This window comes from Faecalibacterium sp. DFI.5.82 (genome assembly GCF_029076575.1).
Lineage (GTDB): Bacteria > Bacillota > Clostridia > Oscillospirales > Ruminococcaceae > Faecalibacterium > Faecalibacterium duncaniae.
The window spans coordinates 620028-676931 of record NZ_JARFIS010000001.1 but is presented as its reverse complement, the minus strand read 5'-3'; the positions used below and the strand labels follow the sequence as shown (position 1 = coordinate 676931).

General features: G+C 56.7%; 56 protein-coding genes (2 of these 56 running past the window's edge). 40 read left to right on the top strand and 16 right to left on the bottom strand.

What is annotated here, in order from left to right:
• The 18 genes from ppk1 to nrdR form a co-directional block, all read left to right on the top strand.
• Positions 1–160, top strand: the 3' portion of a protein-coding gene (ppk1, locus tag P0G09_RS03455; RefSeq protein ID WP_275251932.1) for a polyphosphate kinase 1. The gene continues 2162 nt to the left of window position 1, outside the view; only the last 160 of its 2322 coding nucleotides appear in the window; its start codon lies off the left edge, out of view; its stop codon occupies positions 158–160.
• 97 nt (positions 161–257) lie between these two features.
• A complete protein-coding gene (locus P0G09_RS03450) occupies positions 258–821 on the top strand; it encodes a M23 family metallopeptidase (protein ID WP_275251931.1) in 564 nt (187 codons plus the stop codon).
• Complete coding sequence (locus P0G09_RS03445) at positions 818–1303, top strand: peptidase (protein WP_275251930.1); 486 nt, start codon at positions 818–820, stop codon at positions 1301–1303. The genes P0G09_RS03450 and P0G09_RS03445 overlap by 4 nt, the downstream gene beginning before the upstream one ends.
• A 40-nt stretch (positions 1304–1343) precedes the next feature.
• Positions 1344–3206 (top strand): TIGR03960 family B12-binding radical SAM protein, encoded by a 1863-nt coding sequence (locus tag P0G09_RS03440; protein ID WP_097771167.1) that lies wholly within the window; start codon positions 1344–1346, stop codon positions 3204–3206.
• On the top strand, positions 3181–3825 hold the full coding sequence (locus tag P0G09_RS03435) for a TIGR03936 family radical SAM-associated protein (RefSeq protein WP_275251929.1): 645 nt from the start codon (positions 3181–3183) through the stop codon (positions 3823–3825). Before P0G09_RS03440 ends, P0G09_RS03435 begins: the two co-directional genes overlap by 26 nt.
• Positions 3826–4040: 215 nt before the next feature.
• Positions 4041–4382: a 50S ribosomal protein L19 gene (gene rplS, locus P0G09_RS03430; protein ID WP_035394456.1), complete on the top strand. Its 342-nt coding sequence runs from the start codon at positions 4041–4043 to the stop codon at positions 4380–4382.
• Between the two features lie 92 nt (positions 4383–4474).
• The gene (lepB, locus tag P0G09_RS03425) at positions 4475–5026 is read left to right on the top strand and encodes a signal peptidase I (protein ID WP_097771940.1); all 552 of its coding nucleotides are present in this window, start codon (positions 4475–4477) and stop codon (positions 5024–5026) included.
• Complete coding sequence (gene ylqF, locus P0G09_RS03420) at positions 5023–5943, top strand: ribosome biogenesis GTPase YlqF (RefSeq protein ID WP_275251928.1); 921 nt, start codon at positions 5023–5025, stop codon at positions 5941–5943. Before lepB ends, ylqF begins: the two co-directional genes overlap by 4 nt.
• Positions 5940–6584: a ribonuclease HII gene (gene rnhB / locus P0G09_RS03415; protein WP_156061097.1), complete on the top strand. Its 645-nt coding sequence runs from the start codon at positions 5940–5942 to the stop codon at positions 6582–6584. The genes ylqF and rnhB overlap by 4 nt, the downstream gene beginning before the upstream one ends.
• Positions 6584–6946 carry a YraN family protein gene (locus tag P0G09_RS03410; protein WP_275251927.1) on the top strand — a complete coding sequence of 121 codons (363 nt, stop codon included), beginning with the start codon at positions 6584–6586 and terminating at the stop codon, positions 6944–6946. The genes rnhB and P0G09_RS03410 overlap by 1 nt, the downstream gene beginning before the upstream one ends.
• A 98-nt stretch (positions 6947–7044) precedes the next feature.
• Complete coding sequence (gene thrC / locus P0G09_RS03405; protein WP_275251926.1) at positions 7045–8505, top strand: threonine synthase; 1461 nt, start codon at positions 7045–7047, stop codon at positions 8503–8505.
• 37 nt (positions 8506–8542) lie between these two features.
• Complete coding sequence (locus tag P0G09_RS03400) at positions 8543–9226, top strand: metallophosphoesterase (protein ID WP_097771161.1); 684 nt, start codon at positions 8543–8545, stop codon at positions 9224–9226.
• A 223-nt stretch (positions 9227–9449) separates the two neighbouring features.
• Positions 9450–10766 (top strand): trigger factor, encoded by a 1317-nt coding sequence (gene tig, locus P0G09_RS03395; RefSeq protein ID WP_005934342.1) that lies wholly within the window; start codon positions 9450–9452, stop codon positions 10764–10766.
• A gap of 153 nt (positions 10767–10919) precedes the next feature.
• Complete coding sequence (clpP, locus tag P0G09_RS03390) at positions 10920–11516, top strand: ATP-dependent Clp endopeptidase proteolytic subunit ClpP (protein WP_098922298.1); 597 nt, start codon at positions 10920–10922, stop codon at positions 11514–11516.
• A 59-nt stretch (positions 11517–11575) separates the two neighbouring features.
• A complete protein-coding gene (clpX, locus tag P0G09_RS03385) occupies positions 11576–12895 on the top strand; it encodes an ATP-dependent Clp protease ATP-binding subunit ClpX (RefSeq protein ID WP_097771158.1) in 1320 nt (439 codons plus the stop codon).
• 219 nt (positions 12896–13114) lie between these two features.
• Complete coding sequence (locus P0G09_RS03380; protein ID WP_275251925.1) at positions 13115–14398, top strand: aminotransferase class I/II-fold pyridoxal phosphate-dependent enzyme; 1284 nt, start codon at positions 13115–13117, stop codon at positions 14396–14398.
• A gap of 87 nt (positions 14399–14485) precedes the next feature.
• Positions 14486–16831, top strand: a complete 2346-nt coding sequence (gene secF / locus P0G09_RS03375) for a protein translocase subunit SecF (protein ID WP_275251924.1) — start codon at positions 14486–14488, stop codon at positions 16829–16831.
• A gap of 48 nt (positions 16832–16879) precedes the next feature.
• Positions 16880–17347 carry a transcriptional regulator NrdR gene (nrdR, locus tag P0G09_RS03370; RefSeq protein ID WP_005934334.1) on the top strand — a complete coding sequence of 156 codons (468 nt, stop codon included), beginning with the start codon at positions 16880–16882 and terminating at the stop codon, positions 17345–17347.
• A gap of 98 nt (positions 17348–17445) precedes the next feature.
• Here nrdR and P0G09_RS03365 read toward each other — a convergent pair whose 3' ends face one another.
• Both P0G09_RS03365 and P0G09_RS03360 read right to left on the bottom strand, forming a co-directional pair.
• Complete coding sequence (locus tag P0G09_RS03365; RefSeq protein ID WP_005934332.1) at positions 17446–17814, bottom strand: DUF4363 family protein; 369 nt, start codon at positions 17812–17814, stop codon at positions 17446–17448.
• The gene (locus P0G09_RS03360) at positions 17811–18518 is read right to left on the bottom strand and encodes a DUF421 domain-containing protein (protein ID WP_097771948.1); all 708 of its coding nucleotides are present in this window, start codon (positions 18516–18518) and stop codon (positions 17811–17813) included. The genes P0G09_RS03365 and P0G09_RS03360 overlap by 4 nt, the downstream gene beginning before the upstream one ends.
• A gap of 66 nt (positions 18519–18584) precedes the next feature.
• Here P0G09_RS03360 and P0G09_RS03355 point away from each other — a divergent pair, with 66 nt between their 5' ends.
• From P0G09_RS03355 to P0G09_RS03345, 3 genes are read left to right on the top strand one after another with little or no spacing between them, the layout of a single operon-like run.
• A complete protein-coding gene (locus tag P0G09_RS03355) occupies positions 18585–20039 on the top strand; it encodes a spore germination protein (RefSeq protein WP_275251923.1) in 1455 nt (484 codons plus the stop codon).
• Positions 20040–20041: 2 nt separating this feature from the next.
• Positions 20042–20866, top strand: coding sequence for a hypothetical protein (locus P0G09_RS03350; RefSeq protein ID WP_275251922.1), 825 nt, complete (start codon positions 20042–20044; stop codon positions 20864–20866).
• Complete coding sequence (locus P0G09_RS03345) at positions 20863–21849, top strand: hypothetical protein (protein WP_275251921.1); 987 nt, start codon at positions 20863–20865, stop codon at positions 21847–21849. The genes P0G09_RS03350 and P0G09_RS03345 overlap by 4 nt, the downstream gene beginning before the upstream one ends.
• Here the strand turns inward: P0G09_RS03345 and P0G09_RS03340 are convergent.
• From P0G09_RS03340 to P0G09_RS03330, 3 genes are read right to left on the bottom strand one after another with little or no spacing between them, the layout of a single operon-like run.
• Positions 21846–23195 carry an ATP-binding protein gene (locus P0G09_RS03340; protein ID WP_275251920.1) on the bottom strand — a complete coding sequence of 450 codons (1350 nt, stop codon included), beginning with the start codon at positions 23193–23195 and terminating at the stop codon, positions 21846–21848. The two genes, P0G09_RS03345 and P0G09_RS03340, sit on opposite strands and share 4 nt — an antisense overlap.
• Positions 23192–23881: a response regulator transcription factor gene (locus P0G09_RS03335; RefSeq protein WP_275251919.1), complete on the bottom strand. Its 690-nt coding sequence runs from the start codon at positions 23879–23881 to the stop codon at positions 23192–23194. The genes P0G09_RS03340 and P0G09_RS03335 overlap by 4 nt, the downstream gene beginning before the upstream one ends.
• Positions 23878–25680, bottom strand: coding sequence for a Na/Pi cotransporter family protein (locus tag P0G09_RS03330; protein WP_275251918.1), 1803 nt, complete (start codon positions 25678–25680; stop codon positions 23878–23880). The genes P0G09_RS03335 and P0G09_RS03330 overlap by 4 nt, the downstream gene beginning before the upstream one ends.
• Before the next feature lie 328 nt (positions 25681–26008).
• On the opposite strand from P0G09_RS03330, the gene hprK reads away from it, so the two are divergent.
• The 6 genes from hprK to pfkA all read left to right on the top strand — a co-directional run bounded on the left by hprK (position 26009) and on the right by pfkA (position 34493).
• Positions 26009–26944 (top strand): HPr(Ser) kinase/phosphatase, encoded by a 936-nt coding sequence (hprK, locus tag P0G09_RS03325; RefSeq protein WP_097771149.1) that lies wholly within the window; start codon positions 26009–26011, stop codon positions 26942–26944.
• A 27-nt stretch (positions 26945–26971) separates the two neighbouring features.
• On the top strand, positions 26972–27910 hold the full coding sequence (gene murB / locus P0G09_RS03320) for a UDP-N-acetylmuramate dehydrogenase (protein WP_275251917.1): 939 nt from the start codon (positions 26972–26974) through the stop codon (positions 27908–27910).
• A 13-nt stretch (positions 27911–27923) separates the two neighbouring features.
• Positions 27924–28787: an RNase adapter RapZ gene (gene rapZ / locus P0G09_RS03315; protein ID WP_097771147.1), complete on the top strand. Its 864-nt coding sequence runs from the start codon at positions 27924–27926 to the stop codon at positions 28785–28787.
• A 36-nt stretch (positions 28788–28823) separates the two neighbouring features.
• Positions 28824–29768, top strand: a complete 945-nt coding sequence (gene whiA / locus P0G09_RS03310) for a DNA-binding protein WhiA (RefSeq protein WP_275251916.1) — start codon at positions 28824–28826, stop codon at positions 29766–29768.
• On the top strand, positions 29765–33280 hold the full coding sequence (locus tag P0G09_RS03305; protein ID WP_275251915.1) for a DNA polymerase III subunit alpha: 3516 nt from the start codon (positions 29765–29767) through the stop codon (positions 33278–33280). The genes whiA and P0G09_RS03305 overlap by 4 nt, the downstream gene beginning before the upstream one ends.
• Positions 33281–33518: 238 nt before the next feature.
• Positions 33519–34493, top strand: a complete 975-nt coding sequence (pfkA, locus tag P0G09_RS03300; protein ID WP_097771144.1) for a 6-phosphofructokinase — start codon at positions 33519–33521, stop codon at positions 34491–34493.
• An 87-nt stretch (positions 34494–34580) separates the two neighbouring features.
• Here the strand turns inward: pfkA and P0G09_RS03295 are convergent, their stop codons facing one another.
• Positions 34581–35237 carry an HD domain-containing protein gene (locus tag P0G09_RS03295; protein WP_275251914.1) on the bottom strand — a complete coding sequence of 219 codons (657 nt, stop codon included), beginning with the start codon at positions 35235–35237 and terminating at the stop codon, positions 34581–34583.
• Positions 35238–35418: 181 nt separating this feature from the next.
• On the opposite strand from P0G09_RS03295, the gene P0G09_RS03290 reads away from it, so the two are divergent.
• From P0G09_RS03290 to P0G09_RS03230, 13 genes are all read left to right on the top strand, one after another.
• The gene (locus tag P0G09_RS03290) at positions 35419–36375 is read left to right on the top strand and encodes a 2-dehydropantoate 2-reductase (protein ID WP_275251913.1); all 957 of its coding nucleotides are present in this window, start codon (positions 35419–35421) and stop codon (positions 36373–36375) included.
• A 126-nt stretch (positions 36376–36501) separates the two neighbouring features.
• Positions 36502–38499 carry an NAD-dependent DNA ligase LigA gene (gene ligA, locus P0G09_RS03285; RefSeq protein WP_275251912.1) on the top strand — a complete coding sequence of 666 codons (1998 nt, stop codon included), beginning with the start codon at positions 36502–36504 and terminating at the stop codon, positions 38497–38499.
• A gap of 96 nt (positions 38500–38595) precedes the next feature.
• A complete protein-coding gene (locus P0G09_RS03280; RefSeq protein WP_275251911.1) occupies positions 38596–39516 on the top strand; it encodes an ATPase, T2SS/T4P/T4SS family in 921 nt (306 codons plus the stop codon).
• Positions 39513–39971 carry a hypothetical protein gene (locus tag P0G09_RS03275; RefSeq protein ID WP_275251910.1) on the top strand — a complete coding sequence of 153 codons (459 nt, stop codon included), beginning with the start codon at positions 39513–39515 and terminating at the stop codon, positions 39969–39971. Before P0G09_RS03280 ends, P0G09_RS03275 begins: the two co-directional genes overlap by 4 nt.
• 25 nt (positions 39972–39996) lie before the next feature.
• Positions 39997–40191, top strand: a complete 195-nt coding sequence (gene spoIIIAC, locus P0G09_RS03270; RefSeq protein ID WP_005934292.1) for a stage III sporulation protein AC — start codon at positions 39997–39999, stop codon at positions 40189–40191.
• A complete protein-coding gene (locus P0G09_RS03265; RefSeq protein ID WP_005934290.1) occupies positions 40188–40571 on the top strand; it encodes a SpoIIIAC/SpoIIIAD family protein in 384 nt (127 codons plus the stop codon). Before spoIIIAC ends, P0G09_RS03265 begins: the two co-directional genes overlap by 4 nt.
• Entirely contained in the window at positions 40568–41653 is a 1086-nt protein-coding gene (locus tag P0G09_RS03260; RefSeq protein ID WP_275251909.1) for a stage III sporulation protein AE, read from the top strand. The genes P0G09_RS03265 and P0G09_RS03260 overlap by 4 nt, the downstream gene beginning before the upstream one ends.
• Positions 41653–41946: a hypothetical protein gene (locus P0G09_RS03255; RefSeq protein ID WP_156068239.1), complete on the top strand. Its 294-nt coding sequence runs from the start codon at positions 41653–41655 to the stop codon at positions 41944–41946. Before P0G09_RS03260 ends, P0G09_RS03255 begins: the two co-directional genes overlap by 1 nt.
• A complete protein-coding gene (locus P0G09_RS03250; RefSeq protein ID WP_275251908.1) occupies positions 41943–42452 on the top strand; it encodes a stage III sporulation protein AG in 510 nt (169 codons plus the stop codon). Before P0G09_RS03255 ends, P0G09_RS03250 begins: the two co-directional genes overlap by 4 nt.
• Before the next feature lie 30 nt (positions 42453–42482).
• Positions 42483–43091 carry a SpoIIIAH-like family protein gene (locus P0G09_RS03245; RefSeq protein WP_005934277.1) on the top strand — a complete coding sequence of 203 codons (609 nt, stop codon included), beginning with the start codon at positions 42483–42485 and terminating at the stop codon, positions 43089–43091.
• Positions 43092–43188: 97 nt separating this feature from the next.
• The gene (gene radA / locus P0G09_RS03240) at positions 43189–44601 is read left to right on the top strand and encodes a DNA repair protein RadA (RefSeq protein ID WP_275251907.1); all 1413 of its coding nucleotides are present in this window, start codon (positions 43189–43191) and stop codon (positions 44599–44601) included.
• 18 nt (positions 44602–44619) lie between these two features.
• A complete protein-coding gene (locus P0G09_RS03235) occupies positions 44620–45807 on the top strand; it encodes a tyrosine-type recombinase/integrase (RefSeq protein WP_275251906.1) in 1188 nt (395 codons plus the stop codon).
• Positions 45804–46313: a GNAT family N-acetyltransferase gene (locus P0G09_RS03230; protein WP_275251905.1), complete on the top strand. Its 510-nt coding sequence runs from the start codon at positions 45804–45806 to the stop codon at positions 46311–46313. Before P0G09_RS03235 ends, P0G09_RS03230 begins: the two co-directional genes overlap by 4 nt.
• Before the next feature lie 270 nt (positions 46314–46583).
• On the opposite strand, the gene P0G09_RS03225 is transcribed toward P0G09_RS03230, so the two are convergent.
• From P0G09_RS03225 to P0G09_RS03180, 10 genes are all read right to left on the bottom strand, one after another.
• Positions 46584–47414, bottom strand: coding sequence for an N-acetylmuramoyl-L-alanine amidase (locus P0G09_RS03225; protein WP_275251904.1), 831 nt, complete (start codon positions 47412–47414; stop codon positions 46584–46586).
• An 86-nt stretch (positions 47415–47500) separates the two neighbouring features.
• A complete protein-coding gene (locus tag P0G09_RS03220; RefSeq protein WP_275251903.1) occupies positions 47501–49897 on the bottom strand; it encodes an endonuclease MutS2 in 2397 nt (798 codons plus the stop codon).
• 48 nt (positions 49898–49945) lie between these two features.
• Positions 49946–50692, bottom strand: coding sequence for a DNA repair protein RecO (gene recO, locus P0G09_RS03215; RefSeq protein WP_275251902.1), 747 nt, complete (start codon positions 50690–50692; stop codon positions 49946–49948).
• A gap of 51 nt (positions 50693–50743) precedes the next feature.
• Complete coding sequence (era, locus tag P0G09_RS03210) at positions 50744–51664, bottom strand: GTPase Era (RefSeq protein WP_005934257.1); 921 nt, start codon at positions 51662–51664, stop codon at positions 50744–50746.
• Between the two features lie 51 nt (positions 51665–51715).
• On the bottom strand, positions 51716–52207 hold the full coding sequence (gene ybeY, locus P0G09_RS03205; RefSeq protein ID WP_227622038.1) for an rRNA maturation RNase YbeY: 492 nt from the start codon (positions 52205–52207) through the stop codon (positions 51716–51718).
• A gap of 52 nt (positions 52208–52259) precedes the next feature.
• Positions 52260–53222, bottom strand: coding sequence for a PhoH family protein (locus P0G09_RS03200; RefSeq protein WP_275251901.1), 963 nt, complete (start codon positions 53220–53222; stop codon positions 52260–52262).
• Between the two features lie 219 nt (positions 53223–53441).
• Positions 53442–54329: a sugar phosphate isomerase/epimerase gene (locus P0G09_RS03195; protein ID WP_154276130.1), complete on the bottom strand. Its 888-nt coding sequence runs from the start codon at positions 54327–54329 to the stop codon at positions 53442–53444.
• Between the two features lie 32 nt (positions 54330–54361).
• The gene (locus tag P0G09_RS03190) at positions 54362–55372 is read right to left on the bottom strand and encodes a Gfo/Idh/MocA family oxidoreductase (protein WP_005934245.1); all 1011 of its coding nucleotides are present in this window, start codon (positions 55370–55372) and stop codon (positions 54362–54364) included.
• 56 nt (positions 55373–55428) lie between these two features.
• Positions 55429–56655, bottom strand: a complete 1227-nt coding sequence (locus P0G09_RS03185; protein ID WP_275251900.1) for a Gfo/Idh/MocA family oxidoreductase — start codon at positions 56653–56655, stop codon at positions 55429–55431.
• Between the two features lie 27 nt (positions 56656–56682).
• Positions 56683–56904: the end of a sugar phosphate isomerase/epimerase family protein gene (locus P0G09_RS03180; protein ID WP_005934239.1), read on the bottom strand. 651 nt of this gene lie beyond the right edge of the window; only the last 222 of its 873 coding nucleotides appear in the window; the start codon falls outside the window, past its right edge — the gene reads right to left on this strand; its stop codon occupies positions 56683–56685.

The following is a 56904-nucleotide window of genomic DNA, read 5'->3' as shown; positions in this document are numbered from 1 at the left end:
GGCGGAGCAGCCCGCAGAACCAGCAAAACAGCCTGCCACGGTGAAAGCAGCACCTGCTCCGGCTGTGCAGAGCGCACCCGCTCCGCATGCTGTTGATCGCGCGGAACGGCACGGCCACCCCAGCCTCTTCCAGCGGCTCCATGACTGGCTCCGCCGGTAAATACGGAATGAGCACCCTCTGGGAAATCTCCCAGGGGGTGTTTTGGTTCTCAGTGATCTTCCTCCTGCATACACTTTCCAGAACGGAGGACGAAAAGATGCAGGCAAAACATGGACGAGCAGGGAAACACAATCGATATCAATGGGCGGCGGTGCTGACTCTGACGGTGCTGCTGATCATTCTGCTGGCGGGCAGGGTGCTCCCGGTCTGTGCGGGCAAAAATATCCCGGCGGGAGCCAGCCTGAAACAGGCAAAGCCGGGGCAAATTTTCTGCTTCCCGCTGGAAACGGCGGCGTGGCGTGTCTCTGACCCTTATGGCTGGCGGAAGGATCCCTTTACCGGGGAAAAAGCCTTCCACCGGGGCGTGGACCTTGCCTGCGAGGAGGGCACACCGGTCCTTGCGGCACTGGACGGCGTGGTGACTGCCGCCCGGCGTGGAACCGCTTACGGCAACTATGTCCGGCTGGCCCATGGGGACGGGCAGGAAACGCTCTATGCCCACATGCAGTATCTCTATGTCCGGGCCGGGGAGGTGGTTGCAGCGGGCCAGCGGCTGGGCACTGCCGGACAGACGGGCCGTGCCACCGGGGCACACCTGCACTTTGAATTTCTGACAGGCGGCATCCGGTATGATCCTTCTGCCGCACTGAGCCTGCCATGATGCGGCATCGATTCCGGTATGGGCCGCTTGTGTTCCGGGACCCACTGCTGCTCTGCGGGACGCTGTACGTTCTGCTCTATTTCGATGCAAGCGGGTTTCTGCGGCTGGGGCTGCTGGCAGCATTCCTGCATGAGTGGGGGCACATCGGGGTGTATCTTGCCCTGTTTGGGCAGTTTCCGGTCATTGAAGTCACCTTTACCGGCTTTTGTATGCGCACCCGGGGCAGGGAAATGACCCTGTGGCAGACCGCTCTCCTTGCCGCGGCAGGCCCTGCGGTGAATTTGGTGCTGGCCGGGCTCTGGATGCTTCGGCTGGAACAGCGGGCCACCATCCGGGCCGGTGCCTTTCTGGCGGCCAACCTCCTGACCGGGGCCTTCAACCTCCTGCCCATCCCGCCGCTGGATGGGGCACAGCTGGCGGCGTGCGGATGGTGGTGCCTCCAAAACAATGATTGCATTTCCCGGCAGAATCGGGTACAATAAAATGAATGAAGTAAAACTGTTCTGTCAATGGAGGAACTTGATGTTTGATCCCAAGCTGAAAGAAGCGCTGGGCCGGGTGCAGAAGCCGGGCCGTTACACCGGCGGCGAACCGGGCAGCGTGTATAAAGACAAAGAAAAGGTGGATGTCCGGTTTGCATTCTGCTTCCCGGATACCTACGAGGTGGGAATGTCCTTCCTCGGTGAGAAGATCCTGTACGAGCTGCTCAACAGCCACGAGAACTGGTGGTGTGAGCGGGCCTTTATGCCCTGGCTGGATATGAAGGCTGAGATGGAGCGGCTGGACCTGCCCCTGTACACCATGGAAAGCAAGGACCCCCTGACCGATTTTGACGCGGTGGGCTTTACCCTGCAGTACGAGCTTTCCTACACCAACATTCTGGCCATGCTCGATCTGGCTCACATTCCGTTCTACGCAAAGGACCGCGACGAGCACTGGCCCCTGATCGTGGCGGGCGGCCCCTGCGCCTGCAACTCGGAGCCCATTGCGGATTTCTTTGATGTCATCCAGCTGGGTGAGGGTGAGAACCAGCTGCCTTCCATCTGCGCCGAGATCGAGCGCGCCAAGAAAGAGGGCAGCGTCTCCAAAAAGGAGCTGCTGCGCCGCATTGCAAAGATCCCCGGGGTCTATATCCCTGCCTTCTACGATGTGACCTACTTTGAGGACGGCCGGGTCAAAGCCATTACCCCCAACGAGCCGGGCATCCCGGCGGTCATCACCAAGGCCATCATCAAGGATCTGAACGAGTTTGCCCCGCCAACGAACTTTGTTGTGCCCATGGTGGGAGCTATCCAGGATCGTGCCAGCATTGAGGTGCTGCGCGGCTGTGTGCGCGGCTGCCGGTTTTGCCAGGCGGGCTTCCTGTACCGCCCCATGCGCCAGCGGGATGCCAGCCTGCTGAATAAGGCGGCACAGGATCTGTGTGCCAACACCGGCTATGAGGAGCTGAGCCTGTCCAGCCTGTCCACCTCCGACCACGGCCAGCTGGAAGAACTGCTGGATGATCTGAATGAGTGGGCCCCCAAGGAGCACGTCAGCCTCTCGCTGCCCTCCCTGCGGATGGACAACTTCTCCCAGAGTCTGATCGAAAAGACTACAAAGGTGCGTAAGAGCGGCCTGACCTTTGCGGCCGAGGCCGGTACCCAGCGCCTGCGGGACGTCATCAACAAGAATGTTACCTGGGACGAGATCGAAAAGACCTGCTCACTGGCCTTTGCCAACGGCTATTCCTCGGTCAAACTCTACTTTATGATGGGTCTGCCTACCGAGACGATGGAGGACATCGAGGGCATTGCCGAGACCGCCCAGAAGGTGGTAGATCTCTATTACTCCAACCCCAGGCACGCCAAGGGCAGGGGTGTGCAGGTGACCATCAGCTGTGCCTGCTTTGTGCCCAAGCCCCATACGCCTTTCCAGTTCGTGCCCATGGACACGGAGGAAAGCCTGCAGGCCAAGCAGAAGCACCTGCTGGAGAGCGTCCACAGCCGCAAGATCAAGGTGAACTACCACGACAGCACCACCAGTTTTCTGGAGGGCGTGTTCGCCAAGGGCGACCGCCGTCTGGCTCCTGTTATTCTGGAAGCCTACAAGCGGGGCTGTTACTTTGACGGCTGGGAAGAGTGCTTCAAGTATGATACCTGGATGCAGGTGTTTGAGGATCTGGGCATTGATCCCAAGTTCTACTGCCAGCGTCCCATTGGGCTGGACGAGGTGACCCCGTGGAGCCATATGGACTACGGTGTGACCCACGAATATCTGGTGCGGGAGTACAACAAGGCCCTTGCCGCCCAGACCACCCAGCCCTGCAACCGCGCCTGCCATGGCTGCGGTGCCAATCATCTGTTAGGAGGTCCCTGCTTTGATTACAGTCAGAATCTCGTTTGAGAAAAAGAATGAGGCCTCCTATATCTCCCTGCTGGATCTGCAGCGGGTGATGCAGCGGGTGCTCAAGCGCAGCGGCCTGCCTGTGTGGCATACGCTGGGCTTCAACCCCCACATCTACATGACCTTTGCCTGCCCGCTTTCGCTGGGGCAGGAGAGCGAGTGTGAGTGCGTGGATGTCAAGACCGAGGCTGAGAACCCGGATTTTGCCCAGTGGCAGACCGAACTGAACGCCATCATGCCCACCGGCATCCGCATCACCCATGTGGGCCCGGTGCAGATGAAGGCTGACCTCATCGCCTTTGCCTGCTACCAGATCATCTACCCGGCGGCGGCAGCGGCTGTGCTGGAACAGTATAACGCGCTGGAAAGCGCCCCGGTGGAAAAGCACAGCAAAAAGGGCAAAAAGATCGTGGAGCTCAAGGATCACATCCCGCAGGTGGAATATACCACCGCAGGGGATCGTGTCTGCATGGAGCTCTGCCTGCCTGCCGCACAGGAGCTGAACCTGAATCCCTCGCTGCTCACCGGCTTTCTGGAAGAAAAGTTCGGTCTGCCTGCCGCCAGCGCAGGCATCCTGCGCAAGCGCTTCCTGACGGCGGATCGGCAGCTCTTTGCCTGATTTCCCGGGCAAAGAATGCCTTTTGGGCAGAACAGAAAATTTTTGGGATTATTTTGGGCAAATCGCTTGATTTTACGGGCGTTTTGTGCTATCCTATTAGGGCGTTAGTGTCCGCTGATACCACAGCGGGGTTAATGACAATATCATTAAACGGGCGGTCCTCTGACGGCAAAGTGCCGTGCATGAACGTCTAAAAACAAATGGAGGATTCAAAAATGGACGCACTGAAGATTATTTCTGAAGGCAGCATCAAGGCTGAGAAGCCCCAGTTCAACGTTGGCGATACCGTTCGCGTTGATGTTCGCATCAAGGAAGGCGAGCGTGAGCGTATCCAGGCTTTCGAGGGCACCGTTATTGCTAAGAAGCACGGCGGCGTTGCAGAGACCTTTACCGTTCGCCGCGTTTCCTACGGTGTCGGCGTTGAGCGTGTCTTCCCCATCAACAGCCCCTTCGTTGAGAAGGTCACCGTTGTCCGCAAGGGCAAGGTCCGCCGCGCCAAGCTGTTCTATCTGCGTGGTCGTACCGGCAAGGCTGCTAAGGTCAAGAGCGATATTTGATGATCCCCGCGTAAAACCGGGAGAAAAGGGACAACTTGTTGTCCCTTTTTTCTTTATTCCGGGCCAGACAAGATTGTGAGGTGCATCGGGAAATGGAAAAGCATGCTTCAACACAGGAAACTGTGCGCGGACAGAATGTGTTTGAGTGGTACGAGGCGCTGATCTCCGCCGCACTGGTGCTGGTGCTGGTATTCTCGCTGTTCTTCCGCATCATTCAGGTGGACGGCGAATCCATGGTGCCCACCTTGCAGAACGGCGATAAGCTGATCGTCTGGGGCGCAGGCTACGAGCCCCAGCGGGGCGATGTGGTCATCGTGGACAGCTACACGGCCTACGGTAAGCCGCTGGTCAAGCGTGTCATTGCCAAAGGCGGCGATGTGGTGAACATTGATTATCAGGCGGGCACGGTCTCGGTGAACGGGGAAGTGCTGCAGGAAGCATATATCGCTGAACCGACCTATCTTGGCTATGACGTAACATTCCCGTACACGGTGCCGGAGGGCACGGTGTTTGTGATGGGCGATAACCGCAATGCCTCGCTGGACAGCCGCTCGTCCTATGTGGGCTGCATCGATGAACGCGATATTCTGGGCAAAGTGCTGCTCTGCTTTTTGCCCTTTTCGGATTTTGGGGTGGTAAAATGAACAACGATACCCGCTTTGCAAATCAATATAACATCCAATGGTTCCCAGGCCACATGACCAAGACCCTGCGGATGATGGAGACGGAGATCCAGCATGTGGATGCCAGTCTGGTGCTGCTGGATGCCCGCATCCCGCTTTCCAGCCTGAACCCCGAGGTGGAGCGCATTACGGCCCGCAAGCCCAAGCTCTATGTGCTGAACAAGGCAGATCTGGCCGATCCTGCTGTGACAGAGGAGTGGATCAGATACTTCCACGCCGCCGATGCAGGCTGTGTGGCCATCAGCGCCAAGCAGAAGGGCGGTGCCAAGGCGGTGCAGACCGCCATTGAAAAGGAGCTGGCCTCGCTGCTGGAGCGCCGCCAGAACCGTGGTATGGGTGGTGCCAAAACTCAGGTGATGCTCTGCGGCATCCCCAACGTGGGCAAATCCACCTTCATCAACACCTTTGCAGGTTCTGCCCGTGCCAAGGCGGCCGACCGCCCCGGCGTGACCAAGGGCAAGCAGTGGGTCAGCACCGAAAAGTTTGACCTGCTGGATATGCCCGGCGTGCTCTGGAAAAAGTTTGATTCCAAGACCATTGCTTCTAATCTGGCCTTCATCGGCTCCATCAAGGATGATATCCTGGATGTGGAAGAACTGGCCATGAATCTGCTGGATGAGGTGCGCCGCAATTACCCCGATCTCGTGGCCCAGCGCTACAAACTGGATGCAGAGACGCTGGCTCTGCCGCCCTACGAACTGCTGGAGGCCATCGGCCGCAAGCGCGGTCTGCTGGTGCGCGGCGGCGAGGTGAACACCGAACGCTGTGCCATCATGCTGGTGGACGAGTTCCGCGCCTGCAAGTGGGGCCGCATCTCTCTGGAGCGCCCGCCCCAGCGGGATGATCTGGCAGACTTTACCAAGGAGGACGACGAATGAAACGGCGTTCTGACGAGGAGATCTCTGCCCCTCTGTACGAGTATGATGCCGCCATCCGTGCGCAGTACGGTTTTTTTGCCGGTGTGGATGAAGCGGGCCGCGGCCCGTTGTGCGGCCCGGTCGTTGTGGCGGCCTGTATCCTTGACCCGGAGAAGCCAGTGTACGGCATCAACGACTCCAAGAAGCTGACCGAGAAAAAACGGGAAGCCCTCTTTGATGAGATCCTTGACAAGGCGCTGGCCTATAAGATCGTCTTTGTAGGCCCGGAGATCATCGACCGGGATAATATCCTGAACGCCACCATGAGCGGCATGAAGCAGGCTGCGGAAGGGCTGGACATTGTGCCGAATCTTGTGCTGGTGGACGGCAACCGTGTCCCGGCTGCGCTGGAAATCCCCGCCCAGCCGGTGGTCAAGGGCGATGCCACCAGCGCCAGCATCGGCGCGGCATCGATCCTGGCAAAGGTCAGCCGTGACCGCTATATGATGGAGCTGGACAAGCAGTACCCGCAGTATCAGCTGGCAAAACACAAAGGTTACCCGACCAAGCTCCATTATGAACTGATCGAGCAGTACGGGATCCAGCCCTTCTACCGCCGCAGTTTCCTGAAAAAGCAGGGCTATTGGCCGGAGGGCAAGTGATGGATCGGGCCGAGACCGGCCGCACCGGCGAGGCTGTGGCCGCGCGGTATTACCAGAAGCAGGGATGTGAGCTGGTGGCCCACAACTACCACACCCAGATGGGGGAAATCGACCTCATCCTGCGGGAGCCGGACGGCACACTGGTGCTCTGTGAGGTCAAGACCCGCAGCCCCGACCCGCTGGCCGCGCCTGCTGCAGCCGTGACCCCTGCCAAGCAGCGCAGGCTCATCCGCACCGCGGAATATTATCTCCAGCACACCGGACAGAGTGATGAACCGGTTCGTTTTGACGTTGCCGAAGTGACCCCTCTTGACAGCGGGCGCTGGATGGTACATATTATAAAGGGTGCATTTACCGCGTAATGCGGGGTGCATTGGTGGGAAAAGGCAGAAAACGGCTTTTGCCGCTGCCGCAAACATGGGGCCAATGCGGGCCCCGCTGGCAAAAAGGAGCGACGACAATGCAGTTTTTCAGCACGAGAGATCATAACCGCGTGGTAAGTGCCTCTCGGGCCATTGCACAGGGCCTGTCGGATGAGGGCGGTCTGTTTGTTCCGCAGAGCTTCCCGCAGGTGGATGTCAAGGCAATCTGTGCGCTGGATTACCCCGAGATGGCTGCTGCCATCGTGGGGCAGTATCTGACCGATTATTCGCAGGAGTTCCTGCAGGAGGCCGCCAAGGCCACCTATGGTGCGGCCTTTGGCGGAAAGGCGGGCTATCTGGCCCCTGTTTCGGATGAGGTGTACTCTCTGGAACTGTGGCACGGCCCGACCTGCGCCTTCAAGGATTACGCCCTGCAGTTGATGCCGAAGCTGCTGGTGGAGGCAAAGAAAAATCTTGACCGCACCGAGAAAACATTGATCCTGGTGGCGACCAGCGGCGATACCGGCAAGGCCGCGCTGGATGGCTACCACGATATCCCGGGTGTGGAGATCGCGGTGTTCTTCCCCACGGGCGGCACCAGTGAGATCCAGCGCCTGCAGATGGTGACCCAGGAAGGCGAAAATGTGGCGGTCTACGCTGTGCGCGGCAACTTCGATGATGCCCAGACCGGCGTGAAGAAGGTCTTTGGCGACCCGGCCATTGCTGCCGAGCTGGCAAAGCGGAACATCCGCCTGTCCAGTGCAAACTCCATCAACTGGGGCCGTCTGGTGCCGCAGATCGTTTACTACTTTGCCGCCTACGCCCAGCTGCTCAAGGCAGGGAAGGTGCGCTTTGGTGACAAGGTGGACTTTTGTGTGCCTACAGGCAATTTTGGCGATATTCTGGCGGGCTACTATGCAAAGCAGATGGGCCTGCCGGTGGGCCGACTGATCTGCGCTTCCAATGAGAACAACGTCCTGACCGATTTCCTGACCACCGGTACTTATACTGCCAAGCGGGAATTCTTCAAGACCACTTCTCCCAGCATGGATATTCTGGTGTCCTCTAACCTGGAGCGCCTGCTCTATCACGTCACCGGCAGCGATGCCGAGGTGGCGAGCCTGATGAAGAGCCTGTCCGAAACCGGCAGCTATACCGTCCGGCCCGAGACGCTGGCCGCCATTCAGGAAAGCTTTGGCTGCGGCTGGAGCAGCGAGGAAGAGGTGGCAGGGGAGATCCGTGCCCGCTATGAGCAGGATGGCTATCTCTGCGATACCCACACCGCTGTGGCCTTCCATGTGGCGGGCTGTCACAAGCGCGAGGGTGTGCCCATGGTGGTGCTGTCCACTGCCTCCCCCTACAAGTTCCCCCGCAGCGTGCTGGAGGCTCTGGGTCACACTGCCCCGCAGAACGACTTTGAGGCCATGCAGGAGCTGGAAGCAGCCACCGGCCGCACTGCACCCGCAAGCCTTGCTGCCCTGCGGCAGAAGGCCGAGCGGTTCAATACCGTCATCGACCCGGAGCAGATCGCGCAGGTGGCGCTGAGCTATCAGGAATAAACCTTGTCCTGCCGGACTTAGAACAGGAGAAAAATGAATGGCACTTTATGTGCTTGGCGATACCCATCTTTCACTGGGCGCTTCCAAACCCATGGATGTTTTTCCGGGGTGGAACGGCTATGTGGAGCGGTTGGAGCGCAACTGGCGCAAACTGATCAAACCCGAGGACACCATCGTGCTGGCGGGGGATATCAGCTGGGCCATGCGCCTGAACGATACGCGCAGGGATTTTGCGTTTTTACAGGAGCTTCCCGGCCAGAAGCTGATCATGAAGGGAAACCACGATTACTGGTGGACCACGGCCAACAAGATGAACGCCTACCTCAAGGCTGAGGGCTTTGACACCCTGCACATCCTGCACAACAACTCCTACTCTGTGGAGGGGTATGCGCTGTGCGGCACCCGGGGCTGGCTGTTCGATGTGGGAGAACCCCACGATGAAAAAGTGATGAACCGCGAGATCGGGCGCTTAAAAATGAGCCTGGATGCTGCGGAACCGGGGTTGGAGAAGCTGGTGTTCCTGCATTACCCGCCGGTCTACACCGGCACCAGTGCCCCTGAGATCGTGGCCACCCTGAAGGCCTACGGCATCACCCGCTGTTACTACGGCCACCTGCACGGAAACGCCATCCGGTACGCGGTGCAGGGCGATGTGGACGGCATCCGGTATAAGCTTGTCAGTGCCGATGGCCTGCGTTTCTGCCCCTACCGCATCAATTAAAGGCGGGAAGTGTGGGCAAAAAGAACAAAAAGTCAAAATTTGGTCTGGCAATTGTGTCTGGAACGTGCTATAATAAGTTTTGACGCGATTGTTGCACCCAATTGAGCGCGCGCGTCCCCGCATTTCGCAAACAGAAGATACAGGACGCGGTGCGCGGTTGCAGGAGACAGGGAAGAAAACCTGTCCCCAACGCAATAGAATTTTTGAGTGGAGGATACACAAAATGAATTTCATCAAGTGCGAAAAGCTCGAGAAGAGCATGGCAGAGCTGCAGTTCTCCATCGACGCTGAGGCCTTTAAGGGCGCAGTGGCCGATGTCTTCAAGAAGGAGGGCAAGAAGTACTCCGTGCCCGGCTTCCGCAAGGGCAAGGCTCCCCGTTCTCTGATCGAGAAGATGTACGGCGCTGATGTCTTTACCTATGATGCCATCAATGAGCTGTTCCCCGCTGCTTACGAGGCAGCTGTGAAGGAAGCCGGCATCGAGCCTGTTGGCCGTCCCGAGGTTTCTGTGGATGCTGCCAGCGAGACCGAGGGCGTGACCCTGACCGTCAAGGTCGCTGTGATGCCCGAAGTCAAGGTCGGCAACTACAACGGTCTGACCGTTGAGAAGACTGTCCATACTGTTACCGACGAGGCCGTCGATGCAGAGCTGAAGCGCGTGCAGGAGCGCAACGCCCGTGAGCTGACCCGCGAGGGTGCTGCTGAGAATGGCGATATCGCTGATATCGACTTCGAGGGCTTTGTGGACGGTGTCGCTTTTGAGGGCGGCAAGGCTGAGCACTACAACCTGACCCTGGGCAGCGGCTCCTTCATCCCTGGCTTCGAGGATCAGATTGTTGGCCACTCCGCCGGTGAGGAGTTCGACGTGAACGTCACCTTCCCCGAGGAGTATCAGGCTGCTGAGTTGGCTGGCAAGGCTGCTGTCTTTAAGATCAAGCTGCACGAGGTCAAGTACAAGGAGTTGCCCGCTCTGGATGACGAGCTGGCTAAGGACTGCTCCGAGTACGACACTCTGGAAGAGTTCAAGGAGTCCATCCGCAAGAACAACCAGGAGCAGCTGGACAAGCAGGATGACCTGGCTGTTGAGAACGCTCTGGTCGATCAGGTCATCGAGAGCATGGAGGCTGAGATCCCCCAGGCTATGTACGATACCCGTATGGACGAGATGGTCAATGACTTCGCCTTCCGTGTGGAGCAGCAGGGTCTGCGCCTGGAAGACTACCTGAAGTATATGGGCCAGACCATGGATCAGTTCCGTGCTTCCTTCATGCCTCAGGCTGAGAAGCAGGTCAAGATCCGCCTGGCTCTGGAGGCTGTTGCCGCTGCTGAGAACATCGAGGCTTCCGAGGAGGATGTCTCCGCTGAGATCAAGCGCATCGCTGACCAGTACAAGATGGAAGAGGACAAGGTCCGTGAGCTGGTCAACGTTGACGACCTGAAGAAGGATCTGGCAATCAACAAGGCCATCGACTTCATCAAGAGCCACGCCAACATCGTAGAGAAGGCCGCTGAGGCTGAAAAGACCGAGGACGCTGAATAATCCAGCTGCCAAGGCCGCAATTTGCAGGAAACGCTGTTTGAAGCGTACCCTGTAAATAAAGGTTGTTAAAATTGACCGATACGGCCCTGTTTCTTTTGCCGTATCGGTCAATTTTGCAAATAGAATCATTTTTCGTATCAGGAGGCGAACTTTATGAGTTTTGTTCCTTACGTTGTCGAACAGTCGGCACATGGTGAGCGTTCCTATGATATCTTCTCCCGTCTGCTGAATGACCGTATCATCGTTCTGAGCGAGGATGTCAACGACACCTCCGCAAGCCTTGTGGTGGCGCAGCTGCTGTACCTGGAAGGGCAGGACCCGGACAAGGATATCAGCCTGTATATCAACAGCCCCGGCGGCTCCATCAGCGCGGGCATGGCTATTCACGATACCATGCAGTATATCAAGTGTGATGTCTCCACCATCTGCATGGGCATGGCCGCTTCCATGGGTGCCTTCCTGCTGGCAAGCGGCACCAAGGGCAAGCGCTTTGCCCTGCCTAACTCCGAGATCCTGATCCATCAGCCGCTGATCGGCGGTCAGGGTGGCGGCCTTTCCGGCCAGACCACCGATATCAAGATCCACGCCGAGCATATGGTGTATATCCGCGATAAGATGAACCACATGCTCAGCGAATACACCGGCCAGCCGCTGGAGAAGATCCAGCTGGACACCGAGCGCGACAACTATATGACCGCGCTGGAAGCCAAGGAATACGGCCTGATCGATGAGGTCATCGCCCACCGCTGAAACTGAAAGGCGCGGGGGAGAGCCCCGCGCGCAAAGACCCAGAATAAGGAATAACAGTTATGGCAAACAACAATTCCGGCAAAAATGAAAAAGACCTGGTGTGCAGCTTCTGCGGCAAGCATCAGGACGAAGTGGAACGGATGATCATCGGCCCCGGTGTCAACATCTGCAGTGAGTGCATCGGCCTGTGCCATGATCTGCTCTCGGATCAGCCGGAGCACCCGGAAGCAAACGGCCGCCCGGGCCGCGGCGCAAGCCGTACCCGGATGCAGGCTGTGGATGGTCTGGATATCAATATCCTGACCCCGGCTGAGATCAAGAACGGGCTGGACCAGTATGTCATTGGTCAGGACGAGGCCAAGCGTGTGCTGGCGGTCTCCGTTTACAACCATTATAAGCGCATCCTGAGCGGCAAAGGTGCGGATGTGGAACTGCAGAAGTCCAACGTTCTGCTGCTGGGCCCTTCCGGTGTCGGCAAGACTCTGCTGGCTCAGACCCTGGCCAAGATGCTGGGGGTGCCCTTCGCCATTGCGGATGCCACTACCCTGACCGAGGCCGGCTATGTGGGTGAGGATGTGGAGAACATCCTGCTCAAGCTGCTTCAGGCGGCGGATTTTGATGTGCAGAAGGCACAGGTGGGTATCATCTACATTGATGAGATCGACAAGATCACCCGCAAGAGCGAGAATCCCTCCATCACCCGTGATGTGGGCGGCGAGGGTGTGCAGCAGGCGCTGCTGAAGATCCTGGAGGGCACCGTGAGCAACGTGCCGCCCAACGGCGGCCGTAAGCACCCCCAGCAGGAGTTCATCCAGATCGATACCACCAACATCCTGTTCATCTGCGGCGGTGCCTTTGATGGCCTGGATAAATACATCCTGCGCCGCACTGATCGCTCTGCACTGGGCTTCGGCAGCAGCCTGAAGGACAACTCCGAGGATGCCCAGCGTGCCCTGCTGCGCAAGGTGGAGCCTCACGATCTGGTCAAGTTTGGCCTGATCCCCGAGTTGATCGGCCGTCTGCCGGTCATCACTGTGCTGGACGATCTGGACGAGGACGCACTGGTGCGCGTGCTCAAGGAGCCCCGCAACAGCCTGGTCAAGCAGTACAAGGAACTGCTGAGCATGGACAGTGTAGAGCTGGAGTTCACCGACGAGGCCCTCCACGCGATCGCCCGCAAGACCATTGAGCGCAAGACCGGTGCCCGCGGTCTGCGCAGCGTCATGGAAGGCATCCTGCTGCCTGTCATGTATGATGTGCCCAATGACCCCACCATCATCCGTGTCACCATCGACAAGGACACCGTGGAGGGCGGCGAGGCCCATCTGGAATACGGCGCTGTGCGCAAACGGTATAAGAACCAGACCGCCCTGAGCTGATATCTGCACTCTGCAGACAGCAGGGAAGGGATGCCCTGCCAAATGCTTCGGCTTTGGCGGGGCTTTTTTTGCAATTTGCTTGTTTCGCGCCCGGAGTTGCGGTATAATATTAAAAGTCTGGATGACTGTGGTGGGAGAACTCTCTGGCAGGAACTCCTGAAACACCCGGCATCGGATACTGTGGGAAATTGGAAGTACGATAAAGGAGTGTGTTTATCAATGGCAAACTATCTTGAGATGAATCGTGAGGAGCTCACTGCCGAAAAGGCAAAGCTGAATGAGCAGTACAAAAAGTTTCTGGCCATGAACCTGAAGCTGAACATGGCCCGTGGCAAGCCCGGCCCTCACCAGATGGATCTGGCAATGGGTCTGCTGCAGATGAACGATTATACCACCGACGCAGGCACCGATGCCCGCAACTATGGTGATCTTGAGGGCCTGCACGAGGCTCGCGTCCTGTTTGCGGATGTGTTCGGTGTCAAGCCAGAGGAAGTGTTCGTGGGCGGCAACTCCAGCCTGCAGCTGATGTACAACCTCATCAACATTGGCTATGTGTTCGGCTTCCCTGAGTCTCCCTGCCCCTGGTCTCAGGTGGAAAAGCGCAAGTTTCTCTGCCCGGTGCCCGGCTATGACCGCCACTTTGCCATCACTGAGGAGTATGGCTTTGAGCTGATCAGCGTGCCCATGACCCCCAATGGCCCCGATATGGACATTGTGGAGAAGCTGGTGGCCGAGGATGACACCATCAAGGGCATCTGGTGCGTGCCCCAGTATTCCAACCCGGATGGTTATACTTACAGCGATGAGACCATTGACCGGATGGCCAAGATGAAGACCGCTGCTCCTGATTTCAAGATCTTCTGGGATGAGGCTTACATCGTCCACCACCTGACCGAGGAGATCATCGAGACCCCTGTTCTGTTGAACGAGAGCAAGAAGTACGGCACGGAGAACCGTGTGTTCATGTTCACCTCCACCAGCAAGATCACCTTCCCTGGTGCAGGTGTTTCCGCCATTGCATGCAGCGTGGACTCCATGAAGTATATCTGCAAGCGCTTCTCCGTGATGATCATCAGCTATGATAAGATGAACCAGCTGCGCCATGTCCGCTTCCTGAAGAACAAAGAGGGTGTGCTGGCCCACATGGCAAAACACCGCCGCCGCCTGATCCCCTGCTTTGATGCGGTCAAGACGGCCTTTTCCGAGGAGCTGACCCCCTGCGGCGACATCGCTCACTGGACGAACCCCAAGGGCGGTTACTTCATCAGCCTGTACGTTATGCCCGGCTGCGCCAAGCGTGTGGCCCAGCTGTGCAAGGAGTGCGGTCTGACCCTGACCGGTGCCGGTTCCGCCTATCCCTACCACAAGGACCCGCAGGATTCTCACCTGCGTATCGCGCCCACCTATCCCAGCCTGGACGAGGTGGAGACCGCATCTGATCTGCTCTGCGTCTGCGTAAAGCTGGCAGTCGTCGAAAAGCTGCTGGCCGAAAAGGCAGAGTAAGCGTTTTATTCTGCAAAAAATCTCCTCCGTGCAGAGGTTTTTCTGCGCGGCGGAGGTTTATTATATTTTGGAGGTTTCCTGTTTTTTATGAAGACGAAAGGCAAAGCATGGCAGCTTGTTGTCACAGTGCTCCTGATCGCCGCGTTTGTCTACACGGCATTCTTTGGTGTGGCAGTCAAGTACGGTGATGTGACCAAGACCTACATCAAGGGAGCGCAGGATATCCGCTTTGGCGTGGATATCAAGGGCGGTGTCAACGTAACGTTTGCCCCCTCGGACAACTACGATGCCACCGATGATCAGCTGGACGCTGCCCAGCTGGTTATCGAGAATCGTCTGGTCGGCCTGAACGTGACCGACTACGAGCTGTATGTGGATTATGACTCCGACCGCCTGATCCTGGAGTTTCCGTGGCAGTCCGGCGAGACCGATTTTGACCCCGAAGCCGCCATTGAAGAGATCGGCAGCACCGCCTACCTGACCTTCCGCAAGGGGAGCAGTGCAGACGGTGAACTGATCCTGGACGGCTCCATGGTTGAGAGCGCCGCTGCTCAGTACGGCCCGGTGAGCGGCAGTACATCCGAATATTATGTGGCCCTCAAGTTCAACGACGAGGGTGCCAAGGCCTTTGGGGATGCCACCACGGAGCTCTACCAGAGCAGTGGAACCATCAGCATCTGGCTGGATGATCAGAACGTGAGCACCGCAACGGTCAATGCGGCCATTACCGATGGTGCCGCCATCATCACCAGTTCCGCGTCCAATCCCTTCACGCAGGAGGACGTGGTCAAGATGGCCCGCCAGATCAATTCCGGTGCACTGCCTTTTGCCCTGACTGTGGACAGCTATTCCACCGTCAGCCCCAGCCTGGGCGAGAACAGCCTGAGCGCCATGGTGCTGGCCGGACTCATTGCCTATGCCCTCATCGTGGTGCTGATGACTCTGCTGTATCGTCTGCCCGGCTTCCTGGCCTGCATTGCACTGGCCGGTCAGGTGGCGGCAACGTTGGCTTTCGTCTCCGGCTATTTCCCGGTGTTTGAGAGCTTTACCCTGACTCTGCCCGGCATCGCAGGTATCATCCTGGCCATTGGTATGGGCGTGGATGCCAACGTCATCACCGCCGAACGCATCAAGGAGGAGCTGAACAACGGCAAATCTCTGGATGGCGCGCTCAAGAGCGGCTTTGCCCGCGGCCTGACCCCTATCATTGATGGCAACGTGACCATCGTCATTGTGGCGATCGTGCTGATGGGTGCCTTCGGCCCCTCGGACGGCCTGTTCGCCAAGGCCCTGCACTTCGTGTTCTTCGCCTTTGGGCCCTCCACCGCAGGCACTATCTACGCCTTTGGCTACACGCTGCTGACCGGCGTTCTGCTGAACTTTGTGTTCGGCGTGTTTGCCACCCGTATGATGATCCGCGGTGCAGCTTCCATCAAGGCCCTGCGGAATCCCTGGCTCTATGGTGCTGTCAAGCCCGGCAAGGAAGTCAAGGAAAAGAAGCCCATCGACTTTGTGGGCCTGCGCAAGCGCTTCCTGACCATCTCCACCTGCCTGATGGCGGCAATCATCCTGTGTGCTGCAGTGTTCGGTGTCCGGCTGGATACGGAGTTTACGGGCGGTGCCATGATCACCCTGAGCTATCAAGGTGAGATCAGCACCTCCGAAGTTCAGAAGACCGCCTCCACCGCACTGGAAAACAATGGCCTGACCCTGCAGACCGGCGAGAATGTCGCCACCGGGGAGCAGACCCTGAAGATTTCCATGCCCGGCAACGAGACCGTGACCACCGATCAGGTGGAGAATCTGCTGACCTCCCTGAACGAACAGTACCCGGACAATGCCTTTGCCCAGCTGTCCCTGAGCAATGTCAGCGCTGCCATGGGCACCAAGTTCCTGCAGAAGAGTCTGGTGGCTGTGGTGTTCTCCCTGCTGCTCATCCTGCTGTATATCGGCTTCCGTTTCAAGAAGATCGGCGGCCTGACCGGCGGCCTGATGGCTGTGCTGGCCCTGTTGAACGACCTGATGGTGGTGTTTGGCACCTTTGTGCTGCTGCGCACCCCGCTGGATGGCAACTTTATTGCCGCCATGCTGACCATTCTGGGCTACTCGATCAACGATACGGTTGTGGTCTATGACCGCATCCGCGAGAACCGTGCCCTGATGGGGAAAAAGACCCCGTTCGAGGAGCTGGTCAACCACTCGGTCAACCAGTCTGCCCGCCGTACCATCATTACTACGGTGACCACTGTAATGGCACTGGGTGTGATGTGCGTGGTCTCCAAGCTGTACGGTCTGGACAGCATCTTTACCTTTGCCTTCCCGCTGATGATGGGTATGCTGAGCGGCGTGTATACCTCGCTCTGTGTTTCCACCTCCGCCTGGGTGCTGTGGAACGACCGCAAGAGCAAAAAGGCTGAAACCAAAAAAGCCTGACCGTGTTTTGCCCGACAGGCCAAGAACCAACATCAGGAGGAACGATTTATGAAATGTCCCTATTGCGGCGATGAGGAATCCAAGGTCATCGATTCCCGCCCGACCGAAGACGGTGAGCGGATCCGCCGCCGCCGTGAGTGTCTGCGCTGCCGCATGCGGTTTACGACCTATGAAGTGGTGGAGACCGTCCCGCTGATCGTCATCAAAAAGGATAACTCCCGTGAGCCTTTTGATCGTCAGAAGCTGCTCAACGCAATGCTGCGGGCCTGCGCCAAGCGCCCGGTGAGCTACGATGCACTGGAACGGGCTGTCAGCAGCATTGAGCAAAGCCTGATGAGCTCCTATGACCGCGAGGTATCCAGTGTACGCATTGGTGAACTGACCATGCAGGAGCTGAAAAAGATCGATGAAGTGGCCTATGTCCGCTTTGCTTCGGTTTACCAGCAGTTTGCCGATGTCGAGAGCTTTTTCACGGAGCTGAAAAAGCTGATGGGCGACCGCAAAGAGAAAAACTAAGGTTCCAGCGTTAAAAGCCAGACTTTTTCGTGAACTTCACGAGAAAGCCTGGCTTTTTGTTGTGCTCACCTCAACTGTTCAGCTCAGTACAAATACCCTCAAAGAATACGATGAGAGAGCCAGGCCAGGGTCTCTACCTGAACCTGCGCCCGGCGCAGTTCCCCGAAGGCTTCCTCAGGTGCATTCAGTTCCAGATGGCCATCGGCGGCGCGCAGGGCGGCTTCCAGCTCCGTGAAATCCTGCGTGCGGAGCAGGTGGTTCATGCCCTCCCGCATGGTGTCGCAGAGCTCGGCTCCTTCGGCCAGTGCCTGCCGCGCACCGGTCAGATCGCTGTTCCGGATATCCTCCATGGCGGTGTCGATGTCATCGGAGATATCCTCGGCGAATTGCTGCACCCGGAAGCTGCTGTAAAAGGCTGCCGCCAGCAGCAGGACTACGATGCCAATGCAGACATAAATACGTTTCATGCCGCACCCCCTTGCCGGAGCCCCGCCGTTTGACGAGGCTCCTTTTTCAGCAGAAAATAATCCTCGGTATCGTTGCCCGCCAGGATCAGGATCTCCTCCAGAAGCAGGCTGTTGGCCTGTGCGGTGCGTTCCAGCCAGGCAGCATCCTTGCCGCAGGTGGTCAGGTTTTCGGCAAGCACCTGACCATCCAGCACAAAGGGAATGGTGGCCTGTGCCCGCTGTACCCTTGCCCCAAGGTCGGCGAGGGTGGCCGGTTCCTTTTCCGGGCGCAGAGCCACCGAGAGACTGCCGTTGGTCTCCACGACCGCATAGGAGACATCTCGGGGGTCGAACACATCTTTGCCGCGCAGCGCCTCCATCAGATCGGCGGCAGTCAGCCGCAGGGTGCGCAGGGCGTTCTGATCGATCTCACCGTTCAGGATGACCGTTTTGGGCCGCCCGGACATCAGGTTAAAAAAGCGCTGGCTTCTGAAACTGAGAATCGATCCCAGAAGCTCCAGCGCCGCAATGAGAAAGAGGGGGATCAGGCTGGCTGTGACCGGTACTTCTTCAGATTCAATGGAGATGGAAGCCAGATTGGAGATGAGGATGGTGGATACCAGTTCCTCAGGCTGTAGTTCCCCCAGCTGACGTTTGCCCATCAGCCGCATGGCAAACAGGACGCAGAGATAGATCAGGATGGTACGGAAAATCAAGAGTTTCAAACCGGAACACCTCCCAGCGTATAACCGCCGCCCCGGCGGACAAGCTACCAGAAAGGGGGCGGCAAAATGGAACAGCTTTCCAGCCATCTGGCGGCAAATCTTGCGGAGCTCAACGCTAGGTTTGGCCGATCGGCAGATTTTTATGCGAAGGAGCTTGAGCTTTACCACTGCAAAGGAGCTATCGTTCTGTTTGATGGAATGGCCAGCCTGAAAGGGCTGTGGCAGCTGCTGCTGGATGCCGCCAGCCGCCGCACACCGCCCGGCCCGGCAGAACAGCTGACCGGGGAACAGGTGTTTGTACTGTTGTTTGAGCACTCCGCACTGCCCGCAGAGCCTGCCCCTGTGGAGAACTGGGATACCCTGATCCGGCGGCTGACGGCGGGCATGGCAGTGCTATTGCTGGACGGATGCGCAAAAGGCATCGCCTTTTCGGTGCAGAGCCTGAACGCCCGCTCGGTGGATGAACCGGCAGGGGAGGGAAATCTCCGCGGCTCCCGGGAAGGCTTTGCGGATCTGCTCCGGGTGAATACCAGCCTGCTGCGGCGGTGCTTCCGCAATGATGCTCTGGTCATTGAGATCGGTCAAGCCGATTGTGAGATGAAAACGGAGTATGCTCTCTGTTACTGCCGGGATACGGCAGACCCAAAAGCGGTGCAAAAGGTGCGGCAGACCTTGCAGCGGGCCAGGCCGCAGCTGCTTTTGGATTCCGGCTACTTTGTGCCATGGCTCTTTCCCTGTAAGATCCGCACCTTTGCTCCTGTGCGCTATACCGAACGGCCTATTGTGGCAGCGGCAAAGCTGCAGGAGGGGAAATTCGTCATTCTGGTCAATGGCAGCCCCTCAGCGCTGATCCTGCCCACCCTGTTCTGCGAAAACTTTGAATGCCTGGATGACTATGCAGGAACGGCCTATTTTGCATCCTTTCTGCGGGTGCTGAAATATATCTCGTTCTACCTGAGCATTTTCCTACCGGGCGTGTTCGTTTGCTGGGCGGTCTACCTGCCAGAACTCCTGCCGCCCCAGCTGCTGTTCAAAATCGAGGCCGCCGAGCAGGCTACGCCGCTGCCGTTGTTCGGAGAAATGCTGCTGGTGATCCTGATGCTGGAAATCATCCGGGAGGCTGGCCTGCGGATGCCCCAGACCCTGGGGCACTCCGTCAGCCTGATCGCGGCCCTCATCATCGGGGATGCCGCCATTGCCGCCGGACTGATGAGCACACCGGTCATCCTGACCGCCGCTGCTGCGTCCATTGCGGTGTTCGTCACGCCCTCGCTGTATGAGGTGGCAACTGTTCTGCGGCTGGTGGTGCTGCTGGCAGCAGGGGTGGCTGGCCCGGTGGGACTTGCCGCCTGCGCACTGGGCGTGTTATTCGGGCTGACCCGGGTCTCGGCGCTGGGTGTGCCCTACCTGCGGGATGTCATCTTCCCTGAAGTGTCGCTCTCGCCGGACGGTGTGACCCGGCGCAGCTACCCAAAACTTTCCCGGCGGCCCTTTACCATTTGGCAAAAACGAGGTGGTTGAAGTTGGAACGATCCTGTTTCTCTGAAAAAACATTGACCTTGAGTGTGCTCACAGCAGAGTTCGCTCTGTGCGTGTTACAGACGGGTGCGCCTATAACAGCCCGCAGTTTTCTGCTGCGCGGCCTGCCCATGACACTGGCGCTGGTTCTGATCACCGCCCTGACAGCCGGGGCAGAGCAGCGTGCAGACAGTTTTTGGGGTACAGACTTGCGTTCCCGGGTAGTCTGCGGCGGGCTGGGACTCTGGTTTGTCTGGGAGGCTGTGGAGACCTTCCGTCAGGCGCAGGAGCTTTGCTGGGAGAATTTTTCTTCCATGGCCATGCTGGGGCTTCTCCCGCTGCTGCTCTGGGCAGGATGGAAACTGGAACCTGCCGTACTGGCCCGTTGTGCGCCGATCCTGTGCTGGGCGGCGGCGCTGGCGGGTTTGCTCTGCCTGCTGGGGCTGAATGGCCAGTTCCACTGGGAAAAGTTGATGCTGCCCACCGAGCCAGTAACGCTCACTTTGCCTCTGTATCCGGAATACTTCGCCCTACCGCTGTTCTGCCCGGCAAAGCAGGTGCGGTGCGCTGTCTGGCTTCCGGTGAAAGCCTTTTTACTGGCTGGCAGCTTTGCGCTCTGCACGGAACTGGTGTTTGGGGCGGGGAATGCCCTGCCCGGCATCGAGCTTTTGCGGGCGGGCAGGCTGGGCAGCATCTCCCGGTTTGATGCCCTTGTGCTGCTGGTCTGGTTGGCAGCGGCAATGTTCCGGTTCTGCGTGCTGGTGCAGGTGGTGCGTCAATTGGCCGGGCGGATGTGGGGCAGGGCCACGCCTGCGGAGGAAAACGCATGACGGGCCAACAGCGTGCCCTCCGGTGGCTGGCGGCAGGGGTGCTGGTGCTCTGGTGCGGGGTATTTTTGCGGGCAGAGAACACCGAAAAAAGCATGGTGCGTGCCTTGATTCTTACCCCGCCCACGGTGGCGGTGCAGAGTTGGATGGTGGGTCTGCTCTACCAGTTTCCGGAAGCCGCCGCCGATGCTTCTGATGCCGCCGCACAGGTGCAGCTCTGCACGGGGCAGGGAAACACCCTGCAAACGGCTCTGACTGAAGCCGAGCGCGGCCTGCCCCGTAAGGCAAGTTACCGGCTGTGCGAGTATCTGCTTTTGAATGCCGAAACAACTTTAAAAACCATTCGACAGGCGGAGACCGTGTTGAAAGAGGAGCCGGTGCAGGGCTTGTCTGCCCGGGTCCTCTGCATGGATCTTTCCGGAGAAGAACTGGCCGCAGCAGACGGAGAAAACGAACTGTTCCCGGAACGACTTTTGCAGGCCGTGAAGGAAGCCGCACCGCAGGCTCCGCGTCTATACGAGAGCCGGAACGCTCTTTTGGCCCCGGTGCTTATCCTGACGGATGGTGCCATTGAGAATGCGGAGAAAATGCTTCTGCTCACCGAAACAGGGAACACCCGGCTCACCCCGGCAGAGAGCCAGATGGCACAATTGCTGCTGGGTCAGAGCGGAGAACATACTTTTCCGCTGGGTAGCGGGCAGGTGACGTTCCGGCGCTGTGTGGTATCGGTGGAAGCTGTAGAAGATGGCTTTGCCGTGACCCTGACCGGCCAGCGCAGGGCGGGCACCGCTCTGCCCACAGCAGCACAGTGTGCGGCGCTGGCGCAGCTCTGCGTGCAGACCGTTCAGCGCTGCTGGGAAAACGGGTATGATCTGCTCTCTCTGGGAGCAGTCCGGGCGCTGAAGCAGGGAACAGGGCGAGAAGCGCTGACAACAAAAAACGTCTGCCCGCAGGTGCAGGCAGACGTGAGCTTTTTGCAGTTTTAGTGGGCGGTCTCAAAAACGACGGTGATGGTGGTGCCAACATTTACTTCGCTTTCCAGCTTGACGCGGGCGTTGTGGATGCGGGCAATGTGCTTGACAATAGCCAGCCCCAGACCGGTGCCGCCAGTGGCCTTGCTCCGGCTCTTATCTACCCGGTAGAAGCGTTCGAACACGCTGGATTGCGCATCTTTCGGAATGCCGATGCCGTTATCCTTGACGGTCAGGGTACAATGGCCGTCCCGGGTGCAGGAGGTGATGAGCTGGACCTTGCCGCCTGGTCGATTGTAGCGGATGGCGTTGTCGCACAGGTTCTGGCACAGCTCATCCAGCTGATCCCGGTTGCCAAGTACTTTGGCGCTCTCGCCCAGATAGGTCAGGGAGATGAAGGAGCGCTGTGCGTTCAGCTTCTGGCGTTCCACACATTCCTTGGCCACGTCCAGCAGATCGACCGTTTCCATGTCGGGCTGTGCATGGGTCTCGCTGACGCTGTCCAGGTGCGACAGCTGCAGAATATCGTTCACCAGCTGGATCATCCGGCTGGCTTCTACATGGATCTTCCGGCCAAACTCGGGCACATCGTCGGGTTTGGCAATGCCGGTCTCAATGAGTTCCGCATAGCCGGAAATACTGGTCAGGGGCGTTTTCAGCTCGTGGCTGACGTTGGCCGTGAAATCCTGCCGCATTTTCTCGTTGTTTTCCCGCAGCAGCCGATCAGAGTGGATGCTCTCAGCAAAGGGGATGAGTTCCCGGTAGGGAACGTTTTCCTGAATGTGCTCGAGGTCATCCGTCATTTTCAGAATGGGCTGGACAAGACTGCGGGTCAGCAGCCCGGCAATCAGCGCTGCGGCACCCATCATCAAAATGCAGCTCAGGATGATGGCGGGCAGGGCCGCGTCGTAGATCGACCAGATGGTCTCGGAATCCTGGGCCACACGCAGGATATCGCCGCCGGGCAGCAGCATAGCGTAATAGTAGGTCTCGTACCCCATGGTCTGGGAATCGCGGCAGTTACGGCCTACACCCTCCCGCATGGCCTGCTGGATCTCCGGGCGGGACAGGTGATTTTCCATCTGCTGGTCAGTGGCGGATTCGAACACCACACTGCCATCTGCTGCAATCAGGGTAATGCGCAGGTCTCCGTTGACGAACACGGAGAGCTGATCCGGAGAGGAAAGCTGCTCGTATCCGGCGGAAACCAGATCGGCCTGATGCTCCAGTGAAGTCCACGCCTGTTCCCGGAACGCTTTGTGAAAAACGAAGAGACAGAGCACGGCGGTGCAGACCAGACCGACGAAGCCCATGAAAAACAGCCGGTAACTGATTTTTTCTTCCATGCTCTGCGGTTTCATTCTTCCTCGCCCTCCTCACTGTCGGCCAGCTTGTAGCCGACCTTGCGCACGGTGCAGATATATCTGCCCGCGTCCCCCAGCTTTTTGCGCAGGGTGCGAATGTGCATATCCACGGTGCGGCTTTCAACAGAAATATCGGTGCCCCATACCACCTGCAGAATGGTCTCGCGGGTCACGACAAGGTTCGTGTTTTCTAGCAGCAGGCGCAGCAGACTGTATTCCTTGTAAGTCAGGTCAACATGGGTGCCGTTCACAGTCACGCTGTGGCGGGCATTGTCCAGCAGGATCTCATGGAAGGCATAAACATTCTGCTTCTCCTCGGGGGCAGAGCGGCGCAGGGCGGCCCGCACCCGGCTCAGAAATTCCATGATGCCAAAAGGCTTAGTGATGTAATCATCTGCACCGCAGTCCAGCCCGCGCACGGTATCCAGCTCGCTGGATTTTGCTGTGACCATGATGATGGGCAGGCGGCGCAGGGCAGGGGTATTGCGGAGCTTTTTCAGGATGGAGAAACCGTCCTCACCGGGCAGCATCACATCCAGAATGACCAGCTCAGGCTCTGCGGTGCGCATGGCCTGCCAGAAAGGCTCAGAGTTTTCAAAGCTCTGCACTTCGTATCCGCTGGATTGCAGTGCATATTGCTCCAGCTCGCGGATGGCGGCATCGTCCTCTACAATGTAGATCATTTGTTGGGTTCCTCCTTTGCGGCTGCGGGTGCAGTGTCGCTGTCAGGGAAGAGATAGCGCTCACGGTAACGATCCAGACGGCGCTGGAACTGTTCGCTTTCCTTGGTCTCGTTGCCGTAGCGCAGGTCGTTCAGATAAGCGTGGGTATCAAAGCTGTCCTGTGCCACCTCGATCTGGGCAACAGCCACATTGCTGCAGTGGTCGCAGACACGCTCGTAGTTGGTCAGCAGATCTTCCAGAACAAAACCATACTCAATGGAACAGCTGCCGGTCTGCAGGCGGGCCACATGGCGGGCCTTGATGGCACGCACCAGTTCATCCACAACGGTCTCCAGCGGCTCGACCTTGCCGGCCAGGTGCAGATCGCCTTTGCGGAATGCGTCGGTGGTGCGGCTCAGCACATCCTGCACGGCTCCCTCCAGCACCTGCAGCTCCTCCTGTGCATCCTTGGAAAACTCAATGCTCTTGGCGTGGATCTCTTCGGCGGAGCTCAGAACATTTACAGAGTGATCGCTGATGCGTTCAAAATCGCTGATGGTGTGGAGCAAGGTGTTCACACTCTGGCTGTCGGAGTGACTCATTTCACGGCTGGACAGCTTGACGAGATAGGTGCCCAGTGCATCCTCATATTTGTCCACCTTTTCCTCTTCCTCCCGCACCTTCTGGGCAAGGGAATCGTCCCACTTGTGGGTCAGGCTCATGGCCTGTACCACGCCCACACGGGCCAGCTCGGCCATGTCTGCAGTGGCGGCGCGGGCACGCTCCACAGCCACGGCGGGAGTGTTCAGCAGGCGCTCATCCAGCAGAGCAAAGCTCTCTTTTTCGGCATTGTCCGGAATGGTGAGGATGGCCAGCTTTTCCAGCCCATTTGCAAAGGGCAGCAGAACAGCGGTGGCCGTCAGGTTGAAGATGGAGTGGACCACGGCAATGCCCCAGGCAGTGACTGTCTCATTGACAAAGGCAAAGTCAAGCAGCAGGTTTGCACCATAGAAAATAGCCAGGAACAGGGTAACACCGATGATGTTAAAGTACAGGTGCACCATGGCGGCGCGGCGGGCATTCTTGTTGGCACCCACAGAGGAGATCAGCGCGGTGACGCAAGTGCCGATGTTCTGACCCATGATGATGGGGATGGCACTGCCGTAGGTGATGACACCGGTGGCGCTCAGTGCCTGCAGAATACCAACGCTGGCGCTGGAGCTCTGGATGATGCCGGTGACAACGGCCCCCACCAGAACGCCCAGCAAAGGATTGGAGAAGCGGATAAACAGGCTGGTGAACCACGCCTCGTTTTGCAGGGGAAGCACAGCATTGGACATGGTGGTCATACCGGTCATCAGCACAGCAAAGCCGATCAGAATGGTGCCAACACCCTTGCGCTTTTCGCTTTTGCCCATGTACAGAAGGATGCCGATAAAAGCCAGCACCGGGCTGAAGGAGGTGGGCTTGAGCATATTGATCAGGAAGCTGTCGCCCTGCAGACCGGAAAGGCTCAGGATCCAGCTGGTGACCGTGGTGCCCACATTGCTGCCCATGATAACGCCGATGGCCTGATGCAGCTCCATGATGCCGCTGTTGACAAAGCCAACCACCATAACGGTGGTGGCGCTGGAGCTCTGGATCACGGCGGTGACGCACAGACCCAGGAAAAAGCCCTTGAGCGGGTTGTCAGTCAGCTTGCTCAGGATCTTTTGCAGCTGGCCGCCGGCCTGCTTTTCCAGCGCCTTGCCCATGATGTCCATACCGAACAGGAACAAGGCCAGGCCGCCCAGCAGGGAAAATACATTAAAAACAGTCATTTGAAGTTCCTCGCTTTGTTTGACACGTTTATTTGACGGAATGTTCTCCTATTTATGAGTATAGAGCCTGAATGTAAAATCGGAAATCCAGAGAATGTAAAAAGCGTGTAAAGTGAATGACTGTTTCCCAGTGCAGGGATGCACCATCTCTATTATAAAGGGATATGAGGGAGGATGCAACGGGATGCAGGCTCCGGAATGAAGATTTTCCGGCAGAATCATTGTAATCCGAAACCATCTCGTTTATAATAAGGGAAAGAAAAAGCGTGCCCCGTACCCGGTGTGCTGCCGGGCAGGGAGAGGAAACATTTGTGCAGGAGGAAGAACGATGGCGAATTTCAATGTTTCGCTGAAGAAGCTGACGGAAAAGGTCAGTCTGGATGTGGTCTACACCCCGAAAGGGCTGGAAGAGATCAATGTCGAGATTGCGGAGGTCAACCGCCCGGGCCTGTTCCTTGCCGGATACTATGATTACTTTGATAAGCTCCGGCTGCAGATCCTGGGTCTGGCCGAGATGAACTTCCTCTCCGGCCTTTCTGCCGAGAAGCGGTACGAGCGGCTGGACCAGCTGTTCAGCCAGCAGCCCCCGGCTGTCATCGTCTGCCGCAGTGAGGAACTGGAACCATTTCCCGAGATGCTGGAACTGGCTCAGAAGCACGGGGTGGCCCTGCTCCGCTCCAATGAGATGACCTGCACCCTGATGGGCAGTCTGATCAGCGTGCTGAATCTGGAGCTGGCACCCCGCATCACCCGCCACGGCGTGCTGGTGGAGGTGTATGGTGAAGGGATCCTGATCCTGGGCGACAGCGGCATCGGCAAGAGTGAGCTGGCCATTGAGCTGGTCAAGCGCGGCCACCGTTTGGTGGCGGACGACGCGGTGGAGCTGCGCAAGGTCTCTAACCGCCAGATCATGGGCACGGCTCCGGAGAACATCCGCCATTTTATCGAGCTGCGCGGCATCGGCATCGTCAATGTGGCCCGTGTGTTCGGCGTGGGTGCGGTCAAGGAGAGCGAGAGCCTGGATCTTGTGGTCCAGCTGGAAGCATGGGACCCCACCAAGAACTATCAGCGCACCGGACTGGAGAGCGAATATTACGAGATTTTGGGCGTGAATATCCCCAGCACCAGCATCCCGGTCTCCCCGGGACGCAACCTGGCCGTTGTGCTGGAAACCGCCGCCATCAACAACCGCCAGAAGCGGATGGGCTATAATGCCGCCAAGGAGCTGCTGATCCGTCTGGGTCTGGACGGCACCGTTGAATGAAGATTACAGATAAAGGAATCCTGTTTTATGGAACGATTGAAACAACAGCTGCAGGCGGAGGAGATCCGCTTTGTCGAAAACGAATCCCTTGCTGCCCACTGCACCTTTAAAATCGGCGGCCCGGCGGATGTTTTTGTCCAGCCGGAGACGGAGGAACAGCTCTGCCGTGTGATCGCACTGTGCAAAGCGTGCGATGTAAAATATTACCTACTGGGCAACGGCAGCAACATCCTGTTTGAGGATGCGGGCTACCGGGGCGTGGTCGTGGATACCACGGCTCTGAAAATGGGAATCGGTTTTCTGGAAAACGTCAGCCATCCGGGTGCAGAGCCGGGGGCAGTCTACGATGCAGTCATCGCTGGCGCGGGCTTGAAGCTTTCTGCTCTGTGTAAGGCGGCGCTGGACAGCAGCCTGACCGGCCTGGAATTTGCTTATGGCATCCCCGGCACAGTGGGCGGTGCAGTTTATATGAATGCTGGTGCCTACGGCGGAGAGATGAAAGACGTGCTGGTTTCTGTGACGTATCTGACCAGAGAAGGCGAGATCGTGACAGAAGATGCCGCAAACCTCGACCTCTCCTACCGGCACAGCATCTTTGAGGAAAACGGCGGCTGCATCCTGAGCGCAAAGTTCCACCTGAAGCGTGGAGATTCGGCAGCCATCAAGGCCCGGATGGATGAGCTGATGCAGAAGCGCGTCGATAAGCAGCCGCTGGATAAGCCCAGCGCCGGCAGCACCTTCAAGCGGCCGGTGGGAGCGTTTGCGGCTGCCCTCATCGACCAGTGCGGCCTGCGGGGCTATCGCCACGGCGGTGCTGCCGTCAGCGAGAAGCACTGCGGCTTTGTGGTGAATCTGGGCGGCGCGACCTGCGCCGATGTGCTGGCCCTGTGCGATGAGGTGCGGGCGATCGTAAAGGAAAAGACCGGGTACGACCTGGAAAAGGAAATTCGAGTGGTGAAGGCATAAGAGGGAAAATGGTATGGATCTTCTGATCGTCAGCGGGCTTTCCGGTGCGGGAAAATCGGTTGCGATGAACGCACTGGAGGATATCGGCTTTTTTTGTATCGACAATGTTCCGGCAGAGCTTCTGCCCAGCATCACGGCGTTCTCCAAGGCAGGTGACAACCAGCTCAAGCGGGTGGCGCTCTCCATGGATGTGCGCGGCTGCCACACCAGCGAGCAGATCGAACAGGCGCTGCACCAGCTGGATGAGCAGGGCATCGAGTACGAGATCTTATTCATCGATGCCCCGGATGATGTTCTGATGCGCCGTTACAGTGAGACCCGCCGCCGCCATCCCATCAGCATTGCCGAGGGCATTTCCACCCGGGAAGCGCTGGCAAAGGAACGACAGATTCTGCAGCCCTTCCGGGAACGGGCAGACTACACCATCAATACGGAGTTTCTCTCCACGGCCCAGAACAAGGAGCGCATTTGTAATCTGTTTGCGCCAGATGGCGGGGCAAAGGCAGCAATGCGGCTCACCGTGATGTCCTTCGGCTTCAAGTTCGGCATCCCAGAGGATGCGAACCTGGTGCTGGATGTCCGCTGCCTGCCCAACCCTTTCTATATCCCGGAGCTCAAGCATAAAACGGGGCTGGATGAGGAAGTGGTGGATTTTGTCATGGGCCACCCGGAGGCAAAGGAACTGCTGCGCCGGTACGAAGGTTTTCTGGAGTATGCGCTGCCCCTCTATGTCAAGGAGGGGAAAAGCCAGCTGACCATTGCGGTGGGCTGCACGGGCGGCAAGCACCGCTCAATCACCTTTGCGCGGAAAATCGCGGAATATTGCAAACAACTGGGCTATCAGACCGGCATTCAGCACCGTGATGCGGCGCGCTGACCCGGCAGAGCCCGTGAGAACAGAAATGAGAGTGACATGAGTTTTGCATCCCAGGCACGGGAAGAAATCGCACAGCGCAGTTTGCAGCTGCAAAAGGATTGCTGTGTGCGGGCGGCAGCCTATGGCATCGCCTGCTTTGCCAAATATTTTGATGCACGGGGCCTTGTGCTGCAGACTGAGCAGGAGTTGACCGCCCGTGTGGCCGAACAGCTGTTTGCCCGCTGCGGCGTGCAGGGTACGGTGCTGGAAAAGCCCCGCCCCAGCGGTGTGGTGTATGAGTTCGGCATCCGGGAACCGGAGCAGGTGCGCCGGATGCACGAGCTGTTCGGCACCACGGGCAGCGAGACAAGCTTGCAGATCGACCCGGGGCTCATCCGGTGCCAGACCTGCGTGAGCGCCTATATCAGCACGGCGTTCCTGTGCGGCGGCACTGTGACGGACCCACAGAAGGAGTATAATCTGGAATTTCTGACCGGTCGCACCAACCTTGCAAAGGATTTTGAGGCCCTGCTTGCTGAGCATGAATTTGCGCCCCACCGTACCCGCCGCAACGGCGTAAACCTGATTTACGTCAAAAGCAGCGCCAGCGTGGAGCGCATCCTTGCGTTTATGGGAGCGGCAGAAGCTTCAGCCCGGATGAATGCCCAGAAGGCAGTCAAGCAGCTGCGCAACCAGATCAACCGTCAGACCAATTGTGATACCGCAAATCTGGGCAAAACGGCCCGGGCCAATGCCCAGACCACCCGTGCAATCCGTTTTTTGCAGGAGCAGGGTGCGCTGGAAACACTGCCCGAGGTCTTGCAGCAGGCCGCGGCCATGCGAATGGAAAATCCGGACTTGTCCCTGACAGCTCTGTGTGCCTGCTTTGACCCGCCCGTGAGCAAATCGGGGCTTTCGCACCGGATGAAGAAGCTGGAAGCGCTGGCAGAGGATCTGCGCAGACGATTGGAAGAAAACGCGGAAAAGGAGGAAACGAAATGATCGAACCCAGTGAGGGCAATAAGCAGGGAAGAGACTTCGTCCACCTCCATATCCATACAGAATACAGCCTGCTGGACGGTGCCTGCCGCATCGACCAGCTGATGGATCGGGTGAAGGAGTGCGGCCAGACTGCCATTGCCTGCACCGACCACGGTGTGATGTACGGCTGTGTGCAGTTTTACAAGGCAGCCAAAAAGGCGGGCATCAAGCCCATCATCGGCTGTGAGGTCTATGTGGCCACCCGCACCCGCTTTGATAAGGTGAACAAGATCGATGGAAACAATCATCTGATTCTGTTGTGCAAGAACGAGACAGGCTATAAAAACCTTGCCAAGCTGGTTTCTGCTGCCTTTATCGAGGGCTTCTACTCCAAGCCGCGTGTGGATAAGCAGCTGCTGGAGCAATACCACGAAGGTCTCATCTGCCTGTCTGCCTGCCTGGCGGGTGAGATCCCGCAGGCGATCCTGTCCGGCGATTACGAGCGCGCCAAGGCTTCTGCCCTGTGGTATCGCGACCTCTTTGGCGAGGGCAATTACTACATTGAATTGCAGGATCACGGGCTGGAAGAGGATAACATTGTGCTGCCCCAGCTCATCAAGCTGGCACGGGAGACCGGCATCCCCATGGCAGCCACCAACGACTCCCACTACCTGCGCAAGGAGGATGCCAAGATGCAGGCGATCCTGCTCTGCATCCAGACCGGAAAAACCATGCAGGATGCCGACCGTATGGAGTTCCAGACCGACGAATTCTACGTTAAAACAACGGATGAGATGTACGATCTGTTTGCCATGGTGCCAGATGCCTGTGCCAACACACAGATCATTGCCGACCAGTGCAATTTTGATTTTGAGTTTGGTAACACCAAAATTCCGTATTATAAGGCCCCCGGCGGCATGGACAACCAGGCGTTCTTTGAAAAGCTCTGCTGGGAGGGTCTGGAGCGCCGCTACGGTTCCAATGTGCCGCAGGCCAACAAAGACCGCCTGAACTACGAGATCAGTGTCATCAAGACGATGGGCTATACCAACTATTACCTTATCGTCTGGGATTACGTCAACTATGCCAAGAGCCAGGGGATCCCGGTGGGCCCGGGCCGTGGCTCCGGTGCGGGCAGTATCGCAGCATACAGCGTGGGCATCACTGACATTGACCCCATCCGCTATAACCTGATCTTTGAGCGCTTTCTGAACCCGGAACGTGTCAGTATGCCCGATTTCGACGTGGACTTCTGCTACGAGCGCCGCCAGGAAGTGATCGACTACGTCAACCGCAAGTATGGCGCTGACCATGTAGCCCAGATCGTTACCTTTGGCACCATGGCTGCCCGCAATGCGATCCGCGATGTGGGCCGTGTGATGGGAATGCCGTATCAGGAAGTGGATGTAGTAGCAAAGCAGGTCCCGGCGGAGCTCAAAATGACCATCAAACATGCGTTGGAGGTCTCACCGGAGCTCAGGCGGATGTATGAAACGGACCCGAAGGTGACGGAACTGCTCGACACTGCCATGAAGGTGGAGGGAATGCCCCGCCACGCTTCTACCCATGCAGCCGGTGTTGTGATTACCCCGGAACCAACGGATTATTATCTGCCCCTTGCCACCAACGATGGCCTGCCCGTGACCCAGTTCAACATGACGGAGATCGAGGAGCTGGGCCTGCTGAAGATGGACTTCCTCGGTCTGCGCACCCTGACGGTCATCCGGGATGCGGAGCTGGCCATTCAGAAAAAAGAACCGGATTTCTCCATCGCCAAGCTGGATTATGACGATCCTGAGACCTACAAAATGCTCTCCCGGGGTGAGACCGAAGGTGTGTTCCAGCTTGAATCTTCGGGTATGAAGCAGGTGCTGGTGGGCCTGCAGCCGCAGAATTTGGAAGATGTCATCGCTCTGATCAGCCTGTACCGCCCCGGCCCGATGGATTCCATCCCGACCTACCTGCGCAACCGCCATGAACCGGACAAAATCAGCTATAAGACCCCGCAGCTGGCCCACATTCTGGATGTGACCAATGGCTGCATCGTCTATCAGGAACAGGTCATGCAGATCTTCCGGGAGCTGGCAGGCTTTTCGTTCGGGCAGGCAGATAATGTCCGCCGTGCCATGAGCAAGAAGAAACACGCTGTGATGGAGGCAGAGCGGGAACATTTTGTCCACGGCTGCACAGACCCCGGCAACGAGTGCCCGGGCTGTGTGGCAAACGGCATCTCGGAAAAGGTTGCAAACGAAATTTACGATGAGATGTCCAGCTTTGCGTCCTACGCCTTCAACAAGAGCCATGCCGCCTGTTATGCCTATGTGGCATTCCAGACAGCCTACCTCAAGTGCCATTACCCCAGCGAGTTTATGGCTGCGCTGCTGACCAGTGTCCTGGACAACACCGGCAAGGTCATTGAGTATTCCGGCGAGTGCGCCCGGCTGGGGATCAAGGTCCTGCCGCCGGATATCAATATCTCGGGCAGCGGCTTTACTGCAGAGGACAGCGGTCGGATCCGGTTTGGCCTGAACGCCGTAAAAAATGTCGGTACCCGGCTGATCGAGCGCTCCGTAGAGGAGCGGCAGGAAAAGCCTTATACCAGCCTGTACGATTTCTGCAAACGGATGCATGGTACCGAGCTGAACCGCCGCACTGTGGAAAGCCTCATCAAGGCCGGTGCCTTTGATAATCTCGGCTCCAACCGCCGCAGTCTGGTCGAAGCAACTGAGGGCGTGCTCAAGAGCATCGAGAGTGACAGCCGGAAGAATCTGGATGGTCAGATCGACCTCTTCTCGATGATGAGCGGCATGGACAATACGTCTGCCGCCGACAGCTATGAGATCAAGCCCTGCCCTGAGTATACCCACGCCGAGCTGCTCCAACAGGAGAAAGAGGTCAGCGGCCTGTACCTTTCCGGTCATCCGCTGGATGCCTACCGGGAGCAGTCAGCTCAGTTTGCCACCCACACCATCAAAGCTCTGACCGGCGAGGATGCCAATGTGCCGGACAATAGCCATGTCCGCATCGTCTGCACCATTGTCAAGAGCAAAATGGTGACAACAAAGACCAACAGCATGATGGCCTATACCAGCGTAGAGGATCTGACCGGCACCATGGAGGTCATCGTGTTCCCGCGTACACTGGAAACATTCCGGGACGTGCTGCACGATAACGCGGTCGTGGTCATTGAGGGCCGCCTGTCTATCCGAGAGGATGAACCTGCCCGCCTGGTCGCCGAGAGTATTTCGCCCATTGAGGGCTATAACCCCGCCAGGCCGCAGGACAACCGCCCCAATCAGATGCGGGATGCTGCCCGGCGGCTCTACGTCCGGCTGCCCTCCCGCACCAGCCCGGAGTACGCCAAGGTGGTCAATCTGCTGGAGATTTTTGACGGTGATATGCCGGTGATCTTCTATCTGGAGGACACAAAACAGAAGCTGGCGGCTCCACGCAGGCTGTATACGTCAGGGCATCCGCTTTTCTTTGAGGAACTGCAGCGCATCGTGGGCGAAAAGAATGTTGCAACAAAATGACATGTGCAGGAACGATTCAAACCAGGTGCACGCGTGCCAAAAACAACACCAAGACGTACGCCTGTGAATTTTAATAAACTTTTAACGAAGTGCCAAAAAGGTATTGGATTCAAGCGGGAACTGTGTTATAATGTCTAAAGGCAAGTTATGATCTGAGCAAGGCGATGGAGCTGGTGCCCAAAGAGAGAGGGTAAGTGCTCCATAGGTAAATGACGAAACAATTGGAGGGAATCTTTCCATGGAAAAGCAAATCAAAACGATTGGTGTGCTGACCAGCGGCGGCGACGCTCCGGGTATGAATGCTGCAGTTCGCGCCGTTGTCCGTGCAGGCCTGCACAAGGGCTTCCGTATGATCGGCATTCAGCGCGGCTACAATGGTCTGCTGGACGGCGAGTGCTTTGAAATGAACCTGCGCAGCGTTTCCAATATCATCTCTGCCGGTGGCACCATCCTGTATACGGCCCGCTGCCTGGAGTTCAAGACCAAGGAAGGTCAGGACAAGGGCGCTGCAAAGTGCCGTGAGCTGGGCATTGACGCGCTGGTGGTCATCGGCGGCGACGGCTCCTACCGTGGTGCCCGTGAGCTGGCACACCGCGGCATTCCGATGATCGGTCTGCCCGGTACCATCGATAATGATATCGCCTGCACCGATTACACCATTGGCTACGATACTGCAATGAACACCGCCCTGGAAATGATCGACAAGCTGCGCGATACCACCCAGAGCCATGACCGCTGCAGCGTGGTCGAGGTCATGGGCCGCAATGCGGGTTACATCGCTCTGAACGTTGCCATTGCCTCCGGTGCCATGGCTGTGCTGCTGCCCGAAAAGGAATTCGATATGCAGCACGACATTCTGGATAAGATTACCGAGACGCAGCGCACCGGTAAGCGCCACTTCATTGTTATCGTTGCCGAGGGCATTGGCCACTCTCAGGAGATCGCCAACGAGATCCAGGCCCGCACCGGCATCGATACCCGCGCCACCATTCTGGGCCATGTCCAGCGCGGTGGCTCTCCCACTCTGCGTGACCGCGTGAATGCTTCCGCAATGGGCTATCACGCTGTCTGCCTGCTGGAGCAGGGTAAGTACAACCGCATCGTCGGTATGAAGGGTGAGCACCTTGTGGATTACCCTGTGGATGAGGCGTTGGAGATGACCAAGACGCTGGACCCCGTGCTCATTGATGTGTGCAACACCATTTCTATTTAAAAATAACAGACGCATCTACGTTCTATAACGCGTAAAATCAGCCCTCGGAGAACCGCAAAAAGTTCTCCGGGGGCTTTTTGTTCTGCTTTAAAGCACTTTGGCACCGTTTGCGGTCAATTTGAAGGTTGCGCCCAGCATATCCGCTGCCCCGCGGCACATCAGCATCCGCTGCAGAAAAATCTCGAAGTATTCGTACATGCTGCAAATATCGGTATCAATCTGCAGGTTCAGCGAAATGACTTTTTTCTCGGTGTTGATCTTCAATGTCTGATCTGTTACCGCATAATTGACGCGGTCATGAATGTCGAAGGCTGCTTTCGGCTTTTCGCGCACACGGCTACGGCGCACATCGGTCTTATCACCGATGATGAGCGCCGCTGAAATTGGATCTACGGCTCCGCCGGTGGATTCGTCATGGTTGGAAATTGCCGACACGATCGTGATGCGGTCCGGGATGCTTAAATCGTACTGTTTGAGGATCTCATTGGCCAGAAGCCCACCGTATTCGGCGTGCCGGTTACGGTTGATGGCGTTGCCGATGTCGTGCATGTAGCCTGCGATCCTGGCAAGCTCAATATCGTGCTCCGTGTAGCCGAATTTTTTCAGGATGTGTGCTGCAGTTTCTGCTACCCGGGTACAATGGGCCTGAGAGTGATCGGTATACCCCAACAAGCCCAGATTCTGGTTCCCTTTTTTCAGCAGTTCATTGACTTCTTCATTGTGTCTGATTTCTTTATATGTCATGGCCTTATACCCTCTCCTTGCAAAATAATGTATTTATTATTGTAGGATACTTTTGAATCCTTTGCAATCAGGTTGCTGTAAAATCTATGTGCAAAAGTGGCTTCGCATTTTCATTTCTCTTCCCAGCAAATCGAATTCGTGCTACAATAGAATCGGACAAATCAAAGAGGGAGAATCTAACATGAAAATACAATCTGTTGCCATTTTGGGCGCTGGAGCGGTGGGCTCTTACATCATCTGGGGGCTTTTTTCTAAAAAGGATAATATCCGTCTGGGTGTGATTGCGGAAGGCGACCGTGCCCGGCGGCTGAAAGAAAGCGGATGCGCCATCAATGGAGCAGTTTACCGCCCGGAGGTCTGGACCCCGCAGGAAGCGCAGGGCGTAGACCTGTTGGTTGTTGCACTGAAATATGGCTCACTGCCCGGAGCTCTGGAAAGCATCAAGACCGCTGTCGGCAGCAATACCGTTGTGATGAGTCTGATGAACGGTGTGGACAGCGAAGAGCTGATCGCCGCACAGGTGGGTGCAGAGCATCTGCTGTATTCCTTCATTAAGGTTGCATCTCACAAGGAAGCGGACGGTTACCATTTTGACCCGGATGCAACACTTGGCGTGATCTATGGCGAGCGATTTGCACCATTTGAGAGTGAACGTGTCAAGGCAGTGCGGGAACTGTTCACGGATTCCGGGGTCAACTTCCGGGTTACGGAGCACATTCAGGAAGAGATGTGGAGCAAGTTCCGGCTGAACGTCTGCAATAATCTGCCGCAGGCGATTCTGGGAGCCGGTGTGGGCTGTTACCGGGACAGCGTCCACATGAAAGCCATCAGCGATGGCCTGCGCCGGGAACTGGAAGCCATTGCAACTGCACGGGGCATTGATCTGCGCATTGCAGATGCCGTCAGCCACGGATGCGCTGTTCCTGCCACGGCCCGTTATTCCACTCTGCAGGATCTGGATGCCGGACGGCATACAGAGATCGATATGTTCTCGGGAGCGCTGATGCGGATGGGAAAGGAGCTTGGGATTCCCACGCCGTATAACGAATACACCTACCACATGATCAAGGCCATGGAAGAGAAAAATGACGGCCTGTTCGATTATGATGGCACGGAGGAACCCACCTGGGCAAAATAAAGCGACTGTCTTGTTAGGATTCGGCACGTTCACTCCCGAGTCACCGGAAGCACTTTTGGCTGTATTTTGCTTTTGAAATATGGTATAATTACCGTATTGGTATTGGGAAAAGGAGAGTAAACGAACGTGGAACTGGAACAGGCACGCAAACGCGCGGAAGAGCTGCGCGTGATCATTGAAAGGAACAACCGTTTATACTATGATCAGGATGCCCCGGAGCTGGAGGATTTTGAATATGACGCTTTGACCCGGGAGCTGAAAGCACTGGAGGCAGAATTCCCGCAGCTGGTCACTGCGAATTCCCCGACCCAGAAAGTGGGCGGCACCCCCAGCGGGCGCTTTGCCAAGGTGACGCATGCTGTGAAGATGGAGAGCCTGCTGGATGCGTTTTCCTTCGATGAACTGCGTGATTTTGACCGCCGGGTGCGGGAAGCCGGAATCGAGCCGGAATATGTCGTCGAGATCAAGATCGACGGCCTTTCCTGCAGCCTGGAATATGAAAACGGTGTGCTAGTGCGTGCTTCCACCCGCGGCGACGGCGTGGTGGGTGAAGATGTGACAGCCAATGTCAAGGCCATCAAGCGCATTCCAAAGACTTTGAAAAATGCCCCGGAATATCTGGAAGTGCGCGGCGAGGTCTACATGCCGCACGATGCCTTCCAGCACCTTTGTGCGGAACAGGAATTACAGGGTGCGGCACCATTCAAAAATCCGCGCAATGCTGCCGCAGGCTCTTTGCGCCAGAAAGATTCCAAGATCACCGGCAGCCGGGGGTTGTCCATCTTCGTATTCAACGTTCAGCAGGTGCGGGGCAAGGAACTGACCAGCCATGCCGAAAGCCTCGACTACCTCAAGAGTCTGGGCCTGCCAGTCTCCCCGCGTTATCATATCGTGCACGATATCGAGGATGCCATTGCAGAGATCGAGCAGATCGGCCAGAACCGTGCAGCACTGGATTTTGATATGGACGGTGCTGTGATCAAGGTGAACAACTTTGCACAGCGGGAACTGCTGGGATCCACCAACAAATTCCCGCGCTGGGCCATTGCGTTCAAGTATCCGCCCGAGGTCAAGGAGACTACATTGCGCAGTATCGAAGTCGGCGTGGGACGCACCGGCGTTCTGACTCCCACCGCCTGCTTTGACCCGGTGTTTCTGGCAGGTACCACGGTTTCCCGTGCCACCCTTCACAATGAAGATTTTATCCGTCAACTGGGCCTGTGTATCGGAGATACCATTCAGGTGCGCAAGGCAGGTGATATCATCCCGGAGGTCATCGGTGTGACCCGCCACGAACCGGATGCTCAGCCTTACCAGATGCCGGAATTTTGCCCTTCCTGCGGTGCCCCGGCAGTGCACCTGGAAGATGAAGCTGCATTGCGCTGTGTCAACCCGGAATGCCCTGCGCAGGCACTCCGCAATATCATCCACTTCGCATCCCGGGATGCCATGGACATTGACGGTCTGGGCACTATGGTCGCCACGCAGCTGGTGGATAAGGGGCTGGTACACTCTGCGGCAGATCTCTATGACCTGACAATAGAGCAGCTGCTCACACTGGAAAAGTTCAAGGAAAAGAGTGCGAACAATCTGCTGCAGGCGATCGAAGCTTCCAAGCAGAACAATCTGGATAAGCTGATGTTTGCGTTTGGAATCCGCAACATCGGCGATAAAGCCGCCGCATTGCTGGCAGAGCATTTTGGTTCTCTGCAGGCCATCCGGGAAGCAACCGAGGAGCAAATCGGCGAGATTGATGGTTTTGGCGGCGTGATGGCCCAGAGCGTGACTGAATTCTTTGCCAAGGATGGCACTACCGATCTGGTGCACCGTCTGGCCGATGCCGGTGTGAACATGCAATGGAAGGGGGAGCCCAAGGGCGATAAGCTCGCCGGGAAAACGCTGGTTGTGACCGGAACGCTGGAAACACTCTCCCGCAGCGAAGCCGAGGCACTTATTGTAAAGAATGGCGGAAAAGCAAGCGGTTCTGTTTCCAAAAAAACAGCTTATGTGGTGGCTGGTGCCGCCGCAGGTTCCAAGCTGACCAAAGCACAGGCACTTGGTGTGCCTGTGCTGACCGAAGCAGAGTTCCTTGCTATGATCGCAGAGGATAAGTCCCTGCAATAATCAGAAAACCTGTTCTAAAAAGCCCGTACAGTTTGGATGCTGTGCGGGCTTTTCTGCGCCCTGCGGGTTCTAACTTTCGGGCCGGTGCATACATTGATGGCAAAGGACACGGAAGGAGAACAGAAGATGGACGAGTATTATCAGGTGGTGCAGACGCTGCCCCAATGGCTGGCAAGGCCGCTGGGGCAGCTCCCATCAGAAGACGCAGAGACTGTACATGAGCTGCGGCTCCGGCTGGGCTGTGCTCCACAGTTTACGGTACGAGGATGCAGCTGCACACCGACACAGCTGGCACCTGAACTGAACGCACTGCAAACGATGCAACTGACCCCGTTGCAGATAGAAGAGATCCTGTTCACCCTCTGCGGCGGTTCAGTCCATACCCATCAGACAGAGATCGCACAGGGCTATGTTACACTGGAAAATGGCTGTCGGGCAGGGCTTGGCGGGCGTTTTTTGCAAAACCCGGAACAGGGCACGGTTCTGCAGGAGCTTACCTCTGTCAACCTGCGCATTGCCCGGGAAAAGACCGTTCCGCTTCCCCCGGAACTGACCACCGCGCTGCAAGGGCATTTCATCGGGATGCTTCTTGTTGGAGAGCCGGGCAGCGGCAAGACCACATTGCTGCGCAGTATTGCCCGGGAGCTCGTCCGGCAACAGAAAATCCTTTCGGTCATTGATGAACGGCGGGAGCTCTTTGCCGGGAATGCACACGGCGAGGCGCTGGATGTTCTTGCCGGGCTCCCCAAGGGACAAGCAGTGCAGATGGCATTGCGCACCCTTTCGCCACAGGTGATCCTGCTGGATGAGCTGGGAGGTCTGGATGAGGTCACAGCGCTGGAGCAGGGCCTGTTCAGCGGGGTGGATTTTATCGCCACCCTTCATGCTGCCACACCCGAAGAGGCGACCATGCGCCCACAGGTAAAATATCTGATGGAGCGCGGCGCGGTGCGGGTGCTCGTCTGGCTGACCGGCAGACAAGCACCCGGCTGCATCGGGGAGGTGCGGTTTCTATGAGCCCTCTGCGCTGGTTGAGTGTCTGCTGTTTTGTCGTCTGCGGCTGGTGCGCAGGCGACAGCTTTCATCAGCAGGCGCAGGCGCATCTGGAAGCCCTGCACAAAACGCTGGATCTGCTGGAAACGCTGCATCAGGAAATCAGCTTCCGCCGCAGTGACCTGAATCTTCTCTGCCGGAAGTTGATACAGGATGGGCAGCTTCCACCAGAAACGGTTTCGTTACAAACGCTGGAGCCCTTTCCCTCCCTGACCTTAGAAGAACGCACCCGCTTCTCAGAATGTTTTTCAGGCCTGGGGCGGTTGGAAGCGGAACAGGAGTGCAGACGGCTTGAATTGTATCAGGCACAGTTTCAGGCCGCTTTGCAGGAAAGTGAAGCTGTGGCCCGGACACAGTCGATGCTTTCGCACAAGCTGGGCCTGGCCGCCGGGCTTGCAGCTGCCATTCTGCTGGGATGAATCAGCTCAAAAGGAGAGGACGCGGATGGAGATTGACCTTATCTTCAAAATTGCGGCCATTGGCATCATTGTTGCTGTGCTGAACCAACTGCTGATCCGCTCCGGGCGGGAGGATCAGGCAATGATGACGACATTGGCAGGTCTGGTGGTCGTGCTGTCCATCCTGGTCAAACAGATCAGTGTGCTGTTCGTTACCATCAAGTCGCTGTTTGCACTATGAGTGCAGCCGTGGCTGTGTTCGGCATTGCGCTGCTCGCGGCACTGCTCTATGCAGTTCTGGAAAAGCAGGCCCCCGCCTATGCACTCCTGCTCTCCCTTGGGGCAGCGCTGGTGCTGCTGGTACGGGCAGGGACAAGCATCCGGACAGTACTTTCCGGCATAGCACGCCTGGCTGGACAAGCTGACAGCGGGGCTTTTTCCTGCCTTGTACGGAGTGCGGCTATCGTTTTGCTGACAGATTATACCCGCACCCTGTGTGAGGAAGCCGGGGCAGAATCTTTAGGGTGGTGTGTTGGGCTGGCAGGTCGGTGTCTTGTACTGGCAGCGGCGTGGCCCTTGCTGGAAGAAATCCTGCAGACGATTGGGAGCATTGCAAGATGAAGAACTGGAAGTGGTGGGCTTTTCTGCTGGTGGGAACAAGCCTTTGCCTGTGCGCCCCGACAGCTTTTGCGGCAGAGAGTGCCGGTTTGCACACACAGCTGCCGGGAGCAGAGCTTTGGCAGCCTTATCTTGACCAAAGCCCTGTGGATGCTTTGCAGGTAGCAGAAGACCCGTGGAGCGTTCTGCAAAGTTTTTGCACTTCGTCTCTGTTCCAGACACTGCGGGAAAGCATCCGCGGTTATGCCGCACTGCTGTTGTTTCTGCTCCTGTCTGCCATAGTCAGTCTGTTTCTGGGGGAGGAAGGTGATCACAGCTGGTGTGATCTTGTCTGCGCCGGTGGGTGCGGGATCCTCCTGTGGGAACCATTGCTTGAAATTGCCCGGCAGCTGTGCGCGCAGATCGAAAGCTGGAACCGCTTTCTCTCCGGTTTTCTTCCTGTCTATGCCGGTGTTCTGATCATGGGCGGTGAGACAAGTGCCGGGGCCGCCGCAAGCGGCTTTTTTCTGACATTGCTTTGTCTGCTGGCACAGGCCCTGACGGCCTTTGTACCGCCCATTCTGGAATGCTTCCTTGCATTGAGCATGGCTTGCTGTATTACGGAACAGAGCTGCCTGGGAAACCTGTGCAAAGCGACAGGGACACTGCTGCAAAAGGGACTTTCCCTTACTGGAAAGCTGCTGGCTGCACTGTTGGGATTCCAGCGCATCTCTGCTGCACAGCTCGACCGAACGGCGCTGCGCACAGGACAGTTTCTCACCGGCACCATTCCCATTGTGGGGCAGAGTTTGAGCGATGCTTCCGAGGCTGTTCTGGCAGGCATCCAATTGCTCAAAAGCGGCCTTGGAATGGCCGCTATCCTGATTTTATTGGCTGAGTTTCTGCCACTGTATCTCGGGATGCTTGCACATCTGGGATGTATCGTTCTCTGCGGGACGCTGTGCAGCCTGACCGGAAACAACCGTGGACAGGCACTGCTTACCTGTTTTGCTTCCGCTGTCCGGTGTATGATGGCCTGTATCGCACTCTTTTTCGGGCTGGCCGTAACAGGAACCGCACTTCTTTTTATGCTGGGAGGCGTTTGATGCAGACATTGAAAAGCGCTGCTGTGGTCTTTTGCACTGCCTGTATCTGCGCAGAGCTGCTGGCCCGGCTCACAGGAAACAGCTGGGCCCGGCGGTGCATAAAAGCCGTGGCTGGACTATATATTTTAGTGGTGCTTTTACAGGTCATCCCTCAGCTTCGGACAGAAGTTCAGTCCTTTTCTGTGCCGGATCTTTCGCCCACATCCATGGGCACGCTGGAAGATGCTATTCGGGCTGAACTGGATGCCCGCAGCAGCGGACAGGAAGCAAAGGAGGGGAACCTTTCCGGATGAAGAGCAGGGAACAGAGCCTCTTTGCCGGTTTGCTCCAGAAGCAAAACCGCACCCAGCTCGCGATCATTCTGGGTGTGGTGGCAATGCTGCTGATCTTATTCTCAGAATTATTCTCGACCCCCGCAAAAACCGCAGCAAATGCAGGCAGTTCTTCTGCTGTTTCAGAAACTGCTTACCGGGAGCAATTGGAAACACAGCTGACAGAGCTGATCGAACAGCTCGATGGGGCAGGAAAGACCGTTGTGATGGTGACACTGGAAAGTGGGGAAGAAACGATCTATGCTGTGGATACGCAGTCCGGCCAGATGCAGAACCAGGAGACCCATGTTCTGTTGGAGGATGGCTCCGCCCTGGAAGAGACGACCTATCTGCCTGCCGTCTGCGGTGTGGCTGTTGTTTGTGATGGTGGGGGAGATGTCCGGGTCGCCGCCCGCATCACAGAGCTTGTCCGGGCACTGCTGGATCTTTCGGCCAATCGAATTTGTGTAGAACAGCGCAAAGGATAACGCACCATGTAATATAAGGAGGAAACAGCTATGAGAGCTATCTCGAAGAATACCCGCAAGGCAACAGCCATTACTCTGGCAGCGGCACTGGTCATTGCCGTTTATCTGAACTGGCAGTATGCCCGCACCGGCGTGACGCTGGAAGAGGATGCAGTCAACGTTTCTGCCGTCAGTCAGGAGACCGTTCCCGTTACGGATGAACTGATGACCGAAGCCGAGGCGGTTTCCAGTGCCAACAAGAATTATGGCGAAGCTCAGCTTGTGAGCGTTGCAAACAACAGCGGCTCCAAGTTCTTTGAAGAAGCGCGGCTCAAGCGGACCAAAGCCCACGATGAAGCCATGGACAGCATTCAGAAAGCGCTGAAATCCGCTTCTCTCTCCACGGAAGAAAAGAAGGAGTACACCAGCCAGCTGACTGGAAACCTTGCGGATCTCAACGCAGAAAACGAGATCGAGACACTGGTCAAGGCCAAGGGATTTGCGGATTGTCTCTGCTTTCTGCAGTCAGGTCGGGCCGATCTGACTGTTATGACCTCGGGCGATGCCTTAACGGCCGCACAGGTAGCGCAGATCCGTGACATTGTGTTGAGCAAAAGCAGTGTGACAGCCCAAAATATCACCGTTGTTGAGGTAAAGTAAGGGAGCAGTTGCGGCAGACAACAGAATGTGGTAAACTAAAACAGAACAATGAAATTGAGCGCCGCTTTTCCAGCGGCGTTTTTGCAGGGAGTGCACCATGAAGGAACCAAAGCTCAAAACTGTTTACGTCTGCTCCAACTGCGGTGAAACCAGCCCGCGCTGGATGGGCCGCTGCCCCAGCTGCGGCAGCTGGAATACCATGAATGAGGATGTTGTTGCGGAAGCTCCCAAGGCGGGGCCTTCCAGCGGCAAAGCGGCAGCACCTGCCCGGCAGGAGGGTGTTACTTCGCTGACAGCCCGGCGGTTGGCCGATATCAGCACTACGGAAGAGAAAAGCCGCATCCTGACCGGCATATCGGAGCTTGACCGGGTGCTGGGCGGCGGCATTGTGCTGGGCGGCGTGGTTTTGCTCAGCGGAGAACCGGGTGTTGGCAAATCTACGATGCTTTTGCAGCTCTGCGGTGCCATCTCCAACCAGCATTCTGTTCTGTATATCACGGGTGAGGAATCTGTCCGTCAGGTCAAACTGCGTGCTGCACGGTTGAAAGTGCCGCAGGAGAACATCTATCTTGCTGCGGAGAACGATGTGGACGAGATCTGCGGCCTGATCGAAAAGGAAAAGCCGGAGCTTGTAGTCATCGACTCTATCCAGACGATGCGCTGTATGGATCTTTCTTCCTCGGCCGGTACGGTCAGTCAGGTCAAGGAGAGCGCCGCCCGTCTGCTGGCGGTAGCCAAAAAGCAGGAGATTCCCATGTTCATTGTGGGCCATGTCAACAAAGACGGAGCCATTGCAGGCCCCAAGGTCATGGAGCACATCGTGGATACTGTGCTCTACTTTGAGGGCGACAAAATGCTGCCTTATCGCATTCTGCGGGCTGCCAAGAACCGCTATGGCTCCACCAATGAACTGGGCATGTTTGATATGACAGGGCAGGGGCTGGAGGAGATCGAAAACCCTTCCCAGATGCTTTTGGAAGGCCGTCCGCTGGGGGTTTCCGGCAACTGCGTCGCCTGTACGATGGAGGGCAGCCGCCCCATTCTAAGCGAGATTCAGGCCCTTGCCACCAAAACGAATTTCCCGGCACCGCGCCGTGCCTGCAGCGGCTATGATTATAACCGCATGAATCTGCTCATTGCCGTTCTGGAAAAGCGGGCAGGGTATTTCTTTGGCAATCTGGATGTCTATATCAACATAGTGGGCGGCATTGCCCTGCGGGATACTGCCTGCGATCTGGCGGTCTGCCTGTGTATGGTGTCGTCTCTGCTGGACTGCCCCGTGAGCGATAAGCTCATTGCCATTGGAGAAGTGGGTCTGGGCGGTGAGGTGCGCAGTGTGCCCAACCTTGAACAACGCCTGCGGGAAGCCGAGCGCATCGGCTTTGAGCGGGCTGTGGTGCCAAAACATAGCCTTGCCCACCTGAATCCGGCAGATTATCCGGGCATGAAGCTGATAGGTGCGGCTTATATCTCGGATGCGATCCATGCATTGAAATCAGACCGGTTGTAACGAATTTACGGAGAAACTATGTCAATCTATCTTGATGAAAAAAATCCGGGCAAGCATCCGCCGTTTGATGATGCTTCGCCGGATATTGTGGAATATGTGCGGTACCTGGAGGTGATCGCGGGCAAAAGCGCCAACACGGCCTTCAGTTATTACTGCGATCTGCGCGGTTTTTCCCGTTTTATGAAACGCCGCCGCGGGCTGGTTCCGGCAGATACGGAGATCAAGGATACTGACCCCAAGGGTCTGGATACAGCCTTCTGGGGCAGTGTGAGTAAAGAGGACATCTATGAATATCTCTATTTTCTGAACCGCGAATGCGGCAACAAGAAATCCTCGACCGCCCGGCGGCTGGCCAGCCTGCACGGCTTTTATGATTACTTGGTCAATCAGGTCAATAAGCTGACAGAGAACCCGACTGCCTCCATCAAGCCGCCCAAGCAGGATAAAGTCCTGCCCAAATATCTGACAACGGAACAGTCCATGGATCTGCTGGAGAGCACGCAATATCAGAGCGATTTTCCGGAGCGGGATTACTGCATGGTGGTTCTGTTCCTGAACTGTGGAATGCGACTTTCTGAGTTGGTGGGCATGGATCTGGGCGATATCGACCTGGAACAGCGGCAGATCAGGCTCTTTGGTAAGGGTCACAAGGAACGGATGGTCTATCTGAATGAGGCCTGCGTCGAAGCCCTGCAGCTCTACCTGGCCAAACGCAACACGATGGAGGGCCTGAATCCAAAGGAAAAGGCTGTGTTTGTGACGCGCCGCCGGAAGGAGCGCATTTCCAACCGCAGGGTGGAGCAGCTCGTCACCGGTGCCATGAAAGCAGCCGGGCTCAAGGGCTTTTCCACCCATAAGCTGCGTCACACTGCGGCAACGCTGATGTATCAGACCGGCAATGTGGATATTCTGACCCTTAAGCAGCTGCTGGGTCACAGCAGTGTGGGCACAACGCAAATTTATACGCATCTGCAGGAATTTCAGGTGCGTGCTGCCATTGAGCAGAACCCGCTGGGTACAGTTACACCTGAAAAAGCACGCTTGGATACAACAAAACGGGCAGCAGGGGAGAACAGAGGGGAAAATAACGCCGATTCGATGGATGTTGAAGACGCTGCAGGCCCGATGGAAGCTTTTGAGGGTGCTGCCAATGATGGCATCCGGGTGGATATCTCTTCTATGCCTGGGGATAAGGAAACTGTATGAACTATATCAACTTCTCTAAGAGCTATCATGTGCGGATGTTGATAGAACGCGATATTCCGTTGATTTTAAGACTTTGTGAGAAAAACACACAGTTTTATGAACATTGTCCGCCATTTGTAACTGCGGAAAGCATTCTGGATGATATGTGTGCCTTGCCGCAGCGCAAAATGGACGAACCTCAGGATAAGTATTATCTCGGATTTTTTGATGGTGCCGAGCAGCTTGTGGCTGTGATGGACTTTATTGACCATTATCCAACGGAACGAAGCTGCTTCATCGGATTCTTTATGATGGAGCGTTCTGTACAGGGACATGGCATTGGGAGCAGGATCATCACAGAGCTGTGTACGTATCTGCACAGTCTGGGCTACGAGTATATCCGGTTGGGTTACGTGGATGGCAACAAGCAAAGTGAATCGTTCTGGAAAAAGAATCAGTTCACAGATACTGGATTGAGAAATCACTCGCAGGACTATACGGTCGTTGTAATGAACCGGATGCTGTAACAGATCAATAACAGGAAAAACGTGTGTAAAAAACGCAAAATACACAGTTATTGTAAAACAGGCCGCCAGAGCTCAGATTGAGCCGAGGCGGCCTTAAAAACGCCCAAAACTGGAAAAGAGGGCTTTTTCACTCCCCTATGTTTCGCATAACCTGCATTATACGAAAAGACAATAATCAAAAAATCAGACCCTCCTCTCTCTTCCCGCTGCGGGTTCTGAGATCTCAGAGGGTCTGACCGATCAACTGTTGTTATAGAAAATATGTACCCATCACTCTTCCGGCAATGGTGTGGTTTCAAAGTATGCGCAGATCGCTTCATAGTATGCACGCGCAGTCCGCTTGCATCCATCCTCACTGCCGAACTGGGCTACATCGGTATCGCTGGTCACAAAACACTGCTCCGCCAGCACTGCTGGACAATTTACATCTTCCAGAATCGTAAAGCTGCGCTCTACCCGCACTTCCTTGTGGCTGCTCTCCACCAGCTGTTTTACTTCCCCTTGGTAATAAATGTATCGGATTCCACCGCGTCCCCGCAGGCTGGCCCCTGCCGCCTGCATAGCCCCGGCAAGCTGCTTTGCAAAATAATAGCTCTCCTGATGGTATGCTCGTCCTGGAACAGCCGGATAACATTCAAACCCGGCTGCGCTGGAGCCTTCGGGTGCTGAATTGCCGTGGACAGACAGCAACAGATCCGGATCCTGTGCATTGGCGGCAGCGGCGCGTTCAGCAGGTTTTGCGGTGCTGTCGTAACTTTCCCGGGTGGTCAGTGGGATATAATTGGGGTCACGCTCCAGCCAGGCGCTCAAAGCCTCCGCTGTGGTAGCGGTCATCTCGCTTTCCTGCACCACTCCCCTTGCACCCGGATCTGAGCCGCCATGTCCTGCATCGATCACAATACGGTACGGCGGCTCACCGATGGTCGGACGAAAATCATCATCGTCCACGGTCGGTGTTGGCTGTCCAATGGAGAAAGCCGCCTGCCACAGATACAGCCCAAAACTGACACCAATAAAACAGAGAACCAGAACCAATGCGCTGCCAAAGGAAAAGCCATTGCCCCTTTTCTTTCTTTTGCGCTGTACCGAATGTTTTGCCATGATGACTTCCCTGCCGTTTTATAAGAAACGCCCGCCCAAAGAATGATCTTCCGGACGGGCGCTGCCGGGAAACTCCCGGTATGTTTTTACTTCAATTCAACCACGGTCACACCGCTCTCGCCCTCACCATAACGGCCCAGCCGGAAGCTTTTTACCATCCGGTTTCCGCGCAGATGTTTGTGGATCGCAGTGCGCAGAGCACCGGTACCGTTGCCATGGATCAGGTACACCACTGTCTGCCCGTTCAGAATGGCGCGATCGATATAAGCATCCACCTCAGGCAGAGCTTCATCCACAGTCAGGCCCAGCAGATTCAGCTCCATTTTGGCCGAACGCTGCACACGCTCTACCCTGCCGTTGGGCCGGTTTGCATCGCCCGTCAGGCGGGAATAGCGCTGCTGTGCCTTGGTTTTGGGCTGAGGCTCTTTGATGAGCTTATCCGGCTGCTTCAGGCCCTTGAGCGGGACCTTGGTCTTGATGATGCCGGCACGCACCAGAACATCGCCGTTTTTATCCGGCAGTGCCAGCACGGTGGCCAGCTGGTTGAGCTCTGCAATACAGACCTCCTGCCCTACCTTGACTTCTTTCAGTGGGACAAACTCCTTGACAGGGTTATGCACCACCTCAGTACCGATAAAGAGCTTTTCAGACTCTTTCTTTGCGATCTCGCGGGCACGTTGGGCTTTCTGCTGGGTGCTCAGGCGCTCGTCCTTCTGCAGCTGGCGCAGCTCATCGGTCAGTGCATACGCCTTGCTTTCCACCTGCTGTGCCAGCGCACGTGCCTTGGCACGGGCAGCTTCCAACTCGTTTTCGCCCTGCTGGATCAATTCATCCCGCTTTTTCTGAGCGGTCTCCAGCTGGTGAGAAGCCTCATTCTTCAGCTCCTCAACCTCGTCCTGGCTCTCTTTCAGCTGCAGCTTCAGGTCGTCCAGCTGGCCCAAAACTGCATCCAGGCGCTTATCCTCGGCAGACAGATGCTGTTGGGCTGCCTCAATGACGCGCTCCGGGATGCCCAGCTTCTCACTGATGAGGAAGGCGTTGGACTTGCCGGGCACACCTACGCTCAGCTTGTAAGTCGGGCGCAGTGTCTCCAGATCAAACTCGCAGCTGGCATTGACTACACCCTTGGTTTCCAGCGCAAACACCTTCAGTTCGGCGTAGTGAGTGGTTGCCATCAGCAGCACACCGCGGCGGCGTAGTTCCTCGATGATGGCCACGGCCAGCGCTGCACCTTCGGCAGGGTCAGTGCCCGCGCCAAGCTCATCCAATAAGACCAGCGTGTGCGGCATGGCAAGTTCCAGAATACCGGTGATCTTCTTCATGTGGCCGGAGAAAGTAGAAAGACTCTGTTCGATGCTCTGCTCATCACCGATGTCCACAAGAAATTCATCGAACACGCAGATCTCACTACGTTCATCGGCAGGAATCAGGAAGCCGCACTGTGCCATTGCGCACAGCAGACCCGCCGTTTTCAGGGTGACGGTTTTACCACCGGTGTTCGGGCCGGTGATGATGAGCGAATCGTACGCTTTACCCAACGCAATGTCCACAGGTACACACTTTTTGGGGTCAATGAGCGGATGACGCGCCCGAATGAGCGAAAAGGAGCTGTCGGTGCGGACAGAGGGCTTGAATGCCTTCATATCCAGAGCCAGACGAGCCTTTGCCAACAGCACATCAATTTCCAGCATTGCCTTGTAGCTGTACTGGAACTGAGGCTCAATGGCAGCTACCTGTGCCGTAAATGCCACCAGAATGCGTTCGATCTCCTGCGCTTCTTGTGCACGATACTGCAGAATGCGTGCATTTGCCTCCACGACCGCCTGCGGCTCCACAAAGACGGTAGCACCGGTGGACGAGACATCATGGATGATGCCGCTCACCTCGCCGCGATACTCGCTCTTAACGGGCACAACATACCGTCCATTGCGGATGGAGACCACACTCTCCTGCAAATACTTGGAGGTGTCCATATTTCGGACCATGCTTTCCAGCCGGTCGCGGATGCTGTTCTCCGTAGCGCGGATCTTTTTGCGCAGCTCGTTCAGGGTGTGGGAAGCCGTGTCTGCCATGGCATCCGGAGCCAGAATGGCGCTGGAGATCTGCTGCTCCAGCCCGGGCTGAGGTGCCAGCGCGTAGAACAGGTCATCTGTAGGCAGGGCATCATGTTCCGAGGAGCCATACCAGCTGGTCAGGTTCTGAAAGTTGCGCAGAGCGCCGGCCACCATCAGCAGCTCCCCCATTGAGAGCACACCGCCCTTGACCGCACGGGCTACCAGAGAGCTGACACCCTCTACCCCGCCAAAGCGCGGAGACCCGTTTTTGATGAGCAGACTGTTGATGGCATCGGTCTGTTCCAGCGCGTAACGTACTTCATCTGGGTCGCACTGAGGCTCCAGAGCCAGCAGCTGCTCTCTAGCTTCCTTGCACACGCAGCCCTCGGATGCACGCGCAATGATCTTATCAAGCTCTAAAGTTTTCAAATAGCTTGTTTCCATGTTTGTTCCCTATATCAAAATTGTTTATCCCGGTCAAGGCAGAACGGATTTCAAAAAGTCGTAACTTTTCAGCGGTTTGTCCAGGTGGGTCAAAGCGTAGCGCTCTGCCACCGCAGACAGCTTTGCCAGACTGCCGACCGAGATTTTGAATGCAAATATTTTCTTATCTTCTACAAGGCAGATATGACGCAGGGCATACAAGGCACCCATGTCCAGATTGCAGATTTTGCCCGCCTTTTTCGCACAGTCCTCACAGAGCAGAATGCCCTCCTGCGGGTCAAGATAAAACGCGGGGCCATCGTATTTTTCACAGATCCTGCAGCAGACCAGCTGCGGCAGAAAGCCGCACTCGCTCATGGTACGCAGCTCAAACACAGCCTTGACCACATGCAGGTCGGTTTTCCCCTCGCTGATCATATACAGGCAGTTCAGCAGCAGGCGCAGTTCCTTGGCAGCTTCCTCCCCCGTAGGAGAAAGCGCCGCCGCCATCTCGGCAAGATACATGGCAAGGCTCATCCCCTCGATGGTGGAGGAAATGCCGTGAAATACGTTGCGCACTTCCGCTTCCCGGATGGTGTACATATTCCGGCCGGGTAGCAGCACAAATTCAGAGTAGCAAAAAAGCCCGCAGGCGCTGAATAATTTGTTCTTCAGCCGCAGGCTGCTCTGTGCTGAGGCCGAAATGACCCCCAGCTCCGGTGTAAGAATGGTCAGAATCCGGTCAGATTCCTTGTACCGGGTCTCTTTTAACACAAGCCCAGGTGTTACGATCGTATCCATCTGCATATTCTCCCTGCCCGAGCAGTGTCCCGGGCAATGTAAAGAGAAAAATCAACGATTATTCGGGTTCTGTTTGAAGCCAAAGTTGTTCAGCAGAAACTCATTGTCCCGCCAATCTGCTTTGACCTTGACCCAGCACTGCAGGTTGACCCGGCAGCCCAGAAATTCCTCACAGTCTGCACGGGCAGAGCTGGCGATCTTTTTCAGCATCGCACCGCCCTTGCCAATGACCATGCCCTTATGGCTCTCGCGCTCGCAGTAGATATTTACATCGATATCCACCAGATCTGTACCGGGGCGCTCCTTGAAACGCTCCACCACGACCGCAATGCCGTGCGGGATCTCATCCCGCATATACAGCAGTGCCTTTTCACGGATGACCTCCGCCACCAGTTCCTTTTCCGGCATATCGGTGTAGGCATCATCGTCAAAGTAGTGCGGGCCCTCCACAGCATACTGGCTCAGGGCATCGAACAGTTCCTCACAGTGGTCGTCTGCCCGGACGCTTACGGTGTAAATGGCATCAAACACACCCAGCTCCTTGAGCTCAGCCTTGCGGGCTTCCAAATCAGCAGGCTCCTTGACAAGATCGGTCTTATTGATGACTGCAATGGCCGGGCCGCCGCTGCTGCGCAGAGCGTCCACCAGAACCATTTCCGGCTCATTCAGGGCACCGTATGGCTCAAACAGCATCATGGAAACATCCACATCCGCGATGGAATCGCTGGCCGTCTTGTCCATCCGCTTGCCAAGCTTATTGTGGGCCTTATGCACGCCCGGGGTGTCCAGCAAAACATACTGCAGAGGGCCGCGGGTCACAACGCCGGTGATGCGGGTGCGGGTCGTCTGGGGTTTGGAGGTGACAATGGCCACCTTCTCCCCCACCAGACGATTGGTCAGGCTGGATTTGCCCACGTTCGGGCGGCCGATGACCGCCACGAACACAGATGAGGTATCGTAATGCTGCTGCATGGGTGCTGCGTTTTTCAAAATAGAACTCCTATCCTTTGCCGATATCTGTGATCATTCCGTATAGCTGACGGTGCGGGGCAGGCCAAGCTGGGTCAGCACAGCCTCTTCCTTTTCGCGCATCCGCATGGCTTCCAGACCGCCGTTCTCATGGTCGTAGCCCAGCAGATGCAGCATGGAGTGAACGGTCAGGAAAGCGACTTCACGCTGCAACGGATGGCCGTAGAGCGTTGCCTGCTCCTGAGCACGTTCCATGCTGATGACGATATCCCCCAGCATCTTGCAGCCGTTGTTCTCATCCACATCGTAAACGCCGTTTTCTCCCAGAGGAAAGCTCAACACATCGGTGGGCATCGGCTTGTTGCGGTACTGGTTGTTCAGCTCTGCAATGGCAGCGTTATCCACAAAAGTCACGCTGATCTCAGCAGGCTCATCGAAGTGCTCATATTCCAGCACGGCATTGCAGGCGCGGCGGATCAGGATCCGCAGGCCCGAAGGTACTTTTACGACTTTCTGTGAATTGGTGATCAAAACTTTATTGGACATAACATTCCTCTCCCTTCATTTTATGCTGCAATTGCAGCTTTCCGCGTCGGTTTCAACGCTTGGCCGGGTGCGCAGCCGCTTCGTAGGCCTTGATGATCTCCTGCACCAGACGATGGCGGACAACATCCTTCTCCGTAAAATAGCACTGTGCAATGCCATCCACGTTCTTGAGAATATGCAGCGCATCCACAAGGCCGCTGCGGGTACGGTCCGGCAGATCGATCTGGGTCACATCGCCGGTCACAACCACCTTGGAACCTACACCCATACGGGTCAGAAACATCTTCATCTGCTCCGGCGTGGTGTTCTGCGCCTCATCCAGGATGATAAAGGAATCATCCAGCGTGCGGCCGCGCATATACGCCAGCGGAGCAACCTCAATGATCTGCTTTTCCACCAGGCGCTCATAAGTCTCAGCACCCAGCATATCGAACAGACCATCGTAGAGAGGACGCAGGTAAGGGTCTACCTTCTGCTGCAGATCACCGGGCAGAAAACCCAACTTCTCGCCTGCTTCCACGGCGGGGCGGGTCAGCACAATGCGGGAAACATCCTTGGCCTTGAACGCTTTGACCGCCATTGCAACGGCCAGATAGGTCTTGCCGGTACCGGCGGGACCCACGCCAAAGGTCACCACGTTCTTGCGGATAGCATTCAGATATTCCTTTTGGCCCAGTGTCTTGGGTCGGATGGGGCGGCCCTTGACTGTGACCGTGACAAAATCATCAGTCAGCTCCCGGACACGCTGCTCCTTTCCATCGTGAGCAAGGCTCAGGCAGTAGCGCACCGTTTGATCCTCCAGCGGCGTGTGGTTTTCGATCAGGAGCAGCATCCCCTCCACGGCACGCACAGCAGCGGCCACGTTGGCCTCCTCGCCAGAGAGGCGAAGCATCGTACCCCGGCAGACTGCCGTGACAGAGAACTCCTTTTCCAATAGACGAATGTTGCGGTCACAGTTGCCAAAGATGGCAGCGGCGATCTCCACACTATCCAACTCAATACTTTTTTCGGCCATGTAGCTCCTCCAGCGGTTTATGAATTTCCACATCTATTGTACCACCAAAGGCTCAAATAGAAAACTGTGAAACTTGCACAAAATATTTTCAACATTTTGGAGCGTGTTACAAAGCAGAACCCTGAAACATAAAAAATCGATGCTGCTCTACATTTCCGCAAAACAGCATCGATTTCATTTTATCGGATCGTAAAAAACGATTCTTCAGAAACTTTTCAATTAGAACCAGTCGCCGAAGCCCATCTTGACCAGGTTGTCGTGGCTGATCTTCAGGCTATCGAACGGATCACGGCCATAGCAGTCATCCTGCTCCACCAGGAAGTACTCGCCGCCGCCCTCCAGGCCAGCCTGGATGATAGCGGGCATATCCAGAGTGCCTTCGCCAACCTCAGCAAACTGCACAATGTTGGTGAAGTTGCTCATGAACTTCATCATGCCTTCCTTGCTGGTGAAGTCCACGCCGCCCTCGGGGATGGGCATCTCACCGATGCGGTAATCCTTCAGGTGGACCAGACGGATGCTGCCGGCATACTTCTTGATGAACTTAACAGGGTCCTGGCCGCCGCGGTGGATCCAGTGGCTGTCCAGCTCAAAGCCCAGAGCAGGAGCATTTGCGCGGATGATGTCCAGCAGGAACTCGCCGTCGTAACGAACGAACTCTACGTGATGGTTGTGGTAGTACAGGTCAATGCCGTCTTCCTTCAGCTTCAGAGCATACTCATTTGCTTCCTTGGCGAAATCCACGGCCTTCTGGTAGTTGCCCATGCAGGTCATGGGCAGCATGCCGATGCGCAGCATATCGCAGTCCAGCTTACGGCAGTCCTCAACGATCTTCTTATAGTCGTCGGGATTGCACAGGAACTCGCCGGGCATACCGGGCAGCATGGGAGAGGTGGATGCGGTGCAGGAAGAGACATTCAGGCCCAGCTCGTCGATAGCCTTGCGGAAGCCTGCAACGTTCTCAGCGGTCATGGGGACCTGAGAGATCTCGACGCAGTGATAGCCGATATCAGCCAGCTTGCCCATGCTCTCGTATGCATCGAAGTGAGGCATCTTATTGGGGGCAATGGTGCTCATCTGAACACCGATCAAACCTTTGTTTGCCATGGTTCATTTCTCCTTCTATCTGTGTTTTGCGGTCACGGAGCGACGGGATGGCCAGCCTTGCTGCTTGCATGGATGGCATCGATCAGCCGAATGCTCATTTCCGCATCTCTTACATGGATGTAATCGTCTGTGTTGTTCTCAATGGCGCGGTAAAACTTGTTGATCAGGATGCCATGAGAAGCACCAAAATAGAACTTGGCACCGGGCAGCTTCTCGTTCTCACACAGCTTAGTGCGCACACCATCTGCATCGATCCGGAACAGGGCATCATCCTCGATCAGGAAGGAAGCCTTTTCACAGGCAACCTTGATCTGGACGCTCTCGTTGGTGTAATCACAGTTGGTGGCAAAGAACACACCGTTTGCACCATTAGCAAAGTGCAGGCGGGCAGCCACGGTGTCCTCGACCTCAATGCCGTAATCTGCCAGCTGATTCACCGAGCCATGGATGGCATCGATGTCGCCACACAGATAATACAGCAAATCCAGCGTGTGAACACTCTGGTTGATCATGCAGCCGCCGCCAGCAGTTTCCAGCTGGCCGCGCCAGGGCTGTTCGTCATAGTAAGCCTTGCCGCGGAACCAGGGCACAAAGCCGCGGCAGCCGATGACCTTGCCATATTCGCCGCCATCGATGATCTTTTTCAGTTCAACGGTGGTGCGGTTCAGACGATTCTGCAGGCAGATGCCGATCTTGACCTCAGGGTGCGCAGCCTCAAATTCCACGAACTCCTTGGCCTGTGCGGTGTTCAGACCCACCGGCTTCTCGCAGAAGACATTCACACCGTGGGAAGCAAAGTACTCCGACACGGGCACATGCAGGTAATGCGGCAGGCAGAGATGTACCACATCGGGATGCTCCTTTTCCAGAAGCTCCTCATAGTCCGTATAGAACGGCACGGCCTTTGCTGCAGCAGGCAGCTTTTCCTGCACAGCGGGATTGTTATCGCACACGGCACACAGTTCGATCTCAGGATTTGCCACAATGATGGGCAGATGAACCTGAAAGATGGTGCCGCAGCCAATGATCGCAGCTCTTTTCATGGAAACGCAACTCCTTGTAAGCCTAGAACAGGCATTGCTTTTTTCAGGGATACTGATTACTCGCGGACGGGGAACTTGCCCTCAGCCTCGATCAGCTTGTTCAGCTCAGCAGCATACTCCTCGGGATCGCAGGGGTTGGAGACCTCGCGGCCGGTCCATGCAGACAGCTGGCTGCTGTTTGCCAGGTTGACACCGTTGATGCCGTCCTCGCCGGGAGCCAGCAGCGGGCTGCCGGTCAGGATGTGAGCAGCAAAGTTCTGCATAACGGTGGTGTGCTGGAAGCCCCAGCCATCGTTGTTCTCAAAGGTCTCTTCGGTGTACAGCTTGGAGCCTGCACCGTTGCCGCTGGTCAGCATGGCAACTTCCATCATGCTCATGTGCTCGTTCAGGTAATCCTCAGTGCAGGGGTTGCCTTCCTTATCGATGTAGTGGTAGACATGAGCGGTCTTGCTGTTGTCAACCACGATCTTGCCGCCGTCCAGGTCGATCTCCAGACGATCGGTGCCGATGGCATCGTGGGTGCAGGTGGTAAAGGTGCCGGTAGCGCCGTTAGCGAACTCGACCAGCATGGTCACGTCGTTCTCAACGCCGATGTTACGATGGCAGCCGTTGATGTTCTTGGAGAAGACCTTCACGGGGATGCCGCAGATCCACTGCCACAGGTCGAGCTGATGGGGAGCCTGGTTGACCAGGACACCGCCGCCTTCGCCGCCCCAGGTAGCACGCCATGCGCTCTGCTGGTAGTAGCTGTCAGGACGCCACCAGGAGTTGATCATCCACTGAGAGCGGCGGATCTCGCCCAGCTCACCGCTGGCAACGATCTCCTTGATCTTCTGATACAGCTTGTTGGTGCGCTGGTTGAACATGATGCCGAAGGAAACCTCGGGATGAGCCTTAGCGCAGGCGATCATCTTCTGAACATCCTTGCTGCGGACACCGGCGGGCTTCTCGCACAGAACGTTCATGCCATGCTCCATAGCGTAGATGGAGATCTCGTGGTGCAGGTAGTGAGGAACGGTGGTGATGATGGCATCAACAGTGCCGCTGGCGATCATATCCTTCCAATCCTTGAAGAAGGGCACATCGGGGTACTGCTCCTTGCACATCTTCTCCTTCTCGGGGTCGATATCACACAGAGCGCCCAGTGCGCAGTTGTCGGGGCACGGTGCGCAGACCATGCCGGGGAACGGAGCGGGAGCGTTGGTCAGGAAGCGAGCGTAGCTGCCGCCCTGAGCACCGATACCGATCAGGCCATAACGAATCTTTCCTTCAGTCTTTTCCATTTGAATCTTCTCCTTTTTTCTGTTACGTTAAAATTTTGCCAGAATATCGCACAGTGCGTGATACTGTGCGGCGTAACCTTCAGCACCGTTTTTATACTTGTTCTCACGGATGATGTTCTTTGCATCCGTGGTCTCAAGGCTCTGCAGGCTGTCAAACAGCACCAGATGCGGCTCCAGGGTCAGGAAGCCGGTATAGCCCTCTTCCACGATGGCCTTGTGCAGCAGCTCGGGGATCTTTCCCTCGCCGGT

Excerpts from the sequence above, each read along its gene's own strand:
- P0G09_RS03450 (WP_275251931.1), top strand. The coding sequence starts at position 258 with ATGCAGGCAAAACATGGACGAGCAGGGAAACACAATCGATATCAATGG.
- P0G09_RS03445 (WP_275251930.1), top strand. The coding sequence starts at position 818 with ATGATGCGGCATCGATTCCGGTATGGGCCGCTTGTGTTCCGGGACCCA.
- P0G09_RS03440 (WP_097771167.1), top strand. The coding sequence starts at position 1,344 with ATGTTTGATCCCAAGCTGAAAGAAGCGCTGGGCCGGGTGCAGAAGCCG.
- rplS (WP_035394456.1), top strand. The coding sequence starts at position 4,041 with ATGGACGCACTGAAGATTATTTCTGAAGGCAGCATCAAGGCTGAGAAG.
- lepB (WP_097771940.1), top strand. The coding sequence starts at position 4,475 with ATGGAAAAGCATGCTTCAACACAGGAAACTGTGCGCGGACAGAATGTG.
- ylqF (WP_275251928.1), top strand. The coding sequence starts at position 5,023 with ATGAACAACGATACCCGCTTTGCAAATCAATATAACATCCAATGGTTC.
- rnhB (WP_156061097.1), top strand. The coding sequence starts at position 5,940 with ATGAAACGGCGTTCTGACGAGGAGATCTCTGCCCCTCTGTACGAGTAT.
- P0G09_RS03410 (WP_275251927.1), top strand. The coding sequence starts at position 6,584 with ATGGATCGGGCCGAGACCGGCCGCACCGGCGAGGCTGTGGCCGCGCGG.
- thrC (WP_275251926.1), top strand. The coding sequence starts at position 7,045 with ATGCAGTTTTTCAGCACGAGAGATCATAACCGCGTGGTAAGTGCCTCT.
- P0G09_RS03400 (WP_097771161.1), top strand. The coding sequence starts at position 8,543 with ATGGCACTTTATGTGCTTGGCGATACCCATCTTTCACTGGGCGCTTCC.
- tig (WP_005934342.1), top strand. The coding sequence starts at position 9,450 with ATGAATTTCATCAAGTGCGAAAAGCTCGAGAAGAGCATGGCAGAGCTG.
- clpP (WP_098922298.1), top strand. The coding sequence starts at position 10,920 with ATGAGTTTTGTTCCTTACGTTGTCGAACAGTCGGCACATGGTGAGCGT.
- clpX (WP_097771158.1), top strand. The coding sequence starts at position 11,576 with ATGGCAAACAACAATTCCGGCAAAAATGAAAAAGACCTGGTGTGCAGC.
- P0G09_RS03380 (WP_275251925.1), top strand. The coding sequence starts at position 13,115 with ATGGCAAACTATCTTGAGATGAATCGTGAGGAGCTCACTGCCGAAAAG.
- secF (WP_275251924.1), top strand. The coding sequence starts at position 14,486 with ATGAAGACGAAAGGCAAAGCATGGCAGCTTGTTGTCACAGTGCTCCTG.
- nrdR (WP_005934334.1), top strand. The coding sequence starts at position 16,880 with ATGAAATGTCCCTATTGCGGCGATGAGGAATCCAAGGTCATCGATTCC.
- P0G09_RS03365 (WP_005934332.1), bottom strand. The coding sequence starts at position 17,814 with ATGAAACGTATTTATGTCTGCATTGGCATCGTAGTCCTGCTGCTGGCG.
- P0G09_RS03355 (WP_275251923.1), top strand. The coding sequence starts at position 18,585 with ATGGAACAGCTTTCCAGCCATCTGGCGGCAAATCTTGCGGAGCTCAAC.
- P0G09_RS03345 (WP_275251921.1), top strand. The coding sequence starts at position 20,863 with ATGACGGGCCAACAGCGTGCCCTCCGGTGGCTGGCGGCAGGGGTGCTG.
- P0G09_RS03340 (WP_275251920.1), bottom strand. The coding sequence starts at position 23,195 with ATGAAACCGCAGAGCATGGAAGAAAAAATCAGTTACCGGCTGTTTTTC.
- P0G09_RS03335 (WP_275251919.1), bottom strand. The coding sequence starts at position 23,881 with ATGATCTACATTGTAGAGGACGATGCCGCCATCCGCGAGCTGGAGCAA.
- P0G09_RS03330 (WP_275251918.1), bottom strand. The coding sequence starts at position 25,680 with ATGACTGTTTTTAATGTATTTTCCCTGCTGGGCGGCCTGGCCTTGTTC.
- hprK (WP_097771149.1), top strand. The coding sequence starts at position 26,009 with ATGGCGAATTTCAATGTTTCGCTGAAGAAGCTGACGGAAAAGGTCAGT.
- murB (WP_275251917.1), top strand. The coding sequence starts at position 26,972 with ATGGAACGATTGAAACAACAGCTGCAGGCGGAGGAGATCCGCTTTGTC.
- rapZ (WP_097771147.1), top strand. The coding sequence starts at position 27,924 with ATGGATCTTCTGATCGTCAGCGGGCTTTCCGGTGCGGGAAAATCGGTT.
- whiA (WP_275251916.1), top strand. The coding sequence starts at position 28,824 with ATGAGTTTTGCATCCCAGGCACGGGAAGAAATCGCACAGCGCAGTTTG.
- P0G09_RS03305 (WP_275251915.1), top strand. The coding sequence starts at position 29,765 with ATGATCGAACCCAGTGAGGGCAATAAGCAGGGAAGAGACTTCGTCCAC.
- pfkA (WP_097771144.1), top strand. The coding sequence starts at position 33,519 with ATGGAAAAGCAAATCAAAACGATTGGTGTGCTGACCAGCGGCGGCGAC.
- P0G09_RS03295 (WP_275251914.1), bottom strand. The coding sequence starts at position 35,237 with ATGACATATAAAGAAATCAGACACAATGAAGAAGTCAATGAACTGCTG.
- P0G09_RS03290 (WP_275251913.1), top strand. The coding sequence starts at position 35,419 with ATGAAAATACAATCTGTTGCCATTTTGGGCGCTGGAGCGGTGGGCTCT.
- P0G09_RS03280 (WP_275251911.1), top strand. The coding sequence starts at position 38,596 with ATGGCAAAGGACACGGAAGGAGAACAGAAGATGGACGAGTATTATCAG.
- P0G09_RS03275 (WP_275251910.1), top strand. The coding sequence starts at position 39,513 with ATGAGCCCTCTGCGCTGGTTGAGTGTCTGCTGTTTTGTCGTCTGCGGC.
- spoIIIAC (WP_005934292.1), top strand. The coding sequence starts at position 39,997 with ATGGAGATTGACCTTATCTTCAAAATTGCGGCCATTGGCATCATTGTT.
- P0G09_RS03265 (WP_005934290.1), top strand. The coding sequence starts at position 40,188 with ATGAGTGCAGCCGTGGCTGTGTTCGGCATTGCGCTGCTCGCGGCACTG.
- P0G09_RS03260 (WP_275251909.1), top strand. The coding sequence starts at position 40,568 with ATGAAGAACTGGAAGTGGTGGGCTTTTCTGCTGGTGGGAACAAGCCTT.
- P0G09_RS03255 (WP_156068239.1), top strand. The coding sequence starts at position 41,653 with ATGCAGACATTGAAAAGCGCTGCTGTGGTCTTTTGCACTGCCTGTATC.
- P0G09_RS03250 (WP_275251908.1), top strand. The coding sequence starts at position 41,943 with ATGAAGAGCAGGGAACAGAGCCTCTTTGCCGGTTTGCTCCAGAAGCAA.
- P0G09_RS03245 (WP_005934277.1), top strand. The coding sequence starts at position 42,483 with ATGAGAGCTATCTCGAAGAATACCCGCAAGGCAACAGCCATTACTCTG.
- radA (WP_275251907.1), top strand. The coding sequence starts at position 43,189 with ATGAAGGAACCAAAGCTCAAAACTGTTTACGTCTGCTCCAACTGCGGT.
- P0G09_RS03235 (WP_275251906.1), top strand. The coding sequence starts at position 44,620 with ATGTCAATCTATCTTGATGAAAAAAATCCGGGCAAGCATCCGCCGTTT.
- P0G09_RS03230 (WP_275251905.1), top strand. The coding sequence starts at position 45,804 with ATGAACTATATCAACTTCTCTAAGAGCTATCATGTGCGGATGTTGATA.
- P0G09_RS03225 (WP_275251904.1), bottom strand. The coding sequence starts at position 47,414 with ATGGCAAAACATTCGGTACAGCGCAAAAGAAAGAAAAGGGGCAATGGC.
- recO (WP_275251902.1), bottom strand. The coding sequence starts at position 50,692 with ATGGATACGATCGTAACACCTGGGCTTGTGTTAAAAGAGACCCGGTAC.
- era (WP_005934257.1), bottom strand. The coding sequence starts at position 51,664 with ATGCAGCAGCATTACGATACCTCATCTGTGTTCGTGGCGGTCATCGGC.
- ybeY (WP_227622038.1), bottom strand. The coding sequence starts at position 52,207 with ATGTCCAATAAAGTTTTGATCACCAATTCACAGAAAGTCGTAAAAGTA.
- P0G09_RS03200 (WP_275251901.1), bottom strand. The coding sequence starts at position 53,222 with ATGGCCGAAAAAAGTATTGAGTTGGATAGTGTGGAGATCGCCGCTGCC.
- P0G09_RS03195 (WP_154276130.1), bottom strand. The coding sequence starts at position 54,329 with ATGGCAAACAAAGGTTTGATCGGTGTTCAGATGAGCACCATTGCCCCC.
- P0G09_RS03190 (WP_005934245.1), bottom strand. The coding sequence starts at position 55,372 with ATGAAAAGAGCTGCGATCATTGGCTGCGGCACCATCTTTCAGGTTCAT.
- P0G09_RS03185 (WP_275251900.1), bottom strand. The coding sequence starts at position 56,655 with ATGGAAAAGACTGAAGGAAAGATTCGTTATGGCCTGATCGGTATCGGT.